Origin of the sequence: Dactylosporangium sp. NPDC050688, from assembly GCF_040654515.1 — a bacterium.
Lineage (GTDB): Bacteria > Actinomycetota > Actinomycetes > Mycobacteriales > Micromonosporaceae > Dactylosporangium.
The window spans coordinates 1-56,411 of record NZ_JBFAIC010000028.1; the positions used below are offsets into that span (position 1 = coordinate 1).

Here is a 56,411-nt window from a genome sequence, read left to right on the forward strand (position 1 = left end):
AGAACTACGTCTCCAGCCTCCTGGCAAAACTCGGCCTGGAGCGACGCACCCAGGCCGCCGTGCTCGCCTCCCGGCTCCTCGGCAAGCACTGACCCCGGCACGGTACGACGACGGACGGGCCCGGCCGATCATGATCGGCCGGGCCCGTCCGCTTACCGCTGGGTTCAGACGAGGTCGAAGTGGTCCAGCTCCATGACCTTCGTCCATGCCGCGACGAAGTCCTGCACGAACTTCTCGCGGGCGTCCTCGCTGGCGTAGACCTCGGCGAGGGCGCGCAGCTGGGAGTTGGAGCCGAAGATGAGGTCGACCGCGGTGGCGGTCCACTGCACCTTGTCCGTGGCCAGGTCACGGATCTCGTAGACGTGCTCCTCGGACTCCGACGCCTTCCACCGGGTGCCCGGGGAGAGCAGGTTGGCGAAGAAGTCGTTGGTGAGCACGCCGGGCCGGTCGGTGAGGACACCGTGCTGGGTGCCGCCGACGTTGTTGCCCAGCGCGCGCAGGCCGCCGACGAGGACGGTCATCTCCGGCGCGGTCAGGTCCAGCATGTACGCGCGGTCGACGAGCAGGATCTCCGGCTGGGTCTTCTCACCGGGGCGCAGGTAGTTGCGGAAGCCGTCGGCGCGCGGCTCCAGGACGCGGAACGACTCGACGTCGGTCTGCTCCTGCGAGGCGTCGGTGCGGCCCGGGTGGAACGGCACGGTCACCTCGACACCCGCGTCGCGGGCGGCCTTCTCGACCGCGGCCGAGCCGGCCAGGACGATGAGGTCGGCGATCGAGATCTGCGCGCCGCCGGCCGCGTTGAACTCGCCGCGGATCGCCTCGAGCCGCTCGATGACCTCGGCGGTGCCCGCGTTGACCGCCCAGCTGCGCTGGGGCTCCAGGCGCAGGCGGGCACCGTTGGCGCCGCCGCGCTTGTCGGTGGAGCGGAAGCTCGCCGCGGACGCCCACGCGGTCGACACCAGCTGCGCGGTGGTCAGGCCGGACTCCAGGACCTTCGCCTTGAGCGCGGCGACGTCGGCCTCACCCACGAGCTCGTGGTCGACGGCCGGCACCGGGTCCTGCCACAGCTGCGCCTCGGGCACCCACGGGCCGAGGAAGCGGCTGACCGGACCCATGTCGCGGTGCAGCAGCTTGTACCAGGCCTTGGCGAACGCGAGCGCGAACTCGTCGGGGTTCTCCAGGAAGCGGCGGGAGATCTTCTCGTACGCCGGATCCACCCGCAGCGACAGGTCGGTCGTGAGCATCGTGGGCTTGTGCTTCTTCGACGGGTCGTGCGCGTCGGGGATGATCGCCTCGGCGTCCTTGGCGACCCACTGCTTCGCACCACCGGGGCTGGTGGTGAGCTCCCACTCGTAGCCGAAGAGGATCTCGAAGAAGCGGTTGCTCCACTGGGTCGGCTGGTCGGTCCACGTCACCTCGAGACCGCTGGTGATCGTGTCACCGCCCTTGCCGCTGCCGTGGCTGCTGAGCCAGCCGAGGCCCTGCGCCTCCAGCGGCGCCGCCTCGGGCTCCGGGCCGACGTGGTCGTCGGCGACGCCCGCGCCGTGCGTCTTGCCGAAGGTGTGGCCGCCGGCGATGAGGGCGACGGTCTCCTCGTCGTTCATCGCCATCCGGCCGAAGGTCTCGCGGATGAAGTACGCCGCCGCGAGCGGGTCGGCGTTGCCGAGGGGGCCCTCGGGGTTGACGTAGATGAGGCCCATCTCGGTCGCGCCGACCTCGGGCGCCATCTCGGCGGCGCCGACGTAGCGCTCGTCGCCGAGCCAGGTGTCCTCGGGGCCCCAGAAGATCTCCTCGGGCTCCCACACGTCCTCACGGCCGAAGGCGAAGCCGAAGGTCTTGAAGCCCATCGACTCCAGCGCCACGTTGCCGGCGAGCACCAGCAGGTCGGCCCAGGAGATCTTCTGGCCGTACTTCTGCTTCACCGGCCACAGCAGGCGGCGGGCCTTGTCGAGGTTGGCGTTGTCGGGCCAGCTGTTGAGCGGGGCGAAGCGCTGCCCGCCGTCGCCGGCGCCGCCGCGGCCGTCGTGGATGCGGTAGGTGCCCGCCGCGTGCCAGCTCATCCGGATCATCAGGCCGCCGTAGTGGCCGAAGTCGGCCGGCCACCAGTCCTGCGAGGTGGTCAGGACCTCGGTGATGTCCCGCTTGATCGCCTCGACGTCGAGCTTCTGGAACTCCTTGGCGTAGCTGAACTCCGGCCCGAGCGGGTTGCCCTTGGACGAGTGGGCGTGCAGCACCGACAGGTCGAGCTGGTTGGGCCACCAGTCACGGTTGCCGCGCGGGCGGCCACTGGTCTTCCGGGTGGGCGAGTCGATCGCCGGGTTCTCGCTCTCGCTGCCGTGCGCGGTCACGGAGTCGTGCGCGACCGGGCAGCCGGCCGCGACCTTCTCCTCCACGCCCTGTGCGCTGACTGGTGCATTGTCCTGGGTGTCGCTCATCAGTTTCCTTCCGAACTGGCGGATCAGTGCGAGGTGGGTTCGGTCGCACAGTCGGGGCAGGTGCCCCAATACACGACTTCCGCCTCGTCGACCACGAAGCCGTGATCGTCCGAGGCGGTCAGACAGGGAGCGTTGCCGGTGGCGCATTCGACATCGGCGATCACGCCGCAGGAACGGCACACGACGTGGTGGTGGTTGTCCCCCACCCGGGACTCGTAGCGGGCGGTCGCACCGGCGGGCTCGATACGCCGCACCAGCCCGGCGTCGGTGAGCGCCCGCAGAACATCGTAGACCGCCTGGTGGGAGACCGTCGGATGATCCGCGCGGACCAGCGCGATCACCGTGTCGGTGTCGACGTGCGGGTGATCGCGCAGCGCGGCGAGCACCGCCAGTCGAGGCCGGGTCACGCGCAACGAGACCGCACGCAACTGCGCCTCGAAGTCCAACGTCACACGATCAACATATGCCACGAGTCTGGAATAGTTCAAGTTTTCAGCCGGTACGCCGGAGAAAATCACCCGCAGCGGGTTTGCCCAGCTCAGAGGGGGGCGCGGAGCCCTGCCACCGGCGTGTCGCGGGCTGCGGCCCGGGATGAACACCCGATGAAGGTTGCGACCTGGACGACCGGCAGCCGGCCCCTCCGGAGGTGGTGCGGCGCGTCACGGCCGGCCTCCAGGCGCAGGGTCTCACGCGCCTGCCCGCCGGCCGCACGGACACGCCGGGGCCCGCACCGGCCGGTAAGGTCATCGGCGTGGATCTTTCCGACATCGCCGCACGGCTCGGCGTGCACGTCGAGGACGTCGAGCGCGTCGACCGGCTCGCCGCCGACCGGCCGTCGGCGCCGCTGCCCGCCAAGGACGACGCCCCGGCGATCCTGGAGCGGCTCGCGGTGCGGCCCGACGACGCCGCCGAGATCATGGAGGGCTGGCCCGACCCCGGCTCGCCGCTGTGGACGCCTGAGCTGCGCTGGCTGCTCGACCGGACCATCGCCCTGGTCCGCGCCGACCTCGGCGGGTACACCTGGCTGGTGCCCGGCCCGGAGCTGCCCCGCGACCGGGGACCCGCCTGGCGGCACCTCTACGTGTACGCGTACCTGGCCCTGGTCGACGTCGTCACGGCGTACCACCGCGACCACGGCATCGACCCGGCCGTCACCTGGGCGACCCTGGCCGACCTGGGCCGCAACCTGGCCGTCGACCGCCGGATGCAGCGCGAGGGCTGGCCGGTCATGCAGAGCTGGCTGACCCTGCACGTGCGCGGCGGCCTGTACCACCTGGGCCGGCTGCAGCACCAGCGCGGCGACACCGCCATCGACCTGCACATCCCCGAGGAGGGCCCACTGAGCCCGGCGGCGGTCACCGCGTCGCTCGACGAGGCCCGCGCCTTCTTCCCGCGCCACTTCCCCGACGAGCACTACACGGCGTTCGCCTGCGGCTCGTGGCTGCTCGACCCGCAGCTGCTGGAGTACCTGCCCGAGGACTCCAACATCGTGCGCTTCCAGCGACGGTTCGAGCTGGACCCGTACGAGGAGCCCGAAGGCCTGGACGCCGACGTGGAGGTGCTGCGCTTCGCCTTCCGCAGCCTGACCACGCCCCTGGACCGGCTGCCCCGCGGCACCGGCCTGCAGCGCGCCGTCATCGACCACCTCCAGGCAGGCCGCCACTGGCAGTGGCGCCGCGGCCGCTTCCCCCTGTAGCGGCCTCGCACGGGCCCTGCGGGGGCGCTCGGCGGCGGTAGGCTCGCGCATGCCTATGGATGAGACGCTGGGCGTGCCGGCGCACCCCGGCGGGATCGTCGTCGACCGGCCCGAGCTGCGCGTCGGAGTCGTGCAGGCGGTGTCCCGGCCCACCGGCCTGGAGCTCGAGCTGATCGCCAGGCAGCCCCTCGACCGGCGCAGCGCCACCGAGCGGCAGGCGGACATCCGCGCGGGCCGCCCCGGGCCGGCACCGGCGCCGCGGCGGCTGTTGCCGCAGTTCGACGAGGGCATGGACCTGCGGGTCGGCTGGCTCGACAGCACCGGCCGGACCCGCTGGACGTTCGGCTCGCGCTCGATGCGCAGCGGCGATCACTTCGGCGGCACCACAGGGCCGAGCCTGCGCACCGTGCTGCGGTTTCCGCCGCTGTACGACCACGCCTCCGTCGTCCTCGCCTGGCCGGAGATCGGGTTCCCGGAGACCGTCCTCGAGCTGGACCTGCCGGACCGGGCCACGGTCGAGCGCGACACCGTGTCGGTGTGGGACGCGCCGGTCGACGCGGCACCCGTACCGGCGGACCTGCGGCACATCGCCGACCCGGCGTGGCTCGACGAGCCGGAAGTCGAGGCGGGGCGCATCGTCGCGGCGCCGCGGGTGCTGAGCCGCGGCGACGGGGCTGTGGTCGTGCTGTCCCGGCTCACCGCGGTCGGTGCCGCCCTGTCGCTGCAGCTGCGCAGCATGCTCGACGGTCCGCTGGCGGAGGCCGCCGGCGCCGCGATGGCCGACCCGGCGCGGCACCGGCCCGGCCGCACCGACGACCCCGAGCAGCTGCGGGCCGGCGGTCCCGGCGCCGCCGTCGCGGTGGTGCACGGCCGCGACGCGGTCTGGGCCAGGTCGCAGGGCGGCACGGGCGGCGCGGGCGACCGCACGTTCCGCGCCGCGACGGAGTCCACCGCGGCGCACCCCGGCGGCAACGTGCTCGATCTGCTGGTGGCGTGGCCGGCCGCGGGGCTGCCCGACGTCAAAGTGCGGGTGCCCCTCGGCGAGCAGGACGTTTGACAGCGCCGGGGGCGATCGGCCAGGATCACGGCAGGGCAGATGATCACGTGTTGGACAGCGACTGAAGGAGTCGACCGACCATGCGCAAGCTCACGGTGCGCCGGAGCATCGCCCTAGCCTCGACCTTCGCAGCACTCGCCGTCGGCATCGCCGTGCTGCCCAACAGCTCGGCGTCTGCGGCGTACGCATGCCACTACGCATGGGACGCCGCCACGGGCTACTGGTACGCCGGCTACTACTCCGGCAACACCGTCCAGCCCACGGCGAGCGGCGTCTCCACCGCCGGCATCGAGGCCCAGTGCCTGCTGAAGCGGTACGGCTTCACCCCCGGCCCCGGCACCATCGACGGCGTCTTCGGCCCGAAGTCCCAGGCCGCCGCGAAGGCGTTCCAGCAGGGCGTGAACGCGGGCCTCGTCGCCGACGGCAAGATCGGCCCCGCCTCCTGGCCGGTGCTGCGCCGCCAGCCCTGACCGCTCCCGCTGCGCACCGCCCGGCGCCCACCCCGGCCGCCGGGCGGTTCACTGCGCTCTGGCATCGAGGGGGAAACTGAGCGCAGGGGTATCTCTGGTGGGTCTCAGAACTGCGTGTGGGTCATCGTGTACCAGGTCGGCGCGAACGTCGTCAGGGCCATCACGATGAGCACCGCGAGTGACGTCAGTACGCGCCGGGTGGTGACGGGGGTGGGCTCGACGGGCCGCAGGCTGAACCGGCCCGCGGCGATGAACGCGGCGACGCCGCCCAGCAAGATGTTGGCGGGCACCAGCGCGGACTCGCCGCGGAGGATGTGGAAGCCGGCGGCCATGATCATGGTCAGCGCGAGGCCGCAAGCGGCGAGCGGGACCAGCTTCGGCTTGACCCGGGTGATGGCCGGCAGGATCAGGCCGATGCCGCCGAGCACCTCGCAGACCCCGATGAAGACGATGAGCGGCTGCGGCACCGCCGCGTACCACGCGACGGCCCGGGGCGCCTCCGCGTACAGGGTGGCGTCGACCAGCAGCACCTTGCCGAAGCCACTGCCGGCGAAGAAGAAGCCCCACAGGATCTGCAGCGTCCACAGCACCCCGTTGAGGGTCACCCGCACCTTGCGCTCACTGCGCGCCGGCGTCGTCGACGTGCCGGACAGGGCCGTGCTGGCATTCGCGTTCATGGTGTAGCTCCTTGGCAATTCGTGCATGTCGCTGACAGGAGACAGCTGACCACCGAAGTGCCGGGACGCGCGCCGTGCGTGGGACACCGTGGGACACCCGAGACGAGCCCGACCTGCGCGAACACGACCTCGTACCGTCGCTGCAGACTGGGACGGTGGCAGGCGGGCTTTGCCACCCCACGCAAGGGTGCGAGGACCGGCCGGCATCCTCGCACCCTCTTTCGAAGAGCGGGTCGCCGCCGACCGGGAGTGGCCTCTCGGCCCAGAACACCCCTCACCACCGCGGTGGCCAACGCCCCGCGACTGTGGAGGGCCGAAGGCTGAAGAAAGCAGACGCCGATCGTGCGCGGCGGCCCGCCAGCGATCGTCACGCCCTGTAGGCCGCTGTTGGTGCCTGATCTTCGGTCGCTGCGCGCACGTAACCGATGAGCGCTCACGTGATCAGAGGGTGACCCCGGACTGCGATCATGCCATCAGGCGCGCCTGACGCTGGTAAGGAGTAGTGCAAGCCCCGGTGGCCGCGGTCGGACGTAGATAACCTGCTGGACCTTCCTACGCAGGACAGTTACGGGCACAACCAACTCGCTGGAATGCTTCAATTCCTGGAGTACCTCCAGCAGAGGAACCCGGACAGGGAGGGCCCCGCCAATCGATCACGGCTACAAGTAAACACGACACGAGACGAGTGAGCCGCCACGTATGACCGCGTGCAGGGACAGCGCACAGGCGCTCGCTCGTGCCACGAACGGCGCGGCAGCCCGGACCACACCGCCACCCAAGCCGAACCTGACAACGTTCCGCCCAAGGCGAGCAGCCACTACAAGATTCCGTGCACTGTCATGCCCCCGATCGAGCGCGCAGCCCGTCCGGCGCTCGTCACACGCCGTAGCCTCGCCTTGCCCGGGCGCAGGCCGCTGGCCGGTGAGCGCTCGTGCCGATGTGCGTACATCCGCTGGCCACGTCGTCCGCGCGGAATGGCGCCGCAGGCGGATATCATCGTCGCGTGGACGATGACAGTCTCGTGGCCGCGGCCCGAGACCTGGTCACGCGGCCGTTCCCCGCTGATGGTCCCAGCAGCGGGTCGTGGCTCGTCGGCGAGACCGAGTCCGTGCCAGGCGGCCACTTCGCGCCGATCGCTTCGAGCCCGAGTCTGTACGAGACGCCGGCCGACGACGACGGCACGATCGGCGACATCTACGAGCGGGTGTACACCGACCTCAAGAGTCGGCGCCAGCGGGCAGCCGACGCGCTGGCGGCGATCTGGGGTCCGCCGCAGTCGGACTCGTTCGCGGCGGAGCTCGAACGGTTCTGGGCCGATCACGAAAGCCTCTCGCCGTTTGAGTACGACTTGGCCCTGTTCGCCGGCGAGGAGCCGTTCCCGTCCTGGCGACGCCACGACCGGCTGGTGGCGCTGCTCCTGGGGCAAATGGACAAGGAGTTCCCGATCGTCCTGACGCTGGCCGTCCTCGCCCGTCCGTGACGCTGCTGCCCCAGGGCTCACGCCGGCGATGCCACCACCACGGATTCTGGCATCCGGATCTGCCGCAGGTCTCGCGCTGCGGCTCGGCGGTGACCGTCACGCTGCGTACGCCGTCCCGGCGGCAGGCTCTGCGGGGCATGCGCGTGCTCGTGCCGATGTGCGGATAGAGATCGCACGATCACGGTCGCCCGGCGGTCATCAATTGCCGGGGAGGTTTTGATCCCGGTACCGCTGGAAACCATGCCAACCGGCGGCTTCGCCCCGAGCGCCGGTCAAGAACTCGCCGGTGGAGAGGTCGAGCGCTCGCCCACCCACCGAGGCAGCGATTTGCGCGATTGCGGTGAGAACGTCATCGCCACTGCCGCGCACGTGCAACATGATCGAATCGACGGGATCCTTCGAGCCGATGTTGAGTTCGATGCTCCAAGTCGGACCGTCCAAACGGCCCCACGCGGGATCGGACAGGTCGAGACCGCGGACGCTGTCATGTAACCGCTGCCTGATGGCCGGCCCGGCGCCCAGCGGCGGCGGCCTGAAGCCCTGCGGGATCTGATCGACCGACGTAGCGTCGGATGGCGCGTCGAAGATGAAGACGTCCCAACTCACGGCACCCCCGGTGTGCTCGCGCAACCTCGGCAGCTTACGGCTGCTGGCATCGAACGTGCGGCCGCCTTCCGCTCATGCCGCGACCTGCGCAGTTTGCCATGAGTGCCTGGAAGGTATGCGCGCGTGCCCCGGACGCGTTGGCTCCGCGGCCGGCGGGTCCGGGGCGAGCGTTGTCCGCTCCGGGGTGCTACGGCTCAATGGTCAGGCGGGAGCCGAGAATCTCGATCGGGCCGGGACCGTCCATTCGCAGCCAGGTCAGGACGTTGCGGTTGTTGTGATGGTGCAGCAGATGGTGGACCTGCTCAGGCCAGGGGCCGTCCTGCGGCAACTGCAGCGCCGTGAACTCGTCGATGAAGTCGTTCCAGGACCCCGAGGTATCCATCTGGATGTGGAGCACATCCTGGAGGACCAGTACGACGGTGTCCATGCCGTCGTCGGCGACCAGCGTGATCCGCACGGCGCTGGCCGAGCATGCGGCGATGACGGCGATGTCACGCAGGAAGTACCCCCGAAACCGCTCAAGGTCCACATCTCACCCCGTCCTGACCCGGTGGCCGTCCGCGAGCGGCGCCGTTGGATCTGGACCACGGCCGGACTTCGACGTCTGCCGCGTCTACCCGTCGAAGACCACATGCCGCGCCAGCTACATACTGTGCTCTCGGCGGTATGGCGGTCGGGAGGGACATCCGTCGTATCGCCGAAGGTCTCGACGGCCCGATGCAGCCCTGTCAGGCTGCGGCCCGCTCAAGCGTTGCGCGGACAGCGCGCAGTGCGTCGACGGCCTCCGCGTACCTGCCGGCGTCTTGCCATAGGTCGTGCCATTCCGAGTTGTCACCGAAGATCCGGTGCAACGCGCGCAGTGCAAGGAGCGGGATGTCGGCGGGAATGTCGAGCGTTCCGCCGTCCAGCAAGAAGTCCGGCGCGTACGCCGTTACGAGCGGTTGCCCGCCCGGCAGTTGGGAGGCAACCACTGCGGCAGCGGCGATCGCTCGATCGGCCAACGGGTTGTCAAGGTACGTGTCGCTCTCGTCCACGACGGCGCTCAACGTGGCACGGATGAGCGGCAGCCGCTGGTCACTGACGGCATCGTGCAGATCGCCGCTCCAGTCGGCGGCAGTGTCATTGTTGAATGGTCCAACGTCCCACGTGCCCATGGGTGCCTCCGGCAATCACGTAGCAATGACCTGGCGATGATCGCATCTGGGCTGGATAACGCCGCTACTCATCGGTTTGCCGCGCCGTCGCCAACCTTAGCCGAACGACAACGGAGTCGCGGCGATCGGCACGCAACCCAAGGTCAGGTGAGCTGCCATGCCGCCGTTGGTGCGCGGTCGCGGCGGGGTCGACCGTGGCTGGTCACGGACCGTCAACAGCTCGCCGTGGCCGACGCTTCCTGTCCTGCCGATGAGCGGGCGTCTTGCGATGCTCTTCCAGTCGGGCCGTGTCGAGTTCTGCGTAGCCCTGCTCGTTGGGCAGCGGTTGATGTGCCAGCTCGATAGCGTAGGTGTCGGTCATATCAAGGTCCGCGACTGCTCGTACGGCGGCCGTGTGTTCTCCTCGCGCCCGAAGCAGGCGCACGAGGAAGTACAGGGCGGTCTTGTCACCGCGCTCAGCACGCTGACGCAGTTCTCCATCGCGGCTGTCCTCGAACAGGAACCGGTCCAAGCGGCGCCGTGCGTGCACATCCACTTCCCCCCGATCGGCCAACTCACTGAACAGCCGGGCCTTCACGAGCAGTTCCATGTGCCACAGGTGTGCGTTGTGCCGGTGATGGTCGTGGCTGTAGCACTCGGCGTACTCACTGACCAGGGCAATCGCTGTGGCCCAGTCACCACGCGCTTCAGCCGCCTCCGCCGATGCTTGGTCGAACTGCGACATCACCGCGCCAGTATGACGTCCGGCCGTGGTCGGCGCCGCCGCCCCCTAGAACCGGACGTGCGCTGCCAGCCGCATCCGGCTCAAGCAAGCCCCGAAGGGCGGTTCAGGTGCGTGAAGATGCCGGTTCCTTGCTGTCCGTACCGGTACTGGTCCGGCGTTGGCAATAGGTGTGGATGAGGCGGGTTTCGTTCGGCGTGCCGTCCTGCCCGCGTGCGATGATGAGTTGCCTGGTGATCGCTTTGCGGGTGGTGCGGTGCCACTGTTGCCATTCCTCGGGGGTGTGTCCCGTTCCGGTGGGCGGGAGGCGGCGTCATCCTCACCGCAGCAAAGTCCACATCTGCGGCTCGGGCAGGGACGGGTTCGCTGCTGCAGATTCGGCGAGTTCCGGATGGTCGAGCAGTGCGACGATACGGTCCGCAGGCAGCCGCGGGCATGCGGCCATCGCCCGCCGGACCACAGGTTCTGGGTCTGCGATGAGCTGGTCGACGTGGTCCGGTAGCACGTCCGGGTCGAGCGCGACAAGGGCCCGCGTGGCCGGGGCGGAATCGCCGGCAAGCCGGGACAGACCCGTGCGCGGGAAGTTGGGGAGGAGCGGCAACCGATGCCGCGAGCAGCTTCGATGCTCGCGGAACACCCGCAGGAGCAGTTCGGGCGGGGCCTCCGGGTGATGGTGCGCGAGCCTGACGCGTACGCCCGGGTCGTTGTCATCAGCGAGCGCGGCGACCACCGTGGCGGGCAGACGCGGGTCCTGGGCGGCCCGCCGGCGTAGCAGCGGGTTGACCGAGCGGGCCCACGCCTCGCTCTGCCGCACAGAGTCCGTGGGTGGCTGGTCGCCGCCGTACCCGTAGGGCAGGGACTCGGTCGAATCGATACGGATGTCGGCCCGCTGCTCCTCACTCAGCCCGGGGTGTACGGACACCGTGGTGCGTACCTCCAGGTCCGCGTCCACGGCCAGCCGGGCGAGCTGATCGGCGGTGAGATCCACACGCTCGGCGGCCCGCCGCCGAACCTGTGCCTCAGGGTGAGCGATCAGCCCTGCTACCACGCTGTTCGGCACGTTCGGATTGACCGCCAGTTCCGCCAAGGCGTGCGGATCACCCTCGGCGATCAGATCGTCTACCAGCGCGCGGGAAAGCCGCATCGTGGAGAGGATGTGGCGTACCTCGTAGCCGTTGCCTTGCACGTCGGCCCGCTCCACCTCGCGGGCGGAGCGGGCCATCAGGTCGTCCACCAGTTCGGTCGCCGCGCCCCGCACCTCGGCGGATTCGTCCAGCAGCAGCGCCTGGACGGCCTCGTGATCGGGGTCACCGTGCGGGAATCGGAAGAAGCCCAGCAGGGCACGCCGGATGACCGGTTCCGGATGGCGCTGCACCGTGCCGATCCGGCGTCGGTCCCGGGAGATGAGTTCCGAGACCTCGCCCGCCAGTTCCTCCGGAATCATCAATCCACGGACCCACTGCTTGTGCAACCGGTCCAGCTCCACGACCACGAGCGGGTCCGGCACGGGCAGCGGCAGGCTCCGATCCGAGCGGAGCCGGTGGACCACGTCGGTGTTCGGGTCGTCGGCCAGCAGGAGCCGGACCTTCGGATCGACCCGGCGGTTGGCGGCCAGCGCTGCGCGGATCCGCGGATGGGGGTGGCGCAGCATCGCCTCGATCAGCGGCGCGGCGAGTGCCCGGCGCCGGAATGCGGCGGGCACCGCCTCCGGCCGGGCCAGGAGCAATTCCAGGAGCACCGGCACGGGCGCGGCCGGGTTGGCGGCGAGCCCGCACAGCGCAGCGGTCTCGGTGCGGCTGTCGAGCCAGGCATCCGGATCGAGGTGCAGCACCTGCCGAGAAGCGGGTTCAGCCGGTCCAAGCCATTCGCAGCGATTCACGAAAGGTCACCATAGCAGCCATATTCGCAGGTCACATGAGCTCTTCGCCCGAGTGACCATGCCCTCCCGGCCGGTTTAGACTGATCATGGCGTCACAATTACGCCTGGCGACAGCACCCGCGGCCAGCAATGACAAACGATGACGTAGCAGTCGCAGCGGCGTCGTTGCTTGCTGGGGTCGCCGCCCACGCGGAAGCCGAGCGGTCGCAAGCCTTGATCAGGTACACGGAGTAGCCGCGATGCGCGTGTCGACCGCCCCGCTGTAGGCGAGCGGAGCCGATAAGCGCGCAGCTCCGCCCTGCGACCCAGCCGGCATGGCAGGGTCCGTCCATGGGCGATAACGGAAGCGCGATCTGGGACACGTATGCTGCGACGTTCGATGAGGAGCCAGACCATGGTCTTCGAGACCCGTCCGTCCGCAGTGCCTGGGCTTCCCTCCTGGCATCCGTTCTTCCCGTTGCCCCGGTACCGGTTGTCGACCTCGGCTGTGGAACGGGCAGTTTGACGACGTTGCTGGCCGAAGCCGGACATCATGTATACGGCTTGGACGCATCCTCAAATATGCTCAAGGTGGCGCGTCACAAAGCGGCACACCACGGTGTAGCGGTGTCACTGATTCGTGGCGATGTGAGCCGACCGCCGTTCGCGCTCGGCTCGTTCGACGTGGTTCTGGTACGGCACGTGCTGTGGGCGGTCCAGGATCCCGAAACGACGCTTGCGCGGTGGATTGGGCTCCTTCGACCGCAGGGGAGGCTCGTCCTTATCGAAGGCCGGTGGGCAACGGGTGCTGGACTGTCGGCGGCAGAGTGCACCTCGCTGGTGCGGCGTCACGGCCGGAAGGCCGAGCTGCGGCTCTTGGACGAGGACCCGCTTTGGGGCAAGACGATCACCGACGAGCGCTATCTGTTACTGAGCCGGCAATGATGACCGCCGAAGCTGAGGCGCCCGCCGGTATCCGCTCATGCTGCAATCCGTTTGCGGCGCAGTGTTATCCGCTGCTGGGGAGCGTCCCACTGACGGATGGGGCGGCGGAGTGGGGGCCGATCTGGTTGGATCGGCGGTCATGCAGATGGTGGAACGTCCATGGGGGATCAGCGCGTTCGGCGCCGCGAGTGTGAAGGCGGTGCCGGATCTGGTGCGCGTGCGGTTCAAGATCGTACGGTTGGAGCAGGCGCCGGCCGCTGCGTTCGAGGCGGCGCGCGCAGCTGTACGGGCCGTGCGTGGCGCGTTGCGCGAGCATGGGATCGTCGATGCGGCGGTTGAGGGTTCGCGGCTGGACCTGAGGACGGCGACGGAGTTCGTGGACGGGTCACGGAAGTTCGTCGGCTACCAGTGCCAGGCTGCTTTTGCGGTGGAGTCCGGTGCGCTGGACGATGTCGAACCGTTGCTGGTCGCCATTGTCGCGGCCGGCGCCAACGAGATCGAGGGCGTCGACTTCGACGTCATCGGCAAGCGCGAACTGCGGGCCGAGGCTCGGCGCAAGGCGGTGGCCGCGGCCCGCGCGAAGGCCGACCTGTATGCCGAGGCTGCCGGTGTTCGTATCGGCGCGGTCGTGCACATTGAGGACGTGGACCCGGAGCAACCGGGCGCTGCCCGCTACCGCAGCCACGCCGAGGCCGCCGCGACGACGGCCCAGGACCTCGCCCCAGGCCACATCGTCGTCTCCGCCGCAGTGATCCTTGGTTACGCTGTGGCCCGCGACTGACCACGTGTGCCAACGCCGACCCTCAAGGTCACGCGCGTACTCATGCCACCACGAAGTCGTCGGTGACTGGCAGCGTGTCCGACCAGTCGCGGAGGTTGAGCCGAGCGGCCGCCGAACACAACAGTCGCCGGCCGATCTCGGATCCGGCGCCGGGGTCGGCCGCGTCGAGCAGGGCGAGCTCCTGCCACACCAGCCGCACCGGTCCCGCCCCGGTGAGGTCGATGTCGGTACCGGTCTCGAAGTCGGCCGGCGACCATGCGGCCCGCGGGTCGATCGCCGCCAGGGCGGCGCGCTCGTCCGCGGTGGACGCGTGGACCTCGACGGACAGCGCGGGCGATTGGTGATAGCTCAGCGCGACGCAGGCGGCGGGGCCGTCGACCGTCAGGCGCGCCACGGCGTCCGGGATCAACGTGACCAGGGCGTCCTCGACGGCCCGGCATGCCACGTCGAGGTCGAACCCGGCCGGCGGCCGCTCGTAGCGCACTTCAGACCCGCGGCCCATGACCTCGACGAGGCGGACCAGGCCGTCGTCGTCGTGTTCGGCCGTCAACGTTGAACATGGCCGACCGTTGTGCTCGATCTCGACACGGCTGATCCGCCCATGGGCGTACGTGTACGACTCTCGCCCCGAGCCGCGCCGCGCGACGGTGTCAGCCGAGCGCATCAGCCCGCCCACGAAGCTGTACTCGTGTAGGTAGATGGGCCCGTCCGTGTCGAAATGCGCCGCCTCCACCACGTCGCTGCCGTGGCGGACGAACGTCTCGTAGTACAGGCGGCCGCGCAGAAAGCCGGAGTACTCCTCGGTCACCACCGCGCGGCCCTCGGCGTCGAAACCGATCCGCAGGACATCCCGGTCCGCCGGCGGTCGCGTGTCCAGCCTGCGGCCAGGCTTGAGCAGGTCCCGTTCGAAGTGCAACGGACGCAGATCCAGGCCCGGCCAGCTGTACCAGTCCCAGCGCTCGACGAGCGCGGTCGCCGCCCGCTTGCGGGCGCCGTATTCGCCAGCGGATCGGTGGGTTGGGTAGGTACCACGTGCCGAACTGGCGGCGCGGTTCAGGTCGAGCGGTCCACGCGAGGTATGACGGCGTCGATGGGTTGAGTCGTGGCTGTTCTGAGCCTCGTACCAGTCAGCGACGTTGAAGACGCAATGACAGCTGCTGCAGATCGCATCGCCGAGCAGCCACTACAAGATCCCGTGCGCGCTCATGCCACTGGCGGATCAGGGCATGCCGTGCAGCAGGTCGTTGGTTGTCGGGGGATGAACTCGGCGATGGCGAGCCGATGACGTCCGCGCGGATCTCACCACTTTTCTGACCATAGTCGTCGAGTCCGCTGGTCGCCGGTCATGCGTGCCGGCTCTTGCCGGCGATCATGTCGACGAGGGTGTCGGTGAGGTCTTCGGCGGAGACGCCTCCCCACTTCGGGTCGGTGAGCTGGCCGCTGGCCTCCAGGCCGGCAATCCCGTTCGCGCTGCTGATGAGCAGGGCTGCGTATCGGCGGGCGTCCTGCTCGCCGACCAGGTCGGCGACGACGGCCAGAAACTCGGTCTGGCTTCGCTGGGCGGCACGGGCGAGTGCTGTGGGGTCGCCGGGCGGGTTGCTGAACATGAGCTTGTAGAGGTGTGGCTGAAAGCGGCCGATGTCGATGAGTGCAATGAGACCGCCGCGTATTTTCTCGGCGGCCGACAGGCCCGGTTCCGCGCGAAGGGCTTGCATGCGGTCTCCGAGCGTGTCCCATGCCCGGGTCCCGACGGCGATCAGCAGGCTCTCCTTGTCGAGGAAGTGCCGGTAGGGCGCTCCGCGAGTCACTCCGGCGCGCGCCCCCACCGCGCGCAGCGTCACGGCGTCGAGGCCACCGGAATCGAGCAGCTCAGCGGCCGCGTCGAGCAGGGCGCGGCGCGTGGCAGCGGCTGATTCGGCACGGCTGGTCACGCGGACGATTCTAGCCCACTTGTGATGACTAAGTCACTTGAACCAGTTGACGCTGTCATCTCATTGCCGCACACTCAAGAGATGACAGCGTCATCTGAAACTCGGGAACTTGTGATCGTGTCCGGGGCGTCGACCGGCATGGGCGCGGCCACCGCGCGGGAACTGGCTCGGCGCGGCTTCCATGTCCTCGCCGGCGTACGGCGCGACAGCGACCGGATGCCCCTGCGGGCCAAGGGCATCGAGCCGGTGATCCTCGACATCACCGACCCCGACCACATCGCCGCGCTCGCCGCACGTGTCGAGCGGGGTCCGCGGCCGCTGCGGGCGCTGGTCAACAACGCCGGCATCCCTGGCGCCGGCCCGGTCGAAGTGATGCCGCTCAGCGAATGGCGGCGCATCTTCGAGGTGAACCTCTTCGGCCACGTCGCCGTCACCCAGGCCCTGCTTCCCGCGCTGCTACGCGACAAGGGACGCGTCGTCAACATCAGTTCCCTCAACGGCAAGATCTCCATGGCCGGCTACGGACCGTACGCCGCCAGCAAGTTCGCGATGGAGGCGATGAGCGACGCGCTGCGCAACGAGCTGGCCCCCCACGGTGTGCAGGTGGTGGTGGTCGAACCGGGCGGCGTCAAAACCGAGATGTCCCGCGTCGGCCTCGCCGCCCTCAGCCGCCTCGACGACGGGATGACGCCCGAGCAGAACGCGCGCTACGGCGCTCTGATGCGGGCAATACCCTCCCACGTGGCGGCGTTCACCAAGGCCGGCGTGACCTCCGACGTCGCCGCGAAGAGGATCGCCAAAGCGGTAACCGACGGCAGGCCCCGCACCCGTTACACCATCGGCGCGACGGCTGCCTTCCTCATCCGGGCTTCCCGCATCCTTCCCGACCGGATGCTCGACCGGATGACGACCTCCGACCTCCGCAAGCACTACCCGGCCGAGAACCGTGGCCGCACGACCGCGACACGTACCGACTGACCGAAACAACTGCCGGAAAGAATCGAGAGAACGACAATGTCGACCACCAGCACCGCCCGTAATCTGATCAACGGCGAGTGGAGCTACACCGGCTCGGTCCACGAGTCGATCGACCCCTTCACCGGTGAGGTCGTCGGAGCCTACGTCTCCGCGGGCCGAGCCGAGGCGCAGGTCGCGATCGCTGCCGCACGCTCCACCTTCGACACCACTGGCTGGTCACGCGACCCGTCCCTGCGGTCGCGGGCACTGAACGAACTGGCTGCCCGGCTCGTCGAAGACGTCTTGCGAGCGGCAGCCGCCCAGGACGGCACACACGGCCGGACCGACCGCTTCACTTACCAGCTCGCGTAGCGCTGTAAGGATGGCCTGGCAACCGGCGTGGCCGCGATCCGCGTGCTTCGGGCTCCCCGATTCGATGTGATTTCGCCCTGCGGATACCCGGGCGCCGAGCGGGTCCTTCAGATACCTCGGGCCCGCGGCTGGGCAAGATCAGTGCCGCCGTGGTGCGGGGTCTTGACATAGCCGGAGTGGCCCGGCGGGATCGCCGCCAGACACGCTGCGGAGCAGGCGTTGACAAGCAGCGGCAGCACGTCGGTGGCCACGCCGAGGGAGATCCAGGCCTGGTGCAGTTCGCTGTCGACCGGTTCCCCGCACACGCTGCACGCGTTGACCCTGTCAGCGCCCCACACTCCGGGGTCGAGCTGCCTGAAGTCGGCCTCGGTCGCGGTGGTCAACGGCCTCAGGCTCGGAAACGGCGGCCGGTGCTTGAAGTTGCCGTACAGCGCGCGGGTGCTGACGGTACTGTCCCGGAGCCGGGTGCACCTGGTCAGCTCGTACGGATACCAGTGCAGGCGGTGCGAGGTGTACGGCTCGAACACCTCAAGGCTGGCCATCGCCCCGATCTCGGGCGGGATTCGAACCAGGTTGGTGCCGTACAGGACGAGGTGTTCGACCTTGGTCAGGGTCGCGATCGTCGGTGGCAGGGTGACGATCTGCCGGCGCTCCTCGGCGCTGAGCTCGACGAAAGGCTTGAAGACGGTCCTACCGTCGGCCGCCGCCTCCTCGATGAGCATCAGGAGGTGCCGCCAGCCTTCGCTTGCGGTGTCCTGCCGCTCGGCATGGAAGGTCACCCGCGCCGGTCGCGTCTCGACCGAATGACCCACGCACCGGCACCGGTCCCGGTCTGGTACTCGACCCGACGGCCCGACAGCATCGGCGAACCGGTTGGTGAACACGCGCGGCTCGGTCTCGTTGTCACCCATGGCGCAGGAGCCTATCCACGCCGCGCCTCAATGTCCTGCTCTCCGCCGGCCTGCCTCCATCACGTGCGTAGCTGCAGGGCCGACAATGCCCGGGCGGGCCAAGCGGGCGCCGCGCTGTCGGGCGCCCGCTTGGCGGGGGGTCAGCCGTTGTTGTCGATCAGGCTGGCGATCTCGTTGTAGATGAGGTGGGCCTTGGCGCCCTGGTTCGCCGGGCAGCCGCCGAGGTGGTGCAGGGCGACCACGCGGTGGGCGCTGCTCAGCACCGGCGAGCCGGAGTTGCCGCCCGAGGTGTCGCAGCTGTAGCTGATGTTGTACGTGTTGTAGTTCGCGTTGCTCACCGCGCAGGTCGGGCCGTTCTGCGTGTTCTCGAAGATCGACAGTCGCTTCGGGCTGCCGTCGCCGTGGCCCGGGATGTAGATGCGCGTGCCGGCGGTGGTGGCGCTCGTCGCCAGGTACAGCGTGCCGAAGCTCTGGATGTTGGCGAAGTTGTTCACCGAGTACAGGGTGTAGTCCAGCTGGCTTGAGCCGCCGCTGCTCACCTTGTACAGGGTGGCGCCGCTGACCTTGGTGCCGGCTCCGGGGTTCCCGCCGCCGCATGTGGCGCACTGGTAGTTGAACTGCATCTCGCTGCCGCTGACGGCGGCCTGCGTTGAGAAGCAGTGCTTGTTCGTCAGCATTCGGTTGGTGTTGCCGACCCGCCAGGTGGTGCACAGCCCGCCGCCGCTGATCAGCAGCCGCGCCACGGCCCCGGCGCGGGCGTACTCGATGGGGTGGCTGTTCTGGTAGCAGACCACGTCGCGGCGGGCGTCGGTGCTGCAGACGGACATGATGGAGAAGTTGTACTGGGCGATCTCCGCCTGGTCGTAGCCCCGCCAGAAGCGGTCGACCGTGACGGCATTCGCGCGGGAAGCGCGCTTGCTGTGCACGGTCACTACCGCCGTGTCGCCCTCGACTGACATCGCCCAGAAGCCCGGCTGCCCGTCGGTCGTGTAGTCGGCGCCGGTGTCCCGGTTCAGGCTGCGGTCGTACCGGTAGCTTTCCCGGCCGTCAGGGCTCGACACGGTGACGTACTCGCCGCGAGCCAGCCGGAGGGCACTGATATGGACCTTGATGTAGGTCGCGCCGGGATGCGAGATGATCTGTGTGCGACCGGCGGCGGTATTGGACAGTGCGGCGCCGATGGTACGAAGCTCGCCGACCGTCGTGACGCCCTCCGCCGAGAACTGGTCCGATTCGGGTGCGCGCACGGAGTTCGGCGCGAGCGGCTGCAACTCGGCGTGGGCGGCCGGCGTCGGCAGCACGCTCAGCCCGAGCACGCAGGCACTGCCTGCGACTGCTGCGGTCCGCAGCCAGTGCAGTAGATGTCTCATCGTTCCTCCCCAGGAATCAGCACCTGTAGATGCTTTCCGCCTTCATACAGGAGGTCGTCACGACATACAAGAATGTCGATGCATTGGACATGCGCACAACGGGATAGCAATTTGCTCATACGACGTCGCGTGGACGCAGGCGGCGGAACAGGACGGCGGCGGTGAGCGCACCGGCCAGGGCCGCCCCGCCGGCCGGTCTCCAGGGGGACCATGGTGGCGCACGACATCGTTGCGCGCCGATGCGGTGGGCCGCACAATCGGCGGGTGGGCACGCACGCGTGGGACGACCTGGTCGCGACGTTCACGGCGAGCGGGCTCCCCGTCCCGCCGGTGCCCGAGCCGTTGCGGCCCGCGCTGCAGGCCCCACAGCCGTGGTGCTGGACGACCCGCGACATCGACCCGGTCCGGATGTACCTGTTCGACGCCGGGTTCCTCGCCGACATCCTCGCCGGGCGGGTCGAGGACCACGTCGCGGTGAGCCACGCCGGGCACGGCATCAACTCATATGCCGTCAACTACCATCTGGTGTACGGACCGCTCGCCGTCCTCATGCAGGTCGGCTGGGGCGGCGTGTACACGGACAACGCGGCCGCGGCGGCCCGGCTCGGCGAGCTGTGGCGGCGCTGCGACGCGCTGCTGACCCGGCCCGCGCCGGACGGTGGCGGGCGGGTCGTGTGCGTGTTCAGCGAGCTGCGCGGGGTGTCGGCGTGCGGGCCGGTCCCGCCCGGCGGCGGCGATGCGCACGACTTCCTCGCCGCGCACGGCACCGCCGGTGACGCGGCGTTCGACGCGGCCCGGCGGCTGCTCACCCGAGCGTAAGACGGCGGCCGGCACGCCCGCCGGCCGCGCCGTGCCAGCCGACCGAGCGCGGCGGCCAATCGAGGACGGCGGCCAACCAAGGGCGGCAGCCGACCGAGTGCGGCGGCCGACCGGAGTGCGGCGGCCGCGTCACGCCGCCGGGGTCGTGGTGCAGGCCCAGTCCTGCTGGCCGGGCGGGCTGTAGGCCGACACTCCGGAGGCCTTGAACGCCCGCACCTTGAAGCACATGTACGTGCCGGGCGCCAGGCCGTCCCACGTGTACGACGTCGCGTTGGCGCCCGTGTTCCTGGACGTCTCGCCGTTGATGACGGTGAAGCCTGCCTCGTCGGCGGAGCCGTCCGTCCACTGCAGGCGGATGGCGTTCGGGCCCGACGGCGTCGCGGTGAGGCCGCTCGGCGCGGCCGGGCCGGTGCCGCCCAGCGTGACGGCGCAGACCCAGTCCTGCTGGGCGGTCGGGAAGTACGCCGACACGCCGGACGCGTTGAACGCGCGGACCTTGAAGCACATGCGGGTGTCCGGGGCCAGGCCGTCCCAGTCCAGCGAGGTCGCGTTGGCGGCGGCGTCGCGGGACGTGGCGCCGTTGAGGACGCTGAAGCCGGTCTCGCCGCTGGAGGTGTCCGTCCACCGCAGGCGGATCGTCGTGGCGCTGACCGGGGTCGCCGTCAGGTTCGCCGGCACGGCCAGCACCGCACCCCGTCCCGGGCCGGCGCTGCCGCCGGCCGCCGACGCCGGGCCGGACGTGCCGGGCACCGCCGCCGCGCTCGTGGCGCCGGCCCCCGCAGCCCCCGCAGCGAGTCCCGCGGCGCCGGCCGAGTCGGCGGCCGCCGGGTTCGCGGCCGCCTCGGGGGTCCGCGGGTCGTCGCCGCCGCCGGGGACGGCCAGCGCCACCGCGACGACCGCGACCGCCACCACCGCGGCGGCGGCGCCGAGCGCGACAGTCCGGCGCCGGCCGGCGTTGCGAGGGAAGGCGGCGGCCGGCGGTGCGCTCTCGCGCCGGGTCAGCTCCTCCGTCAGCGCCTGCCGGGCCGCGGTGGCGAACTCGGCGGCCGACGGCCAGCGCTTCGCCGGGTCCTTCGCCAGGGCCCGCTCGACCACCGTCCGGACGGCGGGCGGCACGTCCTGCGGCAGCGGCGGCAGTTCGTCGTGGGCGTGCCGCAGCGCGATCTGCAGCACGCTCTCCCCCACGAACGGCAGCCGCCCGGCCAGGCACCGGTACGCGACGACGCCGAGGGAGTAGATGTCGGACCGGGCGGTCGCCGGCTCGCCGCCCGCCCGCTCCGGCGCCAGGTACGAGGCGGTGCCCAGCAGCAGCCCGGCGGCGGTCTGGTGGGTCGTCGCGGCCGACCGGGCGATGCCGAAGTCGGTGAGCACCGTGCTGCCGTCGGGGCGCAGCAGCAGGTTCGCCGGCTTGATGTCGCGGTGCGTCACGCCCTTCTCGTGCGCCGCGTGCAGCGCCTCGGCCGCCTCGGCGACCAGCCGCATCGTCGCCTGCGCCGTCAGCCGCTCCTCGCGGTCCAGCGTGCGGGCGAGCGACTCGCCGTCGATGTACTTCATCACCAGGTACATGCCGGCCGCGGGGTCGTCGCCGAAGTCGTACACGTCGACGACCCCGGGGTGACTGATCGTCGCCATGGTGCGCGCCTCGGCCCGGAACCGCTCCGCGAACTCGGGCTCGTCGGAGGGCGCCCGAAGCAGCTTCACCGCCACCGTGCGCCCGAGCACGCTGTCCACGCCCTGCCAGACGTCGCCCATGCCACCGCTGGCGATGTGCCGCCCGATCTCGTACCGCCCGGCCAGCACTGTTCCCGCGCCGATCACCGCGTCCCCTTCCCGCAGGTCAGGCCCCCACCGAACGATGCTCGAGCCGCTGTACGCCGAGGGATTCATACCGCACGCCGCCGGACCACGGCAATCCGAGTCCACGCTTGACGCATACCGATATGGGTATACGATGGCCGCCATGGCACGAGCAGCGACGACGTCGGACGTCTTCAACGCGATCGCCGAGCCGCAGCGCCGGGAGATCCTGGTGCTACTGCGGGCGGGCGAGCGGCCGGTGACCGAGCTGGCCCTGGAGCTGGGGATGACCCAGCCCGGGGCGTCCAAGCACCTGCGGGTGCTCCGGGAGGTCGGGCTGGTGCGGGACCGCAAGGCGGGCAAGCAGCGCCTGTACGGCCTCGACGCCCGCGGGCTGCGGCCGGTGCACGAGTGGACCGGCGGGTTCGAGCGGTTCTGGAACGAGAGCTTCGACCGGCTGGACGCGTACGTACAGGACCTGAAGCAGGCAAGGCAGGAGGGGTAGCCAATGAGCGCGACGGCCGACCGTGAGGTGGTGATCTCCCGGGCCATCAGTGCCCCACGGGAGCTGGTGTTCGAGGCGTTCACCGAGGTGCGGCACTTGTCGCGGTGGTGGGGTCCGGAGGGGTTCACCACCACCACGCGGGCGTTCGAGTTCCGCGTCGGCGGAGTCTGGGACTTCGTGATGCACGGACCGGACGGGACGGACTACCAGGAGTGGATCTCCTGGACCGAGATCACCCCGCCGGAGCGGATCGCGCTGCTGCACGGCGAGCACCGCGACGACCCGAACGCCTTCACGTCGGTCCTCACGTTCGCGCCGGACGGCGCGGCGACCCGGATCGAGCTGCGCACGGTGTTCGCCACCAAGGAGCTGCGCGACGAGGCGGTCGAGAAGTACCACGCGATCGAGGGCGGCCGGCAGACCCTGGACAATCTGGCCGCCTACGTGACCGAGCTCGTCCGGCAAGGGAGCTGAGCGCTGATGGCCGGGAAGGTGTTCTTCAGCGTGTCGATGTCGCTGGACGGTTTCATCGCGCCCGCGTCCCTCGGGGACCTGATGGGACAGCAGTGGATGGAGCTGCAGCAGTGGATGTTCCCGCTGCGGTTCATCCGGGAGAACCTGAAGCTCGGCGAGGGCGGTGAGGAGGGCCGCGACAACGACATCGTACGGCAGACGCATCTGCGCACCGGCGCGAGCGTGATGGGCAAGCGCATGTTCGACGCCGGCGAGCACGCGTGGCCGGAGGAGGCGCCGTTCCACACGCCGGTCTTCGTCGTGACGCACGAGCGGCGTGCCCCCTGGGAGCGGCCCGGTGGGACCACGTTCCACTTCGTCAACGACGGCATCGAGGCCGCGCTCGACCGGGCCCGCGAGGCCGCCGGAGACCGGGACATCCGGATCGCGGGCGGCGGCGCGACGATCCTGCAGTACGTGAACGCCGGCCTGGTCGACGAGTTCACGATCGCGCTGTCCCCCGTGCTGTTCGGCTCCGGGATCCGGCTGTTCGAGGGCGTGGACGCGGGCCGCGTGGCCCTGGAGCCGGTCCGCGCGGAGCCGACGCGGCGGGTGACCCACCTGACCTACGCGGTCCGGCCGCGGTAACCGCGCGGGGCTACCTACCCGTCGGCGACGACGACCCGGTACCCGGCGTCGAAGTCGTCCTGGTCGAGCAGGGCGCGACCGGTGCGGCGCCGGCCGGGCGCTGGCGGACCATGACGGCGCTGGGCTCGACGGCGACGACGGTCTGCGGAGGTTCGTACGAGCCCGCGCCGGCACCGACGTTGACCACCGAACGGGCATCGCCGAGCGCGGCGGTGACACGGGCGGCGATGCGCGGGTCGGGCCGGCGGGTCGTGGCGTAGCCGGTGCCGATCGTGTCGTAGACGTCCACGGCGCCGGTCACTCGCGCTCGACGCGGCGCAGCCCCTGCGCCGGGGTCCACCACTCGACGACGAGCAGCGTCGCCTCGGCGTTGAGGTGGGTGTGCACGACCTCGGTGATGTCGGCGCGGAAGCGGTCGCCGCCCGAGCCGCCCGAGCCGCCGTCGCCGCCCGAGCCGCCGTCGCCGTCCGAGACGTCCGGGCCGTCCGAGACGCCCGGGCCGCCGGTGGCCGGCTCGGCAAGGACCGCCCGGCCGGAGATCTTCGCCTCGCCCGGCCACTGCGCCTCGGCACCTTCGACCGGGTCGACGGTCGCGCTGTGCAGCGCGAACCTCGGGTCGCGGCGCAGGTCGGCGCCCTTGCGCGCGTGCGCCATCGAACCGAAGGTGAGCTCGCCGTCGGCGAAGACCACCTCGATGCCGGAGATGCGTGGTGCGCCGTCGGCCCGCAGCGTCGCGATGGTCTTGTGCCGGTGGGCGTCGAACAGCTGCTGCACGCGGTCGGCGAACTCCGGCGCCGCCGCTCGTACGTCCCGCCATGCCGTCATCGTCCGATGATGCCACCGGCGGTGTCGTTTCCGTACAAGACGCCACCGGTGACCGTTCCTAGCATCGTCGGCGGGCGTCGCGCCCGGCACATGAGGAGCACAGCACATGAGGAGCACAGCACATGAGGAGCACAGCAGATGCGTGAACTGGTCTACACCGCGTTCGTCTCGCTCGACGGCGTCGTCGACTCGCCGGGTGGCGGGCCGGGTGAGGAGCACCGCAGCGGCGGCTGGGTGTTCAAGGACATCGAGTTCTCGCCCGAGGCGTTCGCCCTGAAGGGTGAGGAGCTGCAGGAGACCTCGGCGCTGATGTTCGGCCGGCGCAGCTACGAGGTGTTCGCGCCGGTGTGGCGCGAGTCGGAGGACCACGCGGCGTACAAGGAGCTGCCGAAGTACGTCGTGTCGGCCACCCTGCCGGACGGTGCGCTCGTGGACGGCTGGGGCGACACGACGATCCTGCGCTCGACCGCGGACGTCGCCGCGCTCAAGCAGGGCGACGGCGGCGCGGTCTTCATCCACGGCAGCGCGCAGCTCGCCCGCCGCCTGTCCGACGCGGATCTGATCGACCGGTACCACCTGTTGGTCTTCCCGGTGCTGCTCGGCGCGGGCAAGAGCCTGTTCAGCCGGGCCGACCGGGACAAGCAGTCGCTGCGGCTGCGGGCGTCGGAGGCGTACCCGAACGGCATCGTCAAAATGGTCTACGACGTGACCCGCTGAAGCAGGTCCAGGGCGATCGGGCCGCCGGTGCCGTCGCGCAGCTGGCGTGCCGTGCGGCCGACGTACTGGCGCAGGGCCCGGGCCAGGTGCGGCTCGTCGAAGTACTCGAACCGGGTGACGACGTCGGCGACGGCGACCCCGGCGGCCAGCGCCACCGACGCCTCGCGGGCGCGCTCGATCTGCCGGACCGCGCCCTGGGTGAACCCGGTCACCGCGCGGAACCGCCGCTCGACGGTGCGCGCCGACACGTCGGGCCGGCGCCCCCGGCGGACCTGCGTGACGAGCGGGTCACGGATCAGCGTCCCGGCGCGCACGAGCCGGTCGACGAGGGCCTCGGCGTCGTCGGGGCCGGGCGTCTCGAAGCGCAGCCCGTCCAGCCGGAACATCCTGCGGGTCGCGTCGGGCAGCGCCACGCCGCCGTCGACCAGCGCCGCGGCCGGCGCCACCCGCAGCGATGTGCCGACGGCGAACTCGATGCCGACGAACGCCGCCCCCTCCGGCACCGGCGCCGTGCCGGTCCTGGACTCGGGGCCGCTGACACCCGCGTACGGCACGCCGTCGAGCTGCCAGAACACCAGCCCCCAGCACACCGCCGCGACCGAGGTCATCCGGGTCACCCGCTCGCTGGTGCAGGTCCACACGGTGTCGACCCACGGCGAGTCCGACGCGCGCGTCTCGAACCGCAAAGCCACGCCTGCAGGATAAGCGCACCCGGCGCCCGGGGCGGGGACGCTGTGCGAGGGTGACGGTCTGCGCGGGCCCGATCACGGCGCCCACATCCGGGACCTTGGTCCCGCCGTGCCGGACATAAGGGCCCTGGAGCGGGCCCGGCCGGGGAGATCGAATAGGCGCAGGCGGTCGGCGCACCGCCCGGTCAACGAGGGAAGGACGAGATCATGTCCCGCACGCACGACGAGGTCTCCATCCAGGTCCAGCTGCAGGAGGACATGGAGCCGCAGCTGCAACGGTACGCCCGGGAAAAGATCACCACGGTGCTCGGGCACATCGGCCGGCCGGTCCTGTACGCCAGGGTGCGCCTGGACCAGACCGGCAACCCCGCCGCGACCCGCCCGGTGACCGCCCGCGCCGAGATCGACGTCAACGGCCGGGTCCTGCACGCCGAGGTGTCCGCCGACACCGCCTACGAGGCCGTCGACCTGCTCCAGGACCGCCTGCAGAGCCAGCTGGAGCGGGAGAAGACCGGCCACCGCTGACGGCCGCGGGTCCCTGCCCGGGCAATGGTCCCGCCCGGGTAGGGACCTTCGGCACTGCCGGGCCGTGCCCCCCGCCGCCGACACTGGCCGGATCACCGATGCAGGAGGTGTACCCCCGATGCAGGACCTCGACCTGATGCCCACCGGCGAGGTGGAGCTGCGCAGCCACGGCCCGATCGGCCAGGACGACCGCGACGGCGCGCGGGCGGTGGTCGCGGACGTGCTCGCCCGCCACGGCTGCGTCGCCGGCGCCCGGGTACGCCTGACCGCCGGCCACCGCTCCGGCGGGCCGATGGTCGTGCAGGTGAACCTGCGTGTCGCCGGCGCGCCCGCCCGCATCCAGGTCGCCGGGGCGACCCCGGCCGCGGCCGTCGCGGCCGCCGCCGTCCGGCTGGACCACCAGGTCCAGCGGTTGCGGACGGCCTGGGAACCGTGGCCGTGGCCCGACCCGCAGCGGCACCCCCTGGCCATCCCCGGACGGGACCGGATCACCCGCCGCAAGGCGGTCGTGCTGCGCCCCCGCCGTACCTGCCAGGCCGCGTCGACGCTGGCGGCGATGGACTACGACGTGTGCCTGTTCACCGACGCCGACACCGGCGAGGACGCGGTCGTCTACCGCGCCGGGCCGACCGGGCTGCGCGTCGCCCGGCAGCGCAGCATGCGCCCCGCCCCGGCGTCGGGCACCCCGGTGCCGACGGTCAACTCCCGCCGTACCCCGGAGCTCACCCCCGAGACGGCCGCGGCGCGGCTCGCCGAGGGCTGGCTGCCGTTCCTGTTCTTCACTGACCCCGGCACCGCCCGAGGGGCGGTCGTGTACCGCCGCTACGACGGCGGCATCACCCTGCTGTGCCCGGCATGACCGGCGACAACGCGGCAGCCGGCCGGCGGGCCGACAACGCGGCTGCCGGCCGGCGAACCGGCACCGCGGCTGCCGGCCGGCGGGCCGGCGTGACCAGCATGACGACGCGGCCGGCCGGTGGGCCGGCGGAAGAGAGTGGACCGATGACGTCGATGCGAGCCCTGGGCCGCGACCGCTGCCTGCAGCTGCTGGCCTCGGTGCCGGTCGGCCGGGTGGTGTTCAGCATGCGCGCCCTGCCGGCGATCCGGCCGGTGAACCACCTCGTCGACGGCAACACCGTCGTCATCCGCAGCAACCTCGGCGGCGCGCTCGCATCCACCGCCACCCAGACGGGCGCCGTCGTCGTCGCGTACGAGGCGGACACCTTCGACCTGGACAACCACACCGGCTGGACGGTGGTCGTCACCGGCACCGCCAGGCTCATCCTCGACGCCGACCGGCAGGCACGGTACGAGCAACTGCTGCACCCCTGGGTCGACGAACCGATGAACTGCGTGATCGGCATCGACTGCGACCTGGTGACGGGCTACGAGCTGGCGCCGGCCTGACCGCCGTGCCGGTCGCGGGCAGCGGCCCGGTGTCTTCTTCCTCGGCGACCAGCCGCAGTGCGGCCAGCGGCCCGTCACCCCACGGGACCAGGTCGACCACGGCGGCCCGCGGCACGAACGACACCTCCACCACGTCCTGCCACTGCGGCCCGGCCTCCGGCGGCTCGGCGTCGTGCAGCTCGATCCGGAACTCGACCTGGCCGTAGTGGGTCCCCGCGATGAGGAACAGCGCGCCCGGCTCGCCGGCCCCGCACAACCCGTTCACCTGCCCGGCGAACGCCCCGCTCATGCCCGGCACGTCACGACTGGTCAGGTAGACCTGACCGTAGTCGACCGGAACCTTGCCGTCGAAGAGCACCCGCATCGGCCGATGATGCCATCGACCATCGCCCCTGCACCGGCCGGCCCGGGTCAGACGGGGGCGGGGCGCTGGAGGCGGGCGGCCAGGGCGGCCGCGCCGGGGCCGGTCAGCTCGGGCAGGGTCGCGCGGCGGCCGGCGATCACCATGAGCAGCGCGCCCATCGGGCCGCGGACCTCTGGGCCGGTGCCGGTGGACCACGACGTGTCGGTGGCGGTGAGGCGCAGACCGGCGACCTTGCGCACCGACGGCAGCGGGGGTGGCATGCGCATCGTCAGCAGGCGGGTCGCGGCGGTCGCCGCGGCGGCCGTGGGCAGGTCCAGGCGGCGCCCGAGCGGGACGGCGATGTCCTGGCTGTGGATGAGGGCGTCGGCGAGGGCCTCCAGCGGGGTGACGCCGACGGTGTGCCGGCGGGAGCCGACCATGCCGCAGATCTGGGCGACCAGCCGGTCGGTGGGCTGGGCGGCGCGGCGGCGGGAGACGTGCGCGACGGTGCGGTCCATGCTGCCGCGCCAGTGCAGGACCACGCCGAGCGCGGCGAGCGGGCCGAGCTGCTGCATGGTCAGGTGGGCGGCGACGTCGCGGACGGTCCAACCCTCGCACAGCGACGGGTGGCGCCACTCGTCGTCGGTGAGGTCGTCCAGCAGGTCGCACAGCGCGGTGCGCTGGGCGTCGACGGCCGCCCACACGTGGTCGAGCTCCAAACGGTTCATCGTGGCACCTCCGGGGACGTCGGGCTGATGACGGTCGTGACGAGCGCGAGGATCTGGGCGGAGGGGTCGAACGCCGGGTCGGGGATGGCCAGCTCGTGCAGGACGAGGCCGGTCCAGTGGTTCATGATCAGTGGTGCGTCGCGGTCGGGGTCGGTGGAGCCGGCGACCCGCAGCCAGTTCATGAACCAGGCGTTGACGCCCGAGCCGGTGGTGAGCAGCTGCGCGCGCAGCGACGGGTGAATGCCGGATTCCACGAGGATGGCGTAGCGGGCCAGGGTCAGCGTCCGGTGCGGGCCGGTGGCCTCGTGCGCGGCCGCCGTGAGCGTCTCGGCGAGCTCGGCCGGTGTCGTCGGGTACCGCCGCAGCGCCAGCTGCTCCCAGATGGCGCGCTCCCGCGCGGCGAACCGCTCGACGACGGCGTTGAGCAACGCGTCGCGGGTGCGGAAGTGGTTGGACGTGGAGCCGGCCGGCAGTTGCGCGGCGGCGTCCACGGCGCGGTGCGTGAGGGCGTGGATGCCGCCTTCGCCGAGCACGGTGATCGCGGCGTCCAGCAGGGCTTCCCGGCGGCCGGCCATACCCGATACTACGATGATAGTGAACCTCACTACAAGCGTAGTTTTACCCGGCGAACGAACCCAAACTGGCCGATGCGGCGGCAAAGCGCCGTGACCGTCGGTGATCACCTGGTGCTGCTGGACGGATGGCGGGCCGCGATGCTGACTTCCATCGGCTTCTCGGGTACTGTCCGCGAAGCATTCTGCGTGCCGGCTGTGTCGCGGGAGCTCCGGTCGTGGCGGCTGCGAGACGACCCCAGTCCGGTCTGCGGAGCCGCCGCCGAGGAGGGCAGAGACCATGACACAACACGGGATGCGACCGTATGACGAGCGCCTCGCCAACGGTCAGGCGACGCTCGGCCCGCCCACGGAGCAAGGCCCCCGGCACGACGTCAACGCGCAGCACCAGGCCGTGAACGCACAGCACCAGGCGCTGCAGGTGCTGACCATGGCGCAGCGCACCGCCGAGGAGCACCTCGACGGGGCGCGGCGCGAGGCGGAGCAGATCCGGGCCGGGGCGCACACCGAGGCGCAGCAGATCGTGTCGAAGGCGCAGGCGCACGCCGACGCGCTGCACGACGAGGCCGAGAAGATCATCGCCGAGGCGCGGGCCGAGGCGGACCGCATCGCCCAGGCGGCGGAGGCGTTCGCCGGCGAGACGGAGCGCTCCGCGAGCGAGGTGCTGGCCGAGGCGCAGGACCGCTCGGAGAAGATCGTGCAGCAGGCCCGGGCCAACGCGCACGAGATCAAGCAGCGCGCCGAGCAGATCTACGAGGACGTCGTGGGTGGCCTGACCGCCAAGCGGCAGGCGCTGCAGCAGCAGATCGAGTCGCTGGAGCGTTTCGACCACGAGTACCGGTCCCGCCTGACCGCGTTCATGCAGCAGCAGATGCGCGCGCTGTGGGTGAGCCAGCCGCAGGTCGAGGCCGAGTTCGAGGAGGCCGAGGCGGTGCCGGGCGAGCTGACCGCGGCGCCGCGGCACGACCAGGCAGAGATCGAGGAGTAGCGAGGCGAGCGGTCCGCGGCCGTGGCGGTCGCGGACCGGTCAGTGCCTGTATCGCCGCTTGTACCGCCGTTGGTACCACGAGGTCACCTATCTGTGCAGGTCGTCCCGGTGACCTAATCGATGCACCCCTAAATCAGGAGGCATCGAATGCACGTGGCAAGACTCCGACGGCGAGCACTGCTGGCGGGCACCGGGCTGCTCGCCCTGGTGGCCGCCGTCCTGCCGCCCGCCACCGCACACGCCGCACCGGCGTCGTTCGCCCCGACGGCGACGTACAACGGCGGCGGCACGCGGTACACCGGCGCCACCGTCACCTCCCCCGAAGGCACGTACCGGGTCGCGACGAACCTGTGGAACCCGGCGGTGAGCGGCGGGTTCACCATGAACTACGACACGGCGCAGTCCGGGTTCTCGGTGACGAACTACACCGCCAACTCCTACTTCGGCACCGACGCCAACACCGGCCCGGCGTGCACCGACGGCGCGGACAGCTTCGACCCGACCTGCGACTGGGCCGGCGCCGGCGACCCGTGGATCAACCCGAACACCGGCGCCCGGGACCAGTACGCGACCACGGGCGGCACGGCGCCGTTCGTGCTGCAGCAGCCGCCGGCCGACGGCGTGAACCACACCACCGGCACGGCGAACGAGTTCAGCCACCAGATCCACGCGCCGGCCGCGTACCCGAGCATCATCGCCGGCTGCCACTGGGGCGCGTGCGCGCCGACGACCACCACGCCGCAGGGGGCGCCGTTCCCGAAGCAGGCCGCCGGGGTCGCCCGGATGGACTCGGTGTGGAACATCAGCACCCCGGCCACGACCGGCACGAACGAGGCGTGGGACGCGTCCTACGACATCTGGCTCGACTCGAACTGCCGGCCGCAGCCGTCCAACTGCACCACCCAGGGCAGCACCCTGCCGACGAACCCGACGCTGCTGAACAACCCGGGCCAGAACGACGGCGCCGAGATCATGATCTGGGTCAACAACCAGGGGTACAACAACGCCAACGCCGCGGACGCGCAGAACCCCACCAGCTACGCCGCGCACGCCGGCAAGATCCAGCCGGCCGGCATCCCGCTGCTGGTGAACGTCGCGATCCCAGGCATCCGCACCATGGTCAACGGCGTGTCGACGGCGACCACGTTCGACGTGTGGGGTGGCCGGGTCCGCAGCTTCGACAACGGCGTGCGGTGGAACGTCATCTCGTTCGTCGCCCGCACCAAGGGCACCGGGCTCGTCGGTGACCCGGCCGTGCCGCAGTCGATGGCGGCCAACGGCGGCTTCGACAGCCACATCTTCACCAAGTACGCCGCCAGCCTCGACGACATGGGCATCTACTGCGCCACCGACCCGAACTCGCCGATCACCCCGGAGCAGACCGTCTGCCTGGAGATGCGCTGGTGGCTGACGTCGGTGCAGGCCGGCTTCGAGATCTGGAACCTGCCGCAGACCTCGACGATCGCGACGACGAAGTTCAGCGTCAACCCGGTCGCGGTCAGCGGCGGCATCAACACCGGCGGCCGGGCGACCCCGGACGGCACGCCGCTGGTGCACTGGGACGACGTGTTCAACATCAACGCCACCGGGTGCACCCCGTCGACCAGCGCCACGTGGAAGATCGTCGGGCGCAACTACGCGACCACCCCGCCGACGGAGGGCTTCACACTCAGCGGCACGCTCACCGACACCGGGGCGGGCACGTACACCGCGACCGGCGTCGGGCCGCTGCGAAATCCGAACGCCGGCTACGTCCTGCACGACGAGGCGCAGGTGATCATCGCGATCACGTGCAACGGGCAGACGTTCACCAGCACCGGCAACCTGTTCATCGACCCGAGCGGCCGGGTGTTCAACACGGCCGGGGCGCCGGTGAGCGGGGCGACGGTGACGCTGTACCGCTCGGCGACGCAGAACGGCACGTACACGGTGGTGCCGAACGGCAGCACGACCATCATGTCGCCGCGCAACCGGGCGAACCCGTCGATCACCAACGGGTACGGCTTCTACCGCTGGGACGTCTCGCCCGGCTGGTACAAGGTCCGCGTGTCGAAGGCCGGCTGCACCCAGCCGGGCAGCTCGCAGACGTACGTGGACTCCGTGGCCAAGGAGGTGGCGGTGAACCTGCCGCCGGTGACGAACCTCGACCTGGTGCTGTTCTGCGGTGAGACGCCGACGCTGCCGACGACCGTGGTCGTGCGGCCGCCGGGGATCCGGCCGATCAGCCAGGGCGGCTACTGCGCCGACGTGTACGTCACGAACAACACCGGCACCGCGAAGGAATGGTTCACGTCCTTCGCGATCCCGGCCGGGCAGCACATCAGCCAGACCTGGAACATGGTGCTGACCCAGCAGGGCGCGACGGCGGTCAACGTGCACGCCGACCCGGCCAACCCGTGGAACAAGATCCTGCAGCCCGGGCAGACGACGAGCAGCGTCGGGTTCTGCACCGGTCCGTAGGACCGCGGTGGAAGGCCGCTGAAGACTGGCGGGTGCCGGCGTATGGGAGGCCGGCACCCGCCCCTTCATGTCCCGTCGGTGGCGTAGGCGACCGCCTCGGCGAGGGTCATCCGGGCGCCCCGCGCCCACGCCCGGGCCATCGCCTCGTGGTCGAGGTCGCGGTGCACGACGGCGAGGTCCCGGTCGTGGATGGCCTGCTCGACCGGGTTCATCAGCGCGCCGCTGCTCTCCGCGAGCAGGGCGAGCGCACCGAACAGCTGCGCGGCCCGCTGCGACTGCCGCTGCACGACGGCGAGGCTGGCCAGGCCGGCGAGGGACCGTACGATGCCGGCCCGGTCCGCCTCGGCCTGGGTCAGCTGCAGGCTGCGCCGGAAGCAGTCCCGGGACCGGGCGGCGTCGCCGGCGGCGAGGGCGGCGTGGCCGAGATGCTCGAACGAGGTCGCGATCCCCCAGTTGTTGGCCAGTTCGTCGAACAGGCCGAGCGCCTCACCGAAGCGTTCCGCGGCCCGGGCATGGTTGCCCTGGGCGAGATCGGCCAGGCCGAGGTGGTCCAGTGTGATGGCGCGGCCCCAGGCGTGGCCGAGCCGCTGGAACAGCGCGCGGCTCGCCTCGAACAGCGCCTCGGCGCCGACCGGGTCGGGCAGGCCGAGGCGGCTCTGACCGAGGTGGTCCAGGGTCCACGCGATGCCCTCGGTGTCGTCGAGGCCGCGGTACAGCACCAGGCTCTCCTCGAACAGCGCGAGGGCCTCGGCGCTGCCGCCGGACGCCTGCAGCATGGTGCCCACGCCGTGCAGCGCCTCGGCGACGCCGCGCGGGTCGCCCAGCTCGCGGAACAGGGCCAGGCTCTCGTCGAAGTAGGCCTTGGCGCGCACGTGGTCGCTGCGGTCCACGGCGATCCAGCCGGCGCCGCACAGCACGTGGGCGCGCACCGCCGGGTCGTGCTCGCCGGACAGGTGCATGACCAGCGTGACCCACCGGCTGGCCTCGGTGTGGTGGGAGCGGATGTGCCAGAACTTCCACAGCGCGGCGACCAGCCGCAGCCCGGCGTCGGCGTCGTCGCGCTGGATGTGCCACTCCAGGGCGCCGCGCAGGTTGTTGTGCTCGACGCCGAGCCGGTCCAGGTCGGTCTCCTGCTCGGCGAGGGCCAGGTAGTAGCGGGCGTGCCGGTCCCGGACCCGGTCCTGCTCGCCGGAGGCGACGAGGCGTTCCAGCGCGTACTCGCGGATCATCTCGAAGAAGTCGGCGTACCGTTCGCCGTCGGCGCGGACCTCCTGCCGCAGCAGGTTCTTGTCGACGAGCCCGGTGACACCGTCGAGGACCGTGGCGGCGTCGAGGTCCATCACGGCCTCCGCGGCGCTGAGGCAGAACCCGCCGGTGAACACCGCGAGGCGGGCGAAGAGCAGCTGCTCGCCGGGTTCGAGCAGGTCGTAGCTCCAGTCGATGGTGCGTCGCAGCGTCTGCTGCCGCTCCGGCAGGTCCCGCGGCCCGTCGGTGAGCAGCGTGAGGCGGTGGTTGAGCCGGGCCAGGATCGCGGCGGTGGACAGCAGCGCGACCCGGGCGGCGACAAGCTCGATCGCCAGCGGCAGCCCGTCGACGCCGGCGCAGATCGCGGCGACGTCGCCGGCGTTGGCGTCGGTGAGCCGGAACGCGGGGTCGACGGCGGCGGCGCGTTCGACGAACAGCTCGACGGCGGCGCAGCGGGCGACGGCGGCGGCCGTCGGGTCGTGCCGGGCGCTGGGCAGGGCGAGCGGCGGCACCGGCACGAGCCGCTCCCCGCGGATGTGCAGCGGCGCCCGGCTGGTGGCGAGGATGCGCAGCTCCGGGCAGGCGGTGAGCAGCTCCGCGAACAGCCTGGCCGCGCCGAGCAGGTGCTCGCAGTCGTCCAGCAGCAGCAGGAGCCGGCGGTCGCGCAGGTGCTCGACCAGCACGTCCGCCAGCGGTGTGCCGGCGACCTCGCGCACGCCGAGGGCGGTGGCCAGGGTCGGCACGACCAGGGCCTCGTCGCCGACGGGGGCGAACGCGACGAAGCAGACCCCGTCCGGGAACACGGTGCGCAGCTCGCCGGCGACCTCGACGCTGAGCCGGCTCTTGCCGATGCCGGGCGGGCCGACGAGCGTGACGATGCGGACGCCGCGGTGCATGACGGTGTCGCGCACGAGGTCGACCTCGGTCTGCCGGCCGATCAGGCGGGTCAGCGGCGCGGGCAGGTTCGACCGGGTCGCGGGCACCGGTTCGAGGCGGCCCAGCCCGACGAAGGCGCCCTGCTGCTCCGGGTCGATGCGCAGGCAGTGGGCAAGGCGTTCGGCGAGCTCGCGGGACGGGCGGCGCTCGTCGGTCTCGACCTTGCGGATCGTGACCACCGAGTAGCCGACCTGGTTGGCCAGGTCTCGCTGCGTCATGTCGAGCGCGCGCCGCCGGTGCTTGATGACCTGCCCGAACGTGGCGACGGCGGCCACCGACCACCTCCCATCACCCAAGAGACGCAAACCACGACGGTGTTACCGGGCGTGATGCGCCCGGTAACACGCTGGAAACGCTTCCAAGGTGCCCGGTCGTCCCGCCGCCGTCATGAGTGGCGGGTGCTCAGTTTTCCGCGGGCGGGCTACTCAGCCCGGCTTCGAGCCCTTCGCGGCCGTGCACGCCGAGCTTGAGGTACACGCGGGCGAGGTGGTTCTCCACCGTACGGCCGGAAACGGTGAGCCGCTCGGCGATGTCCCGGTTGCTCAGCCCCTGCGCGGCGAGCAGCGCGACCTCCCGCTCCCGGCGGGTGAGCCGGTCGCCGGTGCCGGCCCGGGACAGCAGCGGGGTGCGCAGCCCCGGGCACTGCGCGGCGAGCGCGGCGGCGGCCGCAACGACCCGGGCCGGTTCGCGGGACGTGCCAGCCGTGGCCACGGCGGCTGCGGACAGCGCGTCCACGGCGTACACGGTGAACCCCAGCCGGCCGAAGGCGTCCGCGGCCGACTCCAGCGCCACCGGGTCGCCCTGCGCCGCGCCGGCGACGAACGCCGCGATCGCCGCGCCGAGCGGCCACCCGTCCGGCAGCGTGACCTCCAGCGTGACCTCTGCCAGGACGGCGGCGGCGAGGTCCGCGCGGCCCAGCCGGGCCAGGTCGCCGGCGAGCACGACGGCGGGCATGACCGCGCCGCGCTCCGCCCAGTGGCGGGCCTGCCCGGCCAGGGTCACGCAGGCGTTGTCGGGGTCGCCGGTGTACGCGGTGTGCCAGGCGACGGCACGGTCGATCTCATAGTGGTACATGCGGATCTGGCGCAGCTCGGGGCGGGTCGAGGCCAGCTCGGCGCGCAGCACGCCGGCACGGGCGGTGTCGCCCTGGTGCACGGCGACGAGCAGCCCGATGGCGAGGACCCAGCCGAGCCCGATCGGCGAGTTGACCCGCCGGAAGTACGCGGCGGCCTCGACCGCGTGCCGGCGGGCCCGTTCGAGGTTCCCGGCGGGCAGCTCCAGCGAGGCGAGCCCGGCGGTGATCCAGGCCAGGCCGTGCGCGTCGCCGGTGTCGGCGGCGGCCCGCAGCGCCGCCCCGCCGAACGCGCGGGCCTCCGCGGCGTGCCCGGCGTCGGTGATGACCCGCACGCACAGGCCGGCCAGGCCGGTGAGGACGCCGATGTCGCGGTGCTCGCGGTCGGCCTCGGCGATCAGCCGGTACGCCCGGCGCGACAGCCGCATCGCCGCCGGGAACCGGCCCGCCATCATGCAGGCCATGCCGCCGGCCGCGGCGGCGCGCAGCGACGGCTCGGCACCGTCGCGGCCGTCCACGAGCGGCTCCAGCAGCCGCAGCGCCTCGGCGGGGGTGCCGGACGCGGCCAGCAGCATGCTGCGCTGGGTGGCCAGCTCGGCCCGCCACACGGGGTCGGTGACGGCGGCTTCGGCGGCCTCCAGCACGTCGAGGGCCTCGTCGAGGCGGCCGGCGCCCCAGCCGCGGTAGAAGGCGCGGGCCAGGGCGACCCCGGCGCGGCCCTCGTCGGAGTCGACGGTCCCGGCGAGCCGGTCCAGGGTGCGGTACCCGTCGGCGAACCGGCCGTCGTCGAACTGCGCGGCGCACACCAGCAGGCCCGCCTCGACGTCGCCGGTGGCGGCCCAGGCGTGCCGGGCGAGCCGTTCGCGCAGCCCGGCGCCGGCGCGCAGGACCGTCGCCCGGCGGGCCGCCTCGGTCATCCACGCCGGGTCGAAGCCACCGCCGCCGGTGAGCCGCCACACCGCCCAGCGCAGCAGGTCGTCGGCGCGCCGGGCGCCGGCGTGCTCGTACAGGTCGGCGAGGGTCCGGCTGTGCCGCAGCCGGGCGGAGGCGGGCAGGGTGGCGCGCAGGATCTCCCCGTACAGCGGGTGGGCCAGCCCCGCCGGCAGGCGGCGACCGTCCCGGCGGACCATGATCAGGCCGCGGCGCTCCAGCGACTCGACCGCCTCCGGGTCGCACAGCTCGTGCAGCCGGCTCAGCCCGACCTGACCGGCGAGGGCCAGCAGCTCCAGGGCGCGGCGCTCCTCGGGGGTGGTGCTGCGCAGCCGGGCGTCGAGCAGGTCCGTGAGCCGCTGCGACGCGGTCTGCGACGGCCGCAGGTGCCACAGCCCGTCCACGACGGTCAGCGCGCCGGTGTCCAGCGCGTCGCCGAGCAGCTCCCGCACGTAGAGCGGGTTGCCGGCGGAGACGCGCTGGATGAACGCGACGCTGATGCTGGAGACCGGCCCGGCGAGGACCGCGGCGAGCAGCGCGCCGATCGCCGGCGGGCCGAGCGGCTCCAGGTCGACCCGGGTCAGTCGCCCGGTGCGCAGCAGCGCGGTGACGAAGTCTGGCACGGGCGTGCCGGAGCGCAGCGTCGCGACGACGTCGAGCAGCCCACCGGCGACGATCTGGTGGATGACGAGCGCGGAGAGCGGGTCGAGCAGGTCGACGTCGTCGACGAGCAGGACCGCCCGGCCCTCCGTCGCGGGCCCGGCGCTGAGCGCGCGCACGACGGCGGCGACGGCGCCGCCCGCGTCGTCGCCGGCCCTGGTGCGGGCCGGCAGCCACCGGGCGAAGGCGCCCAGCGGCACGTCCCGGCCGGCCTCGGAGGCGTGCACGCGCAGCACCCGGTGCCCGGACCGGGCCGCTAGGGCCTCGTCGGCGAGGCGGCTCTTGCCGATCCCGGCCGGGCCGACGATGAGGGCGCCGCCGGCCTCGGCGCCGCCGAGGGCGCGCAGCACCGCGGCCCGCTCCGCGTCGCGGGCCACGAACGGCCACCGCCGCTGCGGCTGTTGCGTCTCGACCGTCATGCGCCTCCGTACATTCAGGGTCGACTACATCACGTCACCGCACCACCCCGCCAGCCAGCCGCCGGCGAAGAAGGCGGCGAGCGCCGGGGCCAGGGCGGCGGGGACGCGGCCCCGTGGTGGCGTGGTGTGCACGGTGGACGTCCCGGTGGGCAGGGTGGAGCGCCGGGTGCCGGCCATGACACTGGACCGAGTCCTGCGGTAGTGCCAGCCATAGCCTGGCGGCCCGGCGAACGTGGGCGCGGCGGGTGGCTAGCCGCCCGCCCGGTACTCGGCCGACGTGGCCGGGACCGTGTCGGTGCAGCCGCTGCGCCCGCACACGCACGCGTAGGGGAACGCCGGGAGGGTCAGGCCGGTGTGCCGCTCGTGCGCCACGATCTGACGGTGGACGACGTCGTTCTCATGGCGTCGCCGCGACGCCAGCACCCGCCCCGGCCGCAGGCGCGCGAACGGCGCCGTGGCCGCGCCGACGGCCGCCCGCACCGCCGCTAGCACGTCGTCCCAGACGACGTCGGTCGGCACCTCGACGACGGGACTGCCGGCGGCCAGGGCCGCGGACCGCAGCCGCACGCCGATCAGCTGGTCCCGCTCGACCAGGGCGTCCAGCCGGCGGCCGGCGGCGTCGTCTCCCGGCACGAGCCGTTGCCGCCTCGCCGTACGCGTCCGCTCGGCCGTGGTGACCAGCCAGATCGCGCCGATGGGCGCCCACGTCGCCACCGCCCGGGGATGCAGTTGCGGCCCCTCCACGACCGTGGGCACCTCAGGGACCTGTGCCGCCCGGACGTCCTCCATCACCGTGGGCAGTCTGCGCGCGGACGTGCGTTCGAAGTCGTCCGCCGCGGCCTGCGGCCCCAGGGCGAGCACGTCGTCGAGCGCCGGCCCGAGAGGGCCGAGGCGTTCCAGGTGGTCGTAGGTGTAGGCGTCCACCGGGTGCAGCGCTAGGTCGAGCTCGCGGGCGAGCCGGCGGACGATCGTCGACTTGCCGGACCCCGGCGTGCCACCGACCCAGAACATCGGTGTGCCCGTCACCATGCGCGCCATCCTGCCACGCGACCGGATGGGCGTCGCGCCTCGTGCGGATCCCGGCCGGCCACATATCCACATCGAACGGGCACCGGCACCGCGCTGCGCGGGAAGGGAGTACGGTAACCCGGCATGAGCGACTGTCCGTTGGCGGGCGGCATGGGCGGGCACTCCGTCACCGGCAGCGCGGAGCGTCGCAGACAACTCCTGGAGCGCTTCGGTGACCTCGCGGTCGAGGGCGCGGCCGGTGGCACCCCACGGCTAGGCCCGGCCGGGTCACCGTCGTGACGGTGGTGTGATCACAGGCTGGTGATCAGACCGCCGTCGATGACCACGTCGGCGCCGGTCACGTTTCCGGCCCGGGCGCTGGCCAGCAGCAGGACCAGGTCGGCGACCTCCTCGGGCCGGGTGAACCGGCCGGTCACCGAGTCGGCGGCGGCCTGTTTCGCCACCGCGTCCGGTTCGACGCCGGCGGCGCGGGCCACGGTCGCCGCGACGCCGCCGTCGCCGAGCCACAACGGTGTGCTGACCGGGCCCGGGCTGACCGTGTTGACCCGGATGCCGTGCGGGCCGACCTCCTTGGACAGCGCCTTGGAGAAGCTCAGCAGGGCCGCCTTGGCGGCGCTGTAGTCGATGACCAGCGGGTCGGGCAGCCGCGAGTTCACCGAGGCGACGGTCACGATCGTGCCGGCGCCCCGGTCGAGCAGCAACGGCAGGGCCGCGCGGGTGGTGCGGACCGCGGCGAGGAAGTTGATCGTCAGGGCCGAGATCCAGTCGTCGTCGGTGACGGACAGGAACCCGCCGGTGCGCGGCCGGACCGCGCCGACGTTGTTCACCAGGATGTCCAGGCCACCGAACGCGGACGCCGCCGCCCGCACCAGCGTGGCCGGCCCGTCCGGCGTGGCCAGGTCCACCTCCACCAGACGCACGCGGCCGTCCTCGCCGAGCCGGGCCAGGTCGGCGGTGACGTGGCGGGCGCCCGCCGCGACGTTGACGCCCTCGCCGGCCAGGGCCCGCGTGATGGCCAGTCCGATGCCTTTGCTGGCGCCGGTGACGACCGCCGTCTTGCCGGTCAGCTGCAGATCCATGGCGGAAATCCTCTCGTGGGCCGGCCGACCCCGGCGCCAGTGTGTCGGCATTCGCCGGGGTCGGCCGGTGGTGCTCAGGCCAGGAAGGGTGAGCAGGCGTTGGGTGAGCTCGGCCGGGTGCTCTTCGTAGATCCAGTGGCCGGACTCCGCGATCACGGCGCCGGTGACGTTGTTCGCGTAGCCGCTGACCTGGGTCTGCACGGACTCGCCGAGGCTGTTGCTGGCGCCGAGTGCCAGGACCGGCATGGTCAGCTTGGTCCTGGCATACCAGGCGTTGTCGGCGATGTCGGTGGGAAAGGCCCGGAACCATTCGAAGCTCGCCCGCAGGTGGGCGTCGTCGCGCAGGTACCTGGCGAACTCCCGCACCTGCACCGGTCCGATGGCGTCCTTCTGGACCTCGATGGAGTCGGTGAACCGGTCCACCCACACCTCTTCCCGGCCGTCGACGAGCTGCTCGGGCAGGCCGTTGGTCAGGGAGAAGAAGCCGAAGTTCCAGACGCCCGGCCCCCGCTTGGTGAGGGCCGGGAAGTCGTACAGGCCCTCGTCCGGGATGGGCGCCTCGCTGAGAACCAGCTTCGTCACCTCGTCCGGGTGAGCGGCGGCGTAGGCGTAGGCGATTATGGTGCCGATGTCGTGGTCGACCAGCCGGATGTCGCGGTGCAGTCCGAGCTGCGCCAGCAGGCCGTGGATGTCGGCCGCCATGGTCTTCTTGTCGTAGCCCCCGGCCGGGGCGTCGCTGCGGCCGGCGCCGCGCAGGTCCGCCGGTGCGCCGACGCCTCCGGCGGCCGCGACGCAGGCCGCGCGGGCCGGCGCAAGGCACGACCGCACCCCGGCATCAGCCGGCCCGGTGCACCAGCTCCGCCTCGGCGGGTGCCGGCTCGGGCAGGGCGGCGGCGACCGCGACCGCCTGAATCCCGCGCACGAACGCCTCGGCAGTGGCCGGGGCCACGTGGTGGGTGTCGAAGACGATGCGCACCTGGACGGCGCCGACCGCGTCCTCGACGTTGACCATCAGCGGCTCGTGCGGGTCGTCGCGGGCCACCGGCCAGTCGAGCCGGGTCTGCGCGAGCGCGGCGCTCATCCGCTCCAGGGTCCCTGCCGGCGTGGCGTCCCCGGCCCCGAGGTCGGACCGGTCGCCGGTGCGGCGGTCGTTGAACAGCACCGACAGGTCGACAGGCCCGCCGCGTTCGCGCTCGACGCCGGCGATGACCTCGGCCAGCTGCAGCGGGTCGAAGTGGGCGTACTTGTACGTCGCCAGCGCCGCCCGGCGCACCCTGGCGAGGACCTCCGGGAACGGGGCACCCGCGACCTCGACGACGCACAGGCCGGCCTGGTTGACAGGGCAGACGACGTCGGCGAGGCCGGGCCAGAAGCGGTTGCCGACGATCGGCCGGATCACCACCGGGTCGACGCCGGTGACCCGGGCGACGGCGACCGCGAACACCGCGAGCAGCGCCGTGGCCGGGTCGACCCGCTCCCGGTCCACGATCGCGCGCAGCGCGAGGTGCAGCGCCGGGGAGTGCAGCAGCCCCTCGCGGTAGCGCGGCTCGCACCGGTCGGTGGACTCCGGCACGGTCCGGGCGGGCACGGTGCGCAGCAGCCGCCGCCAGTACCGCAGCGCCGCCTCGTTCTGCCGGCGCCCTGACGGGGAGCGTTGCCGGCGCACCTGCTCCAGCGGCTGCGCGCCGGCGACGGGGGCCGGCTCGCGACGGGTGACCTCGTCCATCATGATCGCGCCGCCGAGCGCGTCGGTGACCAGGTGGGTGGCGACGGTGACCTGATGGGTGAGCGCCCCGCGGTGCCGCACGACGCCGACCCGGACCGGCCAGTCCTCGACGTAGTCGTAGTCCCAGGTGCGGAACCAGTCGTACAGGGCGTCGGCGAACTCGCCCGGGTCGGCGCCGTCCGGCGCGTCGTACAGCTCGATGGTGAACTCGCCGGCGGCGAACACCTCCTGCCGGACCCGCCCGCCGTCACCGAACCGCAGCCGGGTGCGCATCGTCTGGTACCGCCCGAGCGTGTACTGCAGGTCGTCGACGACGTCGGCGAGGGTGGTGCCCGGGGTGAGCCGGCTCGGCCCGCCGATCGGGATCCAGCTGCGCTGGCGCGTCATGGCCAGCCAGATCTCCTGCTGCCCCCACGCCAGATCGTCGACCCCGGCCCCCTCTCCGGCGAAGTCGAACTGGACCCGGTCGGACATGACAAACATGGCAGCTCTCTCGTTCAGCGTGGCTCTCGTCCAGCGGCCGTCTCTCGTCCGGTATGGCTTTCGTTTCAGCGGGTCGTGACGGCCGGCCGGGGCGCCTCGGCCTTGAGCCGGGCCTGCCGCAGCCGCCGGTCGGCCGCGGCCGCGTTGCGGTGCAGGCGGTCGGTCTCCGCGCTGAGCAGGTCCAGGCCCGGCGTGGTCAGCCGGTAGTAGCGCCGCAGCCGCGACGCGACGACCTCCTCACGGTCGACCTCGATGAACCCGTCGCCGCGCAGCCGCTCGAGGATGCCGTAGAGGGTCCCGGCCTGCAGGCGCACCCGGTCCTCCGAGATGCGTCGCACGTCCTCCAGGACGCTGTAACCGTGCTGCGGCTCTGCCGCGAGCGCGGTCAGGATGAGAAACGTCGGTTCACGCAGCGACAAGACCGGCCTTACCCTTCACGCAGGTACTGGCGTTCGTTCGCAGCCGACGCTAACACCGCCGCCGCGCCGTGAGCGGTTCGGCGAGTGATACAAAAAGTGATACACGCGGTCCGGCAGCGCACCCGGGGCGGCGCACCCGACAGCGCCGCGGCGCACACCGGGATCAGTCGTCGGCGTGACCTTCCTCGACGGCGTGGCCTCCCTCGACGGCGTGACGCTCCTCGACGATGATGTGGTTCTGATAGCTGGCGCCGCCGTCGGATTCCGCGGTGCCCGGCTTCGCGCCCCCCTCCGGCGGCCCGGCGACGGACTGGCCGCCGGCTGCGAGCTGCGGGAACTTGGCGTCGAAGGCCGGGCGTTCCGAGCGGACGCGGGGCATGCTGTCGAAGTTGCGCAGTGGAGGTGGGCACGACGTGGCCCACTCCAGCGAGTTGCCGTAACCCCACGGGTCGTACACGTGGACGGCGCGGCCCGCCTTGTACGTGATCCACACGTTGTACACGAACGGGATCGTCGAAGCGCCCAGGACGAACGAGCCGATGGTGGAGACCGTGTTGAGGGTGGTGAAACCGTCGGTGGGAAGGTAGTCGGCGTACCGGCGGGGCATGCCCCGGGTGCCGAGCCAGTGCTGGACGAGAAACGTGAGGTGGAACCCGACGAAGGTCAGCCAGAAGTGCACCCGGCCCAGGCGTTCGTCGAGCATGCGGCCGGTCATCTTCGGGAACCAGAAGTACACGCCGGAGTACACCGCGAAGACGATCGTGCCGAAGAGCACGTAGTGGAAGTGCGCGACCACGAAGTACGAGTCGGTGACATGGAAGTCGAGCGGAGGCGCGGCCAGCAGCACGCCGGAGAGGCCGCCCAGCAGGAAGGTCACCAGGAAGCCGATGGCGAACAGCATCGGGGTCTCGAACGTGAGCTGGCCGCGCCACATGGTGCCGATCCAGTTGAAGAACTTCATCCCGGTGGGGATCGCGATGAGGTACGACAGGAACGAGAAGAACGGCAGGAGCACCTGACCGGTCGCGAACATGTGGTGTGCCCAGACGGTCATCGACAGCGCACCGATGGCGATGGTCGCGCCGACGAGGCCCTTGTAGCCGAAGACCGGCTTGCGGCTGAAGACCGGGATGACCTCGGTGATGATGCCGAAGAACGGCAGGGCGACGATGTAGACCTCGGGGTGGCCGAAGAACCAGAACAGGTGCTGCCACAGCAACGGCCCACCGGTGGCCGGGTCGTAGACGTGCGCGCCGAGCACCCGGTCCGCGAGCAGCGCCAGCAGCACCGCCGCGAGCATCGGGAACACCATGATGATCATGGCTGAAGTGATGAGGATGTTCCAGGTGAAGATCGGCATCCGGAACATCGTCATGCCGGGCGCCCGCAGCGTCAGGATCGTGGTGATCATGTTGACGGCGCCCAGGATCGTACCGAGGCCGGACAGCACGAGGCCGACGATCCACAGGTGGGCGCCGACGCCCGGCGAGTCCGTGAGGCTGTTGAGCGGGGCGTAGGCGGTCCAGCCGAAGTCGGCCGCGCCGTTCGGCGTGATGAACCCGGCCACCACCACAATGCCGCCGAACAGGTAGAGCCAGTAGGCGAACGCGTTCAGCCGCGGGAATGCCACGTCCGGCGCGCCGATCTGCAGCGGCACGATGTAGTTGGCGAACGCGAACACGATCGGCGTCGCGAACAACAGCAGCATGACGGTGCCGTGGATGGTGAACAGCTGGTTGTACTGCTCGGTCGACAGGAACTGCATGCCCGGCCGGGCCAGCTCGGCCCGCAGCAGCAGCGCCATCACCCCGCCGGCGGCGAAGAACACGAACGACGTGACCAGGTACATGATCCCGATCTGCTTCGCGTCGGTCGTGCGCAGCAGCCGCCCGATCGCGGAACCCGGCAGTGGCCGCCGGACCGGCCCGGGCCGCATGTGCACCGGCACCGGTACCGGCGCCGGCGGCGGCCCCTTGAACAAGGTCATGCGCGCCGCTACCCCGTCACACCCGGCCGAAACATCCAGTTCGCTCGACCCGTGCCACGTCGCACGACGGCACCCGCACAGGCGTCGCGGTGACCGCGCCGGTGAACGCCGGCCCGCGCCCGGCCCGCGGCGACGAACCCGCCCAGGTGCTCGTCGGCCACCCCCACGCCCTGGTCCTCCGGGGAGCTCGCTCCTCGAACGCCGCCGCGTTCCACCGGGCCGGCTCAGCGCCCGGGTGCCCGGCGCGGCCGGCCCGCCACACGGCGCCAGGTCAGCTCGGTTCGGCCAGCGCGGCGAACGCGGCGCGCAGTGTGTCGAGGGCCTGCGGGATCCGCCAGGCCGCGCGGTCGCGGGGGCCGACGGCGTTGGAGACAGCGCGCAGTTCGGCGAACGGCGTGCCCGCGGCCGAGGCGGCGGCCGCCACGCCGAAGCCCTCCATGCCCTCCCCCGTCGCGCCCGGTACGCGCCGGCGCAGCTCCCCGGTGCGGGCCGCCGACCCGGTCGCGGTGCTGACGGTGACGACCGGGCCGACGACCGCGGTGGGCAGGGCCGCCCGCAGGCGGTCCAGCAGCAGCGGGTCGGCGGGGTGGCGGCTGCGGCCGAAGCCGAGGCGCTCCAGGTCGATGAACTCGTCGCCGTCCTGCGCGCCGAGGTCGGCCGCCACGCTCAGGTCCCCCAGGACCAGGTCGCCGACGCCGGCCCGGTCGGGGAAGCCGCCGCCGATCCCGGCGCTGAGCACCGCGCCGAACGGCCGGCCCTGGCACTCCGCGCGGGTCAGGGCCCGGGCGGTGGCCGCGGCGGCATCGGCGGGACCGACCCCACCGGCCACCACGACCGGCACCGCACCGGCAACGCCGGGACCGTCGCCCGCAAGGCCCAGACCCCGCAGGACCGCGGCGCGTTCCACCTCGACCGCGGTGACGACCAGGACCCGCCCGAAGCCCGGCAGCACCGCGCTCACCGCGCCCCCGGCACCAGGTCGAGGACCTGGGCCAGGCCACGCTCGCCGGTGCGGTGCTCCGCCGGCAGGATGAAGCAGCGCAGCCCGGCGGCGGAGGCGCCGCCGTCGCGGACCGGGTTGTCGCCGACCATGAGGGTCTCCCGCGGGTCGACGCCGAGGTCCGCGCACGCCTTGCGGAACAGCTCCGGGTCGGGCTTCTCCCGTCCGGCCTCGAAGGACAGCGCGTAGGCGTCGACCAGGTCACCGAGGCCGCGGTGCGCGACGTGCGGGCGGATGTCCCAGGCGATGTCGCTGACCACGCCGACCCGCACGCCGCGCTCCCGCAGGCCGCGCAGCACGGCGGCGGTGTCCGGGTACGGCTCCCAGGAGCCGGCGTGCAGGAGCCTGGCGTGCGCGGCCGGCTCGTGCCCGCGCAGGAACGGCACGGCGGCGAACCAGGCGACCATCGCGGCGCGGTGCCGGTCGGCGGACGTGTCCCGGCCGGCCTGCGCGGCGAGGACCTCGGGGCGCTGGTAGGCGAGGGTGAGGTCGTCCAGGACCGCCGCCGCCAGCGCCGGGTCGTCGAGCGCTCCGGCCCGGCCGGTGTCGGCGGCGACCTGCCGCAGCCACCGGTCGGCGTCGATCATGTGGAAGAGCGTGTTGACGAAGTCGAACAGCACGGCCCGCACCGGTGGCACCGCCCGCGCCGAGGCCGCCGGCTCGAGGGTGTACGTGGAGGGCGTGTCGAACAGGGTGCGCATGACCAGCACGCTACTGGTCACCACGCCTTGGGCCCGCCGTCGGGCAGCAGGTCCCGGCTGCGCCGGCGCTGGACCTTGCCGCTGGTGGTGCGCGGCAGGCCGCCGGGGCGCAGCAGCGTCACCGGACCGACGTGCAGCTGGTGCTCCTCGGCGACCGCCCGGCGGATCGCGGCGGCCACCTCGTCGTAAGGCACGCCGGTGCCGCCGTCGCCGCGGTCGACCCGGACCTGGCGGGCGGTTTCGGCGACGACGCCGAGCTGCCCGTCGTCGCCGTGCGGGACGGCCGCGACGCAGTCCGGGGCGATCGCCGGGTGCGCGCCGCTGACCGTGCGTTCGATGTCGGTCGGGTAGTGGTTGCGCCCGTCGACGATGATCAGGTCGTCGATGCGGCCGAGCACGTACAGCTGACCGTCGCGGAGGAACCCGAGGTCACCGGTGCGCAGGTAGGCGGTGCCGGGCCGGTCCGCGAGCCGGCCGCCGAAGCGGGCCGCGGTCGCCTCCGGCTGCCGCCAGTAGCCGCTGGAGACACTGTCCCCGGCGACCCAGATCTCCCCCACCAGCCCGTCGGGCGCGGGCGCGCCGTCGGCGACGATCCGCACGTCGAGGTTGGCCGGGATCCGGCCGCAGGCGACGACCTGCCGCGACGGGTGCCCCGGGCGCGCCGCGACGAGCTCGCCGCGCTCGGCGAGGGGCGCGGCGTCGAGGTCGGCGACGCGGGCGTCGTCCGGCTCGCGGGCGCCGGTGACGTAGACGACCGCCTCGGCCAGGCCGTAGCAGGGCCGGAACGTCGCCGGGCGGAACCCGGCGCCGGCGAACGCCGCCATGAAGGCGGTGAGCGTGCCGTGCCGCACCGGTTCGGCGCCGTTGAGCGCGACGGTCCAGCCGCGCAGGTCCAGCCGCGCCTTCTGCTCCTCGGTGATCTTCGCGACGCACAACTCGTAGGCGAAGTTCGGGGCGGAGGAGACCCAGGCGCGGAAGCGGCTGATCGCGTCCAGCCACACGAAGGGCCGCATGAGCAGCGCCACCGGCGGCAGCAGCACGACCCGGCCGCCGGGGTACAGGCCGCCGATCATCTGCGCCAGGCCCATGTCGTGGAAGATCGGCAGCCAGCTCACGACGCAGTACTCGTCGGGGTCGCACCGCGGCGCTTCGACGAGGACCGCGATGGCGGCGGCGTTGGCCACGAGGTTGCCGTGACTGAGCACGACACCCTTCGGCGCGCTGGTGGAGCCCGACGTGTACTGCAGGAACGCGGGATCCTCGGGCCGCACACCCGGGTCGCGCCACAGCCCGGCGAGGCCCGCCGGCACGTCGGCGACGACGATCGGCTCGACGCTGCCGAGGTCGGCGACCAGCGACGACTCGGCGTGCTGGGCGGTGGTGAGCATGACCGCGGGGTCGGCGTCCTTGACGATCCCGTCGAGCCGGCCGAGGGTCCGCTTCCCGCCGTGGATCGCGTCCGGGGCCGGTGACGGCACCGCGACGATCCCCGCGTACGCGCACGCGAAGAACGCGACAACGAAGTCGACGCCGTTGGGCAGCATCAGCATCGCCCGGTCGCCGGGCGACGTGGTCTGCTGCAGCAGCGCCGCTGTGTCCCGGACCCGCAGCTCCAGCTGCGCGTAGGTGAGGGTCCGCACCTCCTGGCCGTGGCTGTCCAGCTCGGTGCAGGCGGGCCGGTCCGGCCTGGCCGCGGCATGACCGCGCAGCAGGTCGACGATCGTGTGCACGCCCGGGACCCGGTGGATCGGGTGCCGGCCGGTCACAGCTCACCCGCGGCGGCGTGGCCGTCGGCGGCGGCCAGGATCGGCCGGGCGCCCGGGAACAGGCCGTTGGCGGTCATCGCGTCAGCCGCCTTGACCACGACCGCCACGATCCGGTCCAGGTCCTCGTCGGTGTGCGCCAGGGACAGGAAGCAGTTGCGGCCCTCCCAGATGTACAGGCCGTCGTGGACGAGCATCGTGTGGAAGATCTCGGAGCGCTCCGAGTTGGCCGGCTCCTCGACCAGCCGCAGCCGGAACAGCGAGCCGAACCGGGCGACGCGGATCGGCACCCCGGCGCCTTCGAACATGGCGTCCAGGCGGGCCCCGAACGCCTCGGTCCGCGCGTTGAGCCCCTCCTGCAGCGCCGGCCCGCGGCGGACCAGCTCCCGCAGCACGGCCCGGGCGGCGGCCAGCGACAGCGGGTGCTTGCAGAACGTGCCGGAGAAGAACGTGCGGACGGTCTGCGGGTACGGCTGGTCGCCGAACTCCCACGCGCCGCCGTCGACGGCGTCCAGGTATTTCGCGTCACCGGCGACGATCCCGATCGGCATCCCGCCGCCGGCGACCTTGCCGTACGTGGTGATGTCGGCGGTGATGCCGAAGACGCCCTGGGCGCCGTTCGGGTGCGTCCGGAACCCGGTGATGACCTCGTCGAAGACGAACGGGATGCCCGCGCCGGCGGTGATCCGGCGGACCTCGCGCAGGAACTCGACCGGCTGGACGTCGGGGCGGCGGCTCTGCACCGGCTCGACGATCACCGCGGCGAGCTCGTCCGCCCGCTCGCGCAGCACCTGCAGCGACGCCGGGTCGCCGTAGGGCAGCACGAGCGCGTTGGCGCTCACCTCCGGCGGGATGCCCGGCGCCATCGGCACGGACTCCCCGGAGGCGCCCTCGATGTCCTGCCGGGCCAGGATCGGGTCGGCGGTGCCGTGGTACGCGCCGGCGAACATGGCGATGCGGTGCCGCCCGGTGACCGCCCGGGCCAGCCGGACCGCCACCATCACCGCCTCGGAGCCGGTGTTGCAGTACACGACCCGCTGCTTGCCGGTCAGCTGCCGGATGAGGTCGGTCGTCTCCGGTACGAGCGGCGAGTGCGGCCCGAGCTGCATGCCGTCGGCGAGCTGGGCGGTGATCGCCTCGTTGATGAACGGTTCGTTGTGGCCGAACAGGTTCACCCCGAAGCCCATGGTGAGGTCGAGGTACTCGTTGCCGTCGACGTCCCACACCCGGGCGCCCTGGGAGCGGGTCACCACGATCGGGTAGCGGGTCTCCTTGAGGTTGAGGTACGGCTGCGGCGCGTGCCGCACGTCGGCGTGGCCGAGCCGCTCGGCGGCCGCCTGCGCCCGGGAGCCGCAGGTGCGGGCGATGTAGGCGCGGGACAGCTCGGCGATGAAGGCCCGCTGGGCGTCGGTGAGCTTCCGTGACCGGCCACCGGTGCGGGGGCCGAACGCGACAAACGTCCCCTGCGGCGCCGCCGGGATGGCCGTCCGCGGCGCCGGCGCGGTGGCCTCGGCCGCGGGGGCCGCGGGGGGCGCGGCGGGCGCGGGCGGAACCCCACCAGCGGCGGGCGGAACCAGGCCGGCGCCAGCAGCGGCGGGCTGGCGGCGGCGCAGCAGCTCGTACGCCTGGTCCATCACCTGCGCGTGGACGTCGAGGAACCGGTCGACGGCGCCGCCACCACCCGGCGCGAGCGGCGGCAGCGCTGCGGGAGCCGCCGGCAGCGGCGAGGCCGCCGACACAGGCGACATAGGCAGCGCGGGCGGGGCCGGTTCGCGCAGGGCCAGCACGGCGGCCGGGGCGGTGCGCATGATGTAGCCGGCCAGCCGGCGCAGCGTGTTGACCTCCTCGAACAGCATCCCGATCGGGACGACCACCTCGAAGGTGCGCTGCACGCTCTGGATCGTGTGGAACAGCGTCATGGAGTCGGCGCCGAGCTCCAGGAACGACATGTCCGGGTCGATCGGCGTGTCGGACTCCAGCAGCGTCGTCACGACCTGGCCCAGCTCTGCCAGGACGCGGTCCTCCGCTCCTGCCGACGTCGGTTGTGCCACGTGCTCCTCAGCCCCTCTCTGGACGGGGATCGTCGCCGGTGCGGGCTCCGGCGGGTGCGCCGTGGGCAGCCAGAACCGTCTGCGCTGGAACGGGTAGGTGGGCAGGTCGACATGCCGGCGGCGGAACCCCTCGTGGAGCCCGGCCCAGTCGAGGTCGTGCCCGGCGGCGTACAGCTGGGCGAGCGCGTCGGTGAGCACGTCGCCGTCCTCGGCGCCGGTGCGCAGCGACGGCAGCCACCGGGCCCCGGACACCACCCGGCGGCCGGCGCCGATCAGCACCTGGCCGGGGCCGACCTCGACGAACGTGGCGCAGCCCGACCCGGCCAGCCGGCGCACGCCGTCGGCGTGGCGGATCGTCGAGGTGAGGTGCCTGGTCCAGTACGCCGCGTCGGGGCGGTGCAGGTCGTCGAAGTGCCGGCCGTCGAGGTCGCTGACCAGCGGCACCCGCGGCGCCCGGTACGTCAGGGCGGCGGCGACCTCGGCGAAGGCGTCCCGGGCCGGGGCCATCATCGGCGAGTGGAACGCCAGCCCGGACTTCACCGGCCGCACCGTCACCCCGGCCGCGGTCAGGCGCGCGGCCACGGCGGCGACGGCCTCGGGCGTACCGGCGACGGTGACGTTGGTGTCGGCGTTGACCGCCGCGACCGCCAGGCTCGGGTCGGCCACCGCGGCCAGGGCGGCGCGGACGGTGTCCTCGCCGGTGAACGCCGCCAGCATCGCGCCGGGCGCGCTGTGCTCCTGCACGAGCCGGCCGCGCGCGGCGACCAGCCGCAGCCCGTCCTCGAGGTCGAAGACCCCGGCGACGCAGGCGGCGGCGAGCTGGCCGACGCTGTGGCCGAGCAGGTGGGCGGGGCGCACGCCCCAGCCGGCCCACAGCTGCGCGAGCGCGTACTGCAGGCAGAACAGCGCGGGCTGGGTGTAGCGCGTCTCGTCGAGCAGGTGCCGCTCGTCCGGCTGCGGGAACAGCACCGTCTGCAGGCTGCGGCCGATCAGGTCCCGCAGGATCTCGTCGCAGCGCAGCAGGGTGGCGCGGAAGCCGGCGTTCGTCACGTACAGCTGCCGGCCCATGTCGGCGTACTGCGAGCCCTGCCCGCTGAAGAGGAAGGCCACGCCACCGGCGCCGTCGGGCGGGCGCACGCCGGCGTGCAGCCCCCGGTGCGCCGTGCCCGAAGCGATGCGGTGCAGCTGTTCAATGGCCTCTTCGCGGGTACGGGCGGCGAACGCGGCCCGGTGCCGGAAGTGGGACCGTCCGGTGTGGACGGCGGCGGTGAGGTCGGCGAGCGACGGCGCGGGCCGCTGCTCCAGCCGGTCCGCGTACCGCGCGGCGAGCGCGGCGAGCGCCGCCGGCGTCTTGGCGCTGACGGTGACCAGGTGCGTGGAGCGCACGTTGCCCCCGGCCGTGGCCTTTGCGGTGGCCTTCGCGGCCGGCTTCGTCGCCGGCTGTGTCCCTGGTGGGGCCTGGACGATGACGTGGGCGTTGGTGCCGCCGAAGCCGAAGGAGCTGACGCCGGCGGTGAGCGTGCCGCGCCGCGGCCGCCACGGCTGCCCGGCGGCCGGCACGCTCAGCGGCGCGCCGGCGGGGATCCGCGGGTTGCGTTCGCGCAGGTGCAGGTGGGCGGGGATGTGCTCGTGCCGGAGCATCAGCACGACCTTGAGCACCCCCGCGATGCCCGCGGCGGCCTCGGCGTGGCCGATGTTGGTCTTCACCGAGCCGAGCAGCAGCGGCTCGCTCGCGGGCCGGCCGTCGCCGAGGACGGCGGCGAGCGCGGCGGCCTCGATCGGGTCGCCGAGCGGGGTGCCGGTGCCGTGCGCCTCGACGTAGTCGATGTCGGCGGGCGCCAGGCCCGCGTCGTGCAGGGCGTCGCGCAGGACGTCCTGCTGGGCGCCGCCGTGCGGGGCGGTGAGACCGTTGCTGCGGCCGTCCTGGTTGACCGCGGACCCGCGCACGACGGCGAGGATCCGGTCGCCGTCGCGGACCGCCGCGTCGAGGCGTTTGAGCAGCACCAGGCCGCAGCCCTCGGCCCGGACGTAGCCGTCGGCGGCGGCGTCGAAGGTCTTGCACCGGCCGTCCGCGGCCATCATCCCGGCCTGCTCGAACACCTCGGTGCCGGCGGTGTCCAGCAGCAGGTTGACCCCGCCGGCCAGCGCCGTGTCCGACTCGCCGGACCGCAGGCTGCGGCAGGCCAGGTGCAGCGCCACCAGCGAGGAGGAGCAGGCGGTGTCCACGGCGACGCTCGGGCCTTTGAGGCCCAGGGTGTAGGAGATGCGGTTCGCCGCGACGCTCAGCGCCTGCCCGGTCCCGGAGTGCAGGCTGTGCAGGTGCGGCTCGCGGGCGATGAGCCGGCCGTAGTCGCTGCCACTGATGCCGACGAACACGCCGGTGCGGGTGCCGGCCAGGCTCGCCGGCGGCACGCCCGCGTGCTCGAGGGTCTCCCAGGCGACCTCCAGCAGCAGCCGGTGCTGCGGGTCGACGTGCCCGGCCTCCTTGGCGGAGACGGCGAAGAACTCCGCGTCGAACTGGTCGACGTCGGCCAGCAGCCCGTGCGGCCGGCCGAGCGGCGGGTGGCCGGGCACGTCGCCGCCGACGGCGTCGGTGCCGGACTCCAGCAGTTTCCAGAACGCCTCGGGACCGGTGGCGCCGGGGAACCGGCAGCCGATGCCGATGACGGCGATCGGCTCGCCGGGCCCGCCGCCGGCGGTCGGGCCGGCCGGGCGGGGCAGCGCGGCCGGCTCGCCGGTGCCGGTGAGATGCCGGGCGAGCTGCCGGGCGGTCGGGTACTGCCAGAACACGGTCGCCTCGATCGTGCGGCCGAGCAGCTGCTGCAGGTCGCCGAGGAGCACCAGGGCGTCGCGGGAGGACAGGCCGAGGTCGGCGAGCACCGCGTCGGGCTCGACCGGGCCGGCGCCGGTTCTCGCCGCGACGTGGCGCAGGATCCACGCCTCGACCGCCGCCGCGTCCGTTGCCGCATGCGTCGCTGGTTGCACGCCTCGCCTCCCCCATGGTTGTAGGAAGCATCGGTGATCGCGGTTAAGGGTTCGCCTAGTTCGTCGGGCGGGCCGCGAGGTGCCGGCGCGCGGCGGGTAGCGTGGGGCAGTGACCGCCGTCGAAACCCGCCGCCGCGCGGGCCTGCCGATCGCCACCCTGGTCGTCGCGTTCGTCACCGCGCTCGGTGCCGCGGCCCAGCTCAACGATCCCGAGGTCCTCGACCGGTTCCGCCGCAACTACCCGGCGCTGCATGACGGCGAGTGGTGGCGCTGGTTCACCCCGCTGCTGGTGCAGTCCGCCGGGTGGGGGCAGATCCTGTTCAACATCGGTTCGCTGCTCGTCGTCGGCGTCATCGCCGAGCGCCGCTTCGGCACGGTGCGCTGGCTGGTGCTGTACGTGGGGATCGGCCTGGCCGGTGAGGCGTTCGGGGAGCGGCTGGACCCGACCGGCTCCGGCAACTCCCTCGCCGTCTGCGGCCTCGCCGGCGCCCTGGCGACGCTGCTGATCCTGCGCCCCGGCGCGGCGACCCGCCCGCACGCCTTCGTGGTGCCGTACTACGTGGCGTGCGTGGCCGGGCTCGGCTTCGGCGGGATCGCCGGCGCGACCGCGGCCCCGACCGCCGTGCTGGTGGTGATGAGCGTGCTGCTGCGCCGGGACCGCTACACCGGGGTGGCGTTCGCCGCCGGGGTCGCCGCGCTGGTCGCGGCGGGTGCCCTTGCGGCGCGGCCGGACCAGCACGGCATCGCGGTGCTCTGCGGCGCGGTCGCCGGGCTGCTGCTCTTCCCGCCGCGCGACCGGGCCGGGCGCCCCGAACCGGCCCGACCGGTGCCCTGAACCCAAGCACCCGCGGGCAGCCGACGGATGCCGGCGGCCGGCCGGGCGGTCCCAACCCCGCCCGGCCGGTGCCGGCACCCCGCTCCCGGCGAGGATCAGCCGGCGAACGCCGGTTGCCGGGCCGGAACGGCGATGCCGGTGAGCACCAGCCCGCGCTCGACGAGCCAGCGGCCACTGAACCCGGCGACCTCGACCCCGCCGACCACCGGGCCGGGCACCAGCAGCCAGGCGTGGAACGTCTCGCGCTGCGCCGCGATCGTCACCGTGGCCTCGGTGAAGTCCAGCCAGCGGCCGGTCAGCGGGTACCACGCCTTGAACACCGACTCCTTGATGCTGAACAGCAGCCGGTCCCAGTGGATGCCGGGCCGCTGCCCGTCCAGCTGCCGCAGGTGGCGGCGCTCCTCGACCAGCGTGATGCTGTCCAGCACCCCGGCGGGCAGCGGCGCGTGCGGCTCGGCGTCGATGCCGACGGTGGTGAGGTGCTCGGCGCGGGCGACCGCCGCGGCCCGGTACCCGGCGCAGTGGGTGATGGTGCCGACGACGCCGGACGGCCACAGCGGCTCCCGGCGCGGCCCGGACGGGATCGCGACCGGGCCGAACCCGAGCCGGCCGAGCGCCTCCCGGGCACACCGCCGGCCCGTCATGAACTCCGCGCGGCGCTTCACCACCGCGTTGCCGAGCGCCGCGAGCTCCTGCGGGAACAGCGGCGCCGGCAGCGCGTCGTCGAACGCCTCGGCGACGGCCGTGGCCTCCGGCAGGAGCCGGCCGAGCAGGGTCACCGGGCCCGCCGTCGTCACCGTCATGGCAACGCGTCCGGGCCGTACACCTCGACGCCGTCGTCCTGGCGGCGCACGTGGATGCAGTCGCCGGGACACTCGTTCGCCGAGTCGATGACGTCCTTCGCCGCGACCAGCGGCACCAGCACCGCCGTGCCGGGCGAGTGCAGCAGCTCCCCGTCGTCACCCTTGACGTATGCGAGCCCGTCGACGTCGAGCTCGAAGACCTCCGGCGCGTACTGCGCACAGATCCCGTCGCCGGTGCACAGCCCCTGGTCGATCCAGACCTCGAGCCGGCTCTCCTGCGGTGTCGTCGCTGCGGTCACCCGCGCTCACCTGCCTTGTCTCGTCGTTCGGTGGCCGGCACGGTCAGACCCGCATCGGCTGGGGCGTCTCGCGGCGCGCGTGGTCGGGCCCCTCGAACTCGCGGATGACCTCGTAGCGGGTGTTGCGCTCGACCGGCCGGAAACCGGCGTTGCGGATCAGGTCGAGCAGGCTCTCGCGGGTCATCTTGTCCGGGGTGCCGAACTCGTCGGCGTCGTGGGTGATCTTGTACTCGACGACCGAGCCGTCGATGTCGTCGGCGCCGTGGTTGAGCGCCAGCTCCGCGGTCTGCAGGCCGTGCATCACCCAGAACACCTTGACGTGCTGGACGTTGTCGAACAGCAGCCGGGACACCGCGAAGGTCTTGAGCGCCTCGGCGCCGGTCGCCATCGTGGTGCGGGCCATGAGCTTGTTGCGGATCTTGCCGTCGCGCGAGTCGTGGAAGTCGTGCTGGTACCGCAGCGGGATGAAGACGTGGAAGCCGCCCGTCTCGTCCTGCAGCTCCCGCAGGCGCAGCACGTGGTCGACCCGGTGCCGGGGCTCCTCGATGTGGCCGTACAGCATCGTGCAGGGCGTCTTGAGGCCCTTGCGGTGCGCGAGCCGGTGGATGCGCGACCAGTCCTCCCAGTGGGTGGCGTGGTCGACGATGTGCTGGCGGACCTCCCAGTCGAAGATCTCCGCGCCGCCACCGGTGAGCGACTCCAGGCCGGCGTCGATGAGCTCGTCGAGGACGTCCTCGGCGGACAGCCCGGAGATGCGTTCGAACCAGTGGATCTCCGTCGCGGTGAAGGCCTTGATCGCCACGGTCGGCGGCAGGGCCTCCTTCAGCGCCCGGATCGAGCGCGGGTAGTACCGCCACGGCAGCGTCGGGTGCAGGCCGTTGACGATGTGCAGCTCGGTGAGCTGCTCGCTCTCCATCTCCTTGGCCAGCCGGACCGCGTCCTCGATCCGCATCGTGTAGGCGTCCTTCTCCCCCGGCTTGCGCTGGAAGGAGCAGTACGCGCACGAGGCCGTGCAGACGTTCGTCATGTTCAGGTGCCGGTTGACGTTGAAGTGGACCACGTCACCGTTCTTCTGGGTGCGCACGTGGTGCG

General features: G+C 72.4%; 52 protein-coding genes and 2 pseudogenes (1 of these 54 running past the window's edge). 21 read left to right on the forward strand and 33 right to left on the reverse strand.

Going from position 1 to position 56,411, the window contains the following annotated elements; all coding sequences use genetic code 11:
- Positions 1–92 (forward strand): annotated as a pseudogene (locus tag AB0H83_RS25370) (DNA-binding response regulator); the annotation flags it as partial.
- 72 nt (positions 93–164) lie between these two features.
- On the opposite strand, the gene katG reads toward AB0H83_RS25370, so the two are convergent.
- Both katG and AB0H83_RS25380 read right to left on the reverse strand, forming a co-directional pair.
- The gene (katG, locus tag AB0H83_RS25375; protein WP_360098519.1) at positions 165–2,435 is read right to left on the reverse strand and encodes a catalase/peroxidase HPI; all 2,271 of its coding nucleotides are present in this window, start codon (positions 2,433–2,435) and stop codon (positions 165–167) included.
- A gap of 23 nt (positions 2,436–2,458) precedes the next feature.
- A complete protein-coding gene (locus AB0H83_RS25380) occupies positions 2,459–2,887 on the reverse strand; it encodes a Fur family transcriptional regulator (protein WP_360098521.1) in 429 nt (142 codons plus the stop codon).
- 299 nt (positions 2,888–3,186) lie between these two features.
- On the opposite strand from AB0H83_RS25380, the gene AB0H83_RS25385 reads away from it, so the two are divergent.
- The 3 genes from AB0H83_RS25385 to AB0H83_RS25395 all read left to right on the forward strand — a co-directional run bounded on the left by AB0H83_RS25385 (position 3,187) and on the right by AB0H83_RS25395 (position 5,658).
- Positions 3,187–4,131: an acyltransferase domain-containing protein gene (locus AB0H83_RS25385; protein WP_360098523.1), complete on the forward strand. Its 945-nt coding sequence runs from the start codon at positions 3,187–3,189 to the stop codon at positions 4,129–4,131.
- Between the two features lie 55 nt (positions 4,132–4,186).
- Positions 4,187–5,188, forward strand: a complete 1,002-nt coding sequence (locus AB0H83_RS25390) for a hypothetical protein (RefSeq protein ID WP_360098525.1) — start codon at positions 4,187–4,189, stop codon at positions 5,186–5,188.
- A gap of 80 nt (positions 5,189–5,268) precedes the next feature.
- Entirely contained in the window at positions 5,269–5,658 is a 390-nt protein-coding gene (locus AB0H83_RS25395; RefSeq protein WP_360098527.1) for a peptidoglycan-binding domain-containing protein, read from the forward strand.
- Between the two features lie 104 nt (positions 5,659–5,762).
- Here the strand turns inward: AB0H83_RS25395 and AB0H83_RS25400 are convergent, their stop codons facing one another.
- Positions 5,763–6,335, reverse strand: coding sequence for a DoxX family protein (locus tag AB0H83_RS25400; RefSeq protein ID WP_360098529.1), 573 nt, complete (start codon positions 6,333–6,335; stop codon positions 5,763–5,765).
- A 1,003-nt stretch (positions 6,336–7,338) separates the two neighbouring features.
- Here AB0H83_RS25400 and AB0H83_RS25405 point away from each other — a divergent pair.
- Positions 7,339–7,815, forward strand: coding sequence for a hypothetical protein (locus AB0H83_RS25405; protein ID WP_360098531.1), 477 nt, complete (start codon positions 7,339–7,341; stop codon positions 7,813–7,815).
- A gap of 198 nt (positions 7,816–8,013) precedes the next feature.
- Here AB0H83_RS25405 and AB0H83_RS25410 read toward each other — a convergent pair whose 3' ends face one another.
- From AB0H83_RS25410 to AB0H83_RS25430, 5 genes are all read right to left on the reverse strand, one after another.
- On the reverse strand, positions 8,014–8,445 hold the full coding sequence (locus tag AB0H83_RS25410) for a hypothetical protein (RefSeq protein ID WP_360098533.1): 432 nt from the start codon (positions 8,443–8,445) through the stop codon (positions 8,014–8,016).
- A 163-nt stretch (positions 8,446–8,608) separates the two neighbouring features.
- Positions 8,609–8,950, reverse strand: coding sequence for a hypothetical protein (locus AB0H83_RS25415; protein ID WP_360098535.1), 342 nt, complete (start codon positions 8,948–8,950; stop codon positions 8,609–8,611).
- A gap of 199 nt (positions 8,951–9,149) precedes the next feature.
- Entirely contained in the window at positions 9,150–9,575 is a 426-nt protein-coding gene (locus AB0H83_RS25420; protein ID WP_360098537.1) for a DUF4259 domain-containing protein, read from the reverse strand.
- Positions 9,576–9,777: 202 nt separating this feature from the next.
- Positions 9,778–10,302, reverse strand: a complete 525-nt coding sequence (locus AB0H83_RS25425; protein ID WP_360098539.1) for a hypothetical protein — start codon at positions 10,300–10,302, stop codon at positions 9,778–9,780.
- A gap of 313 nt (positions 10,303–10,615) precedes the next feature.
- Positions 10,616–12,175 carry a hypothetical protein gene (locus tag AB0H83_RS25430; RefSeq protein WP_360098541.1) on the reverse strand — a complete coding sequence of 520 codons (1,560 nt, stop codon included), beginning with the start codon at positions 12,173–12,175 and terminating at the stop codon, positions 10,616–10,618.
- A gap of 330 nt (positions 12,176–12,505) precedes the next feature.
- On the opposite strand from AB0H83_RS25430, the gene AB0H83_RS25435 reads away from it, so the two are divergent.
- Both AB0H83_RS25435 and AB0H83_RS25440 read left to right on the forward strand, forming a co-directional pair.
- The gene (locus AB0H83_RS25435; protein WP_360098543.1) at positions 12,506–13,099 is read left to right on the forward strand and encodes a class I SAM-dependent methyltransferase; all 594 of its coding nucleotides are present in this window, start codon (positions 12,506–12,508) and stop codon (positions 13,097–13,099) included.
- A 139-nt stretch (positions 13,100–13,238) separates the two neighbouring features.
- Positions 13,239–13,880 (forward strand): SIMPL domain-containing protein, encoded by a 642-nt coding sequence (locus tag AB0H83_RS25440; protein WP_360098545.1) that lies wholly within the window; start codon positions 13,239–13,241, stop codon positions 13,878–13,880.
- A gap of 40 nt (positions 13,881–13,920) precedes the next feature.
- Here the strand turns inward: AB0H83_RS25440 and AB0H83_RS25445 are convergent, their stop codons facing one another.
- Together AB0H83_RS25445 and AB0H83_RS25450 are read right to left on the reverse strand one after the other, a co-directional pair.
- Positions 13,921–14,796, reverse strand: a complete 876-nt coding sequence (locus AB0H83_RS25445) for a hypothetical protein (RefSeq protein ID WP_360098547.1) — start codon at positions 14,794–14,796, stop codon at positions 13,921–13,923.
- 427 nt (positions 14,797–15,223) lie between these two features.
- Positions 15,224–15,811, reverse strand: a complete 588-nt coding sequence (locus AB0H83_RS25450; protein ID WP_360098549.1) for a TetR/AcrR family transcriptional regulator — start codon at positions 15,809–15,811, stop codon at positions 15,224–15,226.
- A 117-nt stretch (positions 15,812–15,928) separates the two neighbouring features.
- Here AB0H83_RS25450 and AB0H83_RS25455 point away from each other — a divergent pair, with 117 nt between their 5' ends.
- Positions 15,929–16,789 (forward strand): SDR family oxidoreductase, encoded by an 861-nt coding sequence (locus tag AB0H83_RS25455; RefSeq protein WP_360098551.1) that lies wholly within the window; start codon positions 15,929–15,931, stop codon positions 16,787–16,789.
- 36 nt (positions 16,790–16,825) lie between these two features.
- Positions 16,826–17,140, forward strand: coding sequence for an aldehyde dehydrogenase family protein (locus AB0H83_RS25460; protein ID WP_360098553.1), 315 nt, complete (start codon positions 16,826–16,828; stop codon positions 17,138–17,140).
- 107 nt (positions 17,141–17,247) lie between these two features.
- Here the strand turns inward: AB0H83_RS25460 and AB0H83_RS25465 are convergent, their stop codons facing one another.
- Together AB0H83_RS25465 and AB0H83_RS25470 are read right to left on the reverse strand one after the other, a co-directional pair.
- Positions 17,248–17,952, reverse strand: coding sequence for a leucine-rich repeat domain-containing protein (locus tag AB0H83_RS25465; protein WP_360098555.1), 705 nt, complete (start codon positions 17,950–17,952; stop codon positions 17,248–17,250).
- A 239-nt stretch (positions 17,953–18,191) separates the two neighbouring features.
- Entirely contained in the window at positions 18,192–19,421 is a 1,230-nt protein-coding gene (locus tag AB0H83_RS25470) for a serine protease (protein ID WP_360098557.1), read from the reverse strand.
- A 264-nt stretch (positions 19,422–19,685) separates the two neighbouring features.
- Between AB0H83_RS25470 and AB0H83_RS25475 the strand changes: the two genes are divergently transcribed.
- On the forward strand, positions 19,686–20,240 hold the full coding sequence (locus AB0H83_RS25475; RefSeq protein ID WP_360098559.1) for a hypothetical protein: 555 nt from the start codon (positions 19,686–19,688) through the stop codon (positions 20,238–20,240).
- 129 nt (positions 20,241–20,369) lie between these two features.
- On the opposite strand, the gene AB0H83_RS25480 is transcribed toward AB0H83_RS25475, so the two are convergent.
- Complete coding sequence (locus AB0H83_RS25480) at positions 20,370–22,058, reverse strand: protein kinase (protein WP_360098561.1); 1,689 nt, start codon at positions 22,056–22,058, stop codon at positions 20,370–20,372.
- 142 nt (positions 22,059–22,200) lie between these two features.
- Between AB0H83_RS25480 and AB0H83_RS25485 the strand changes: the two genes are divergently transcribed.
- The 3 genes from AB0H83_RS25485 to AB0H83_RS25495 are packed head-to-tail and all read left to right on the forward strand — an operon-like array spanning position 22,201 to position 23,643.
- On the forward strand, positions 22,201–22,542 hold the full coding sequence (locus AB0H83_RS25485; RefSeq protein WP_360098563.1) for a metalloregulator ArsR/SmtB family transcription factor: 342 nt from the start codon (positions 22,201–22,203) through the stop codon (positions 22,540–22,542).
- Between the two features lie 3 nt (positions 22,543–22,545).
- A complete protein-coding gene (locus AB0H83_RS25490) occupies positions 22,546–23,016 on the forward strand; it encodes an SRPBCC family protein (protein WP_360098565.1) in 471 nt (156 codons plus the stop codon).
- 6 nt (positions 23,017–23,022) lie between these two features.
- A complete protein-coding gene (locus AB0H83_RS25495) occupies positions 23,023–23,643 on the forward strand; it encodes a dihydrofolate reductase family protein (RefSeq protein WP_360098567.1) in 621 nt (206 codons plus the stop codon).
- A 79-nt stretch (positions 23,644–23,722) separates the two neighbouring features.
- Here the strand turns inward: AB0H83_RS25495 and AB0H83_RS25500 are convergent.
- Together AB0H83_RS25500 and AB0H83_RS25505 are read right to left on the reverse strand one after the other, a co-directional pair.
- Positions 23,723–23,926, reverse strand: a pseudogene (locus tag AB0H83_RS25500) (MerR family transcriptional regulator); the annotation flags it as partial.
- A 14-nt stretch (positions 23,927–23,940) separates the two neighbouring features.
- The gene (locus AB0H83_RS25505) at positions 23,941–24,468 is read right to left on the reverse strand and encodes a pyridoxamine 5'-phosphate oxidase family protein (RefSeq protein ID WP_360098569.1); all 528 of its coding nucleotides are present in this window, start codon (positions 24,466–24,468) and stop codon (positions 23,941–23,943) included.
- Positions 24,469–24,606: 138 nt separating this feature from the next.
- Between AB0H83_RS25505 and AB0H83_RS25510 the strand changes: the two genes are divergently transcribed.
- On the forward strand, positions 24,607–25,185 hold the full coding sequence (locus AB0H83_RS25510) for a dihydrofolate reductase family protein (RefSeq protein ID WP_360098571.1): 579 nt from the start codon (positions 24,607–24,609) through the stop codon (positions 25,183–25,185).
- On the opposite strand, the gene AB0H83_RS25515 is transcribed toward AB0H83_RS25510, so the two are convergent.
- Positions 25,167–25,877: a helix-turn-helix domain-containing protein gene (locus tag AB0H83_RS25515; RefSeq protein WP_360098573.1), complete on the reverse strand. Its 711-nt coding sequence runs from the start codon at positions 25,875–25,877 to the stop codon at positions 25,167–25,169. The two genes, AB0H83_RS25510 and AB0H83_RS25515, sit on opposite strands and share 19 nt — an antisense overlap.
- 204 nt (positions 25,878–26,081) lie before the next feature.
- Between AB0H83_RS25515 and AB0H83_RS25520 the strand changes: the two genes are divergently transcribed.
- The 3 genes from AB0H83_RS25520 to AB0H83_RS25530 all read left to right on the forward strand — a co-directional run bounded on the left by AB0H83_RS25520 (position 26,082) and on the right by AB0H83_RS25530 (position 27,806).
- Positions 26,082–26,399, forward strand: coding sequence for an HPF/RaiA family ribosome-associated protein (locus AB0H83_RS25520; protein WP_360098575.1), 318 nt, complete (start codon positions 26,082–26,084; stop codon positions 26,397–26,399).
- Positions 26,400–26,517: 118 nt separating this feature from the next.
- Positions 26,518–27,258: a sigma 54 modulation/S30EA ribosomal C-terminal domain-containing protein gene (locus tag AB0H83_RS25525; RefSeq protein ID WP_360098577.1), complete on the forward strand. Its 741-nt coding sequence runs from the start codon at positions 26,518–26,520 to the stop codon at positions 27,256–27,258.
- 143 nt (positions 27,259–27,401) lie between these two features.
- On the forward strand, positions 27,402–27,806 hold the full coding sequence (locus AB0H83_RS25530) for a pyridoxamine 5'-phosphate oxidase family protein (RefSeq protein ID WP_360098579.1): 405 nt from the start codon (positions 27,402–27,404) through the stop codon (positions 27,804–27,806).
- A 411-nt stretch (positions 27,807–28,217) separates the two neighbouring features.
- On the opposite strand, the gene AB0H83_RS25535 is transcribed toward AB0H83_RS25530, so the two are convergent.
- Positions 28,218–28,877 (reverse strand): maleylpyruvate isomerase family mycothiol-dependent enzyme, encoded by a 660-nt coding sequence (locus tag AB0H83_RS25535; protein WP_360098581.1) that lies wholly within the window; start codon positions 28,875–28,877, stop codon positions 28,218–28,220.
- A complete protein-coding gene (locus tag AB0H83_RS25540; RefSeq protein ID WP_360098583.1) occupies positions 28,874–29,452 on the reverse strand; it encodes a TetR family transcriptional regulator in 579 nt (192 codons plus the stop codon). The genes AB0H83_RS25535 and AB0H83_RS25540 overlap by 4 nt, the downstream gene beginning before the upstream one ends.
- 292 nt (positions 29,453–29,744) lie before the next feature.
- Here AB0H83_RS25540 and AB0H83_RS25545 point away from each other — a divergent pair, with 292 nt between their 5' ends.
- Together AB0H83_RS25545 and AB0H83_RS25550 are read left to right on the forward strand one after the other, a co-directional pair.
- Positions 29,745–30,437 (forward strand): hypothetical protein, encoded by a 693-nt coding sequence (locus tag AB0H83_RS25545; RefSeq protein WP_360098585.1) that lies wholly within the window; start codon positions 29,745–29,747, stop codon positions 30,435–30,437.
- A 153-nt stretch (positions 30,438–30,590) separates the two neighbouring features.
- Positions 30,591–32,897 (forward strand): cellulose binding domain-containing protein, encoded by a 2,307-nt coding sequence (locus AB0H83_RS25550; protein ID WP_360098587.1) that lies wholly within the window; start codon positions 30,591–30,593, stop codon positions 32,895–32,897.
- A gap of 65 nt (positions 32,898–32,962) precedes the next feature.
- On the opposite strand, the gene AB0H83_RS25555 is transcribed toward AB0H83_RS25550, so the two are convergent.
- From AB0H83_RS25555 to AB0H83_RS25570, 4 genes are all read right to left on the reverse strand, one after another.
- A complete protein-coding gene (locus tag AB0H83_RS25555) occupies positions 32,963–35,353 on the reverse strand; it encodes a tetratricopeptide repeat protein (RefSeq protein WP_360098589.1) in 2,391 nt (796 codons plus the stop codon).
- A gap of 127 nt (positions 35,354–35,480) precedes the next feature.
- On the reverse strand, positions 35,481–38,159 hold the full coding sequence (locus tag AB0H83_RS25560; RefSeq protein WP_360098591.1) for a LuxR C-terminal-related transcriptional regulator: 2,679 nt from the start codon (positions 38,157–38,159) through the stop codon (positions 35,481–35,483).
- Between the two features lie 24 nt (positions 38,160–38,183).
- Complete coding sequence (locus tag AB0H83_RS25565) at positions 38,184–38,336, reverse strand: hypothetical protein (RefSeq protein WP_360098593.1); 153 nt, start codon at positions 38,334–38,336, stop codon at positions 38,184–38,186.
- A 72-nt stretch (positions 38,337–38,408) separates the two neighbouring features.
- Positions 38,409–39,188, reverse strand: a complete 780-nt coding sequence (locus AB0H83_RS25570; RefSeq protein ID WP_360098595.1) for a hypothetical protein — start codon at positions 39,186–39,188, stop codon at positions 38,409–38,411.
- Between the two features lie 123 nt (positions 39,189–39,311).
- Here AB0H83_RS25570 and AB0H83_RS25575 point away from each other — a divergent pair, with 123 nt between their 5' ends.
- On the forward strand, positions 39,312–39,467 hold the full coding sequence (locus tag AB0H83_RS25575) for a hypothetical protein (protein ID WP_360098597.1): 156 nt from the start codon (positions 39,312–39,314) through the stop codon (positions 39,465–39,467).
- 11 nt (positions 39,468–39,478) lie between these two features.
- Here the strand turns inward: AB0H83_RS25575 and AB0H83_RS25580 are convergent, their stop codons facing one another.
- The 8 genes from AB0H83_RS25580 to AB0H83_RS25615 all read right to left on the reverse strand — a co-directional run bounded on the left by AB0H83_RS25580 (position 39,479) and on the right by AB0H83_RS25615 (position 53,382).
- Entirely contained in the window at positions 39,479–41,095 is a 1,617-nt protein-coding gene (locus tag AB0H83_RS25580) for an oxidoreductase (protein ID WP_360098599.1), read from the reverse strand.
- Between the two features lie 7 nt (positions 41,096–41,102).
- Positions 41,103–42,467, reverse strand: coding sequence for a condensation domain-containing protein (locus AB0H83_RS25585; protein WP_360098601.1), 1,365 nt, complete (start codon positions 42,465–42,467; stop codon positions 41,103–41,105).
- Between the two features lie 74 nt (positions 42,468–42,541).
- A complete protein-coding gene (locus AB0H83_RS25590; RefSeq protein WP_360098603.1) occupies positions 42,542–42,895 on the reverse strand; it encodes a helix-turn-helix transcriptional regulator in 354 nt (117 codons plus the stop codon).
- A gap of 163 nt (positions 42,896–43,058) precedes the next feature.
- Entirely contained in the window at positions 43,059–44,882 is a 1,824-nt protein-coding gene (gene ctaD, locus AB0H83_RS25595; protein WP_360098605.1) for a cytochrome c oxidase subunit I, read from the reverse strand.
- A gap of 271 nt (positions 44,883–45,153) precedes the next feature.
- Positions 45,154–45,843, reverse strand: a complete 690-nt coding sequence (locus tag AB0H83_RS25600; RefSeq protein ID WP_360098607.1) for a futalosine hydrolase — start codon at positions 45,841–45,843, stop codon at positions 45,154–45,156.
- Positions 45,840–46,583: an HAD family hydrolase gene (locus tag AB0H83_RS25605; protein WP_360098609.1), complete on the reverse strand. Its 744-nt coding sequence runs from the start codon at positions 46,581–46,583 to the stop codon at positions 45,840–45,842. The genes AB0H83_RS25600 and AB0H83_RS25605 overlap by 4 nt, the downstream gene beginning before the upstream one ends.
- 17 nt (positions 46,584–46,600) lie before the next feature.
- Positions 46,601–48,349, reverse strand: coding sequence for a fatty acyl-AMP ligase (locus AB0H83_RS25610; RefSeq protein WP_360098611.1), 1,749 nt, complete (start codon positions 48,347–48,349; stop codon positions 46,601–46,603).
- A complete protein-coding gene (locus AB0H83_RS25615) occupies positions 48,346–53,382 on the reverse strand; it encodes an aminotransferase class III-fold pyridoxal phosphate-dependent enzyme (protein ID WP_360098613.1) in 5,037 nt (1,678 codons plus the stop codon). The genes AB0H83_RS25610 and AB0H83_RS25615 overlap by 4 nt, the downstream gene beginning before the upstream one ends.
- A 109-nt stretch (positions 53,383–53,491) precedes the next feature.
- Between AB0H83_RS25615 and AB0H83_RS25620 the strand changes: the two genes are divergently transcribed.
- Positions 53,492–54,217 carry a rhomboid family intramembrane serine protease gene (locus tag AB0H83_RS25620; RefSeq protein ID WP_360098615.1) on the forward strand — a complete coding sequence of 242 codons (726 nt, stop codon included), beginning with the start codon at positions 53,492–53,494 and terminating at the stop codon, positions 54,215–54,217.
- Between the two features lie 95 nt (positions 54,218–54,312).
- On the opposite strand, the gene AB0H83_RS25625 is transcribed toward AB0H83_RS25620, so the two are convergent.
- The 3 genes in view from AB0H83_RS25625 to mqnE are tightly spaced (at most 43 nt apart) and all read right to left on the reverse strand, a layout consistent with a single transcriptional unit that may run on beyond the window.
- Positions 54,313–55,020, reverse strand: a complete 708-nt coding sequence (locus AB0H83_RS25625; RefSeq protein ID WP_360098617.1) for a 4'-phosphopantetheinyl transferase superfamily protein — start codon at positions 55,018–55,020, stop codon at positions 54,313–54,315.
- Positions 55,017–55,319, reverse strand: coding sequence for a ferredoxin (locus tag AB0H83_RS25630; protein WP_360098619.1), 303 nt, complete (start codon positions 55,317–55,319; stop codon positions 55,017–55,019). Before AB0H83_RS25630 ends, AB0H83_RS25625 begins: the two co-directional genes overlap by 4 nt.
- Positions 55,320–55,362: 43 nt before the next feature.
- Positions 55,363–56,411 carry the 3' portion of an aminofutalosine synthase MqnE gene (gene mqnE / locus AB0H83_RS25635; RefSeq protein ID WP_360098621.1) on the reverse strand. Its footprint extends 118 nt past the window's final position, so 1,049 of the gene's 1,167 nt are visible here — the last part of the coding sequence; its start codon lies beyond the right edge, outside the window; its stop codon occupies positions 55,363–55,365.

Bases quoted from the DNA above. Each gene is read 5' to 3' on its own strand.
- katG (WP_360098519.1), bottom strand. From the start codon at position 2,435: ATGAGCGACACCCAGGACAATGCACCAGTCAGCGCACAGGGCGTGGAG.
- AB0H83_RS25390 (WP_360098525.1), top strand. From the start codon at position 4,187: ATGGATGAGACGCTGGGCGTGCCGGCGCACCCCGGCGGGATCGTCGTC.
- AB0H83_RS25395 (WP_360098527.1), top strand. From the start codon at position 5,269: ATGCGCAAGCTCACGGTGCGCCGGAGCATCGCCCTAGCCTCGACCTTC.
- AB0H83_RS25400 (WP_360098529.1), bottom strand. From the start codon at position 6,335: ATGAACGCGAATGCCAGCACGGCCCTGTCCGGCACGTCGACGACGCCG.
- AB0H83_RS25420 (WP_360098537.1), bottom strand. From the start codon at position 9,575: ATGGGCACGTGGGACGTTGGACCATTCAACAATGACACTGCCGCCGAC.
- AB0H83_RS25435 (WP_360098543.1), top strand. From the start codon at position 12,506: ATGGGCGATAACGGAAGCGCGATCTGGGACACGTATGCTGCGACGTTC.
- AB0H83_RS25440 (WP_360098545.1), top strand. From the start codon at position 13,239: ATGCAGATGGTGGAACGTCCATGGGGGATCAGCGCGTTCGGCGCCGCG.
- AB0H83_RS25460 (WP_360098553.1), top strand. From the start codon at position 16,826: ATGTCGACCACCAGCACCGCCCGTAATCTGATCAACGGCGAGTGGAGC.
- AB0H83_RS25470 (WP_360098557.1), bottom strand. From the start codon at position 19,421: ATGAGACATCTACTGCACTGGCTGCGGACCGCAGCAGTCGCAGGCAGT.
- AB0H83_RS25485 (WP_360098563.1), top strand. From the start codon at position 22,201: ATGGCACGAGCAGCGACGACGTCGGACGTCTTCAACGCGATCGCCGAG.
- AB0H83_RS25490 (WP_360098565.1), top strand. From the start codon at position 22,546: ATGAGCGCGACGGCCGACCGTGAGGTGGTGATCTCCCGGGCCATCAGT.
- AB0H83_RS25495 (WP_360098567.1), top strand. From the start codon at position 23,023: ATGGCCGGGAAGGTGTTCTTCAGCGTGTCGATGTCGCTGGACGGTTTC.
- AB0H83_RS25505 (WP_360098569.1), bottom strand. From the start codon at position 24,468: ATGACGGCATGGCGGGACGTACGAGCGGCGGCGCCGGAGTTCGCCGAC.
- AB0H83_RS25510 (WP_360098571.1), top strand. From the start codon at position 24,607: ATGCGTGAACTGGTCTACACCGCGTTCGTCTCGCTCGACGGCGTCGTC.
- AB0H83_RS25520 (WP_360098575.1), top strand. From the start codon at position 26,082: ATGTCCCGCACGCACGACGAGGTCTCCATCCAGGTCCAGCTGCAGGAG.
- AB0H83_RS25525 (WP_360098577.1), top strand. From the start codon at position 26,518: ATGCAGGACCTCGACCTGATGCCCACCGGCGAGGTGGAGCTGCGCAGC.
- AB0H83_RS25530 (WP_360098579.1), top strand. From the start codon at position 27,402: ATGACGTCGATGCGAGCCCTGGGCCGCGACCGCTGCCTGCAGCTGCTG.
- AB0H83_RS25535 (WP_360098581.1), bottom strand. From the start codon at position 28,877: ATGAACCGTTTGGAGCTCGACCACGTGTGGGCGGCCGTCGACGCCCAG.
- AB0H83_RS25540 (WP_360098583.1), bottom strand. From the start codon at position 29,452: ATGGCCGGCCGCCGGGAAGCCCTGCTGGACGCCGCGATCACCGTGCTC.
- AB0H83_RS25545 (WP_360098585.1), top strand. From the start codon at position 29,745: ATGCGACCGTATGACGAGCGCCTCGCCAACGGTCAGGCGACGCTCGGC.
- AB0H83_RS25560 (WP_360098591.1), bottom strand. From the start codon at position 38,159: ATGACGGTCGAGACGCAACAGCCGCAGCGGCGGTGGCCGTTCGTGGCC.
- AB0H83_RS25565 (WP_360098593.1), bottom strand. From the start codon at position 38,336: ATGGCCGGCACCCGGCGCTCCACCCTGCCCACCGGGACGTCCACCGTG.
- AB0H83_RS25570 (WP_360098595.1), bottom strand. From the start codon at position 39,188: ATGGTGACGGGCACACCGATGTTCTGGGTCGGTGGCACGCCGGGGTCC.
- AB0H83_RS25575 (WP_360098597.1), top strand. From the start codon at position 39,312: ATGAGCGACTGTCCGTTGGCGGGCGGCATGGGCGGGCACTCCGTCACC.
- AB0H83_RS25585 (WP_360098601.1), bottom strand. From the start codon at position 42,467: ATGTCCGACCGGGTCCAGTTCGACTTCGCCGGAGAGGGGGCCGGGGTC.
- ctaD (WP_360098605.1), bottom strand. From the start codon at position 44,882: ATGACCTTGTTCAAGGGGCCGCCGCCGGCGCCGGTACCGGTGCCGGTG.
- AB0H83_RS25605 (WP_360098609.1), bottom strand. From the start codon at position 46,583: ATGCGCACCCTGTTCGACACGCCCTCCACGTACACCCTCGAGCCGGCG.
- AB0H83_RS25625 (WP_360098617.1), bottom strand. From the start codon at position 55,020: ATGACGGTGACGACGGCGGGCCCGGTGACCCTGCTCGGCCGGCTCCTG.